56 protein-coding genes (2 of these 56 only partly in view) are annotated in these 56,419 nt (G+C 64.8%); 40 read left to right on the top strand and 16 right to left on the bottom strand.

Annotated features, from left to right (window positions below; translation table 11 throughout):
- Positions 1–1,138: the 3' portion of an MFS transporter gene (locus tag A8950_RS17870; protein WP_133615041.1), read on the top strand. The gene continues 8 nt to the left of window position 1, outside the view; only the last 1,138 of its 1,146 coding nucleotides appear in the window; the start codon falls outside the window, past its left edge; its stop codon occupies positions 1,136–1,138.
- 3 nt (positions 1,139–1,141) lie between these two features.
- On the opposite strand, the gene A8950_RS17865 is transcribed toward A8950_RS17870, so the two are convergent.
- From A8950_RS17865 to A8950_RS17855, 3 genes are all read right to left on the bottom strand, one after another.
- Positions 1,142–2,086, bottom strand: a complete 945-nt coding sequence (locus A8950_RS17865; RefSeq protein ID WP_133615040.1) for a DMT family transporter — start codon at positions 2,084–2,086, stop codon at positions 1,142–1,144.
- 102 nt (positions 2,087–2,188) lie between these two features.
- A complete protein-coding gene (locus A8950_RS17860; protein ID WP_133615039.1) occupies positions 2,189–2,887 on the bottom strand; it encodes an RluA family pseudouridine synthase in 699 nt (232 codons plus the stop codon).
- Between the two features lie 11 nt (positions 2,888–2,898).
- On the bottom strand, positions 2,899–3,873 hold the full coding sequence (locus tag A8950_RS17855; RefSeq protein WP_133615038.1) for a LysR substrate-binding domain-containing protein: 975 nt from the start codon (positions 3,871–3,873) through the stop codon (positions 2,899–2,901).
- A 408-nt stretch (positions 3,874–4,281) separates the two neighbouring features.
- Here A8950_RS17855 and A8950_RS17850 point away from each other — a divergent pair, with 408 nt between their 5' ends.
- The 9 genes from A8950_RS17850 (at position 4,282) to A8950_RS17810 (ending at position 14,666) form a co-directional block, all read left to right on the top strand.
- Positions 4,282–5,373: an ABC transporter ATP-binding protein gene (locus A8950_RS17850; protein ID WP_243735692.1), complete on the top strand. Its 1,092-nt coding sequence runs from the start codon at positions 4,282–4,284 to the stop codon at positions 5,371–5,373.
- 6 nt (positions 5,374–5,379) lie between these two features.
- Positions 5,380–6,336 (top strand): ABC transporter permease, encoded by a 957-nt coding sequence (locus tag A8950_RS17845; RefSeq protein ID WP_133615036.1) that lies wholly within the window; start codon positions 5,380–5,382, stop codon positions 6,334–6,336.
- Positions 6,329–7,132, top strand: a complete 804-nt coding sequence (locus A8950_RS17840) for an ABC transporter permease (RefSeq protein WP_133615035.1) — start codon at positions 6,329–6,331, stop codon at positions 7,130–7,132. The genes A8950_RS17845 and A8950_RS17840 overlap by 8 nt, the downstream gene beginning before the upstream one ends.
- Before the next feature lie 81 nt (positions 7,133–7,213).
- Positions 7,214–8,248: an extracellular solute-binding protein gene (locus tag A8950_RS17835; protein WP_133615034.1), complete on the top strand. Its 1,035-nt coding sequence runs from the start codon at positions 7,214–7,216 to the stop codon at positions 8,246–8,248.
- Positions 8,249–8,297: 49 nt separating this feature from the next.
- Positions 8,298–9,485, top strand: a complete 1,188-nt coding sequence (locus tag A8950_RS17830; RefSeq protein WP_133615033.1) for a serine hydrolase domain-containing protein — start codon at positions 8,298–8,300, stop codon at positions 9,483–9,485.
- Entirely contained in the window at positions 9,478–10,650 is a 1,173-nt protein-coding gene (locus A8950_RS17825) for a serine hydrolase domain-containing protein (protein ID WP_133615032.1), read from the top strand. The genes A8950_RS17830 and A8950_RS17825 overlap by 8 nt, the downstream gene beginning before the upstream one ends.
- Positions 10,651–10,664: 14 nt before the next feature.
- On the top strand, positions 10,665–12,107 hold the full coding sequence (locus tag A8950_RS17820; RefSeq protein ID WP_133615031.1) for an amidase: 1,443 nt from the start codon (positions 10,665–10,667) through the stop codon (positions 12,105–12,107).
- A gap of 164 nt (positions 12,108–12,271) precedes the next feature.
- Positions 12,272–13,306, top strand: coding sequence for a histone deacetylase family protein (locus tag A8950_RS17815; protein WP_133615030.1), 1,035 nt, complete (start codon positions 12,272–12,274; stop codon positions 13,304–13,306).
- The gene (locus A8950_RS17810; protein WP_133615029.1) at positions 13,296–14,666 is read left to right on the top strand and encodes an alkaline phosphatase family protein; all 1,371 of its coding nucleotides are present in this window, start codon (positions 13,296–13,298) and stop codon (positions 14,664–14,666) included. Before A8950_RS17815 ends, A8950_RS17810 begins: the two co-directional genes overlap by 11 nt.
- A gap of 30 nt (positions 14,667–14,696) precedes the next feature.
- Here the strand turns inward: A8950_RS17810 and A8950_RS17805 are convergent, their stop codons facing one another.
- The 4 genes from A8950_RS17805 to A8950_RS17790 all read right to left on the bottom strand — a co-directional run bounded on the left by A8950_RS17805 (position 14,697) and on the right by A8950_RS17790 (position 20,661).
- The gene (locus A8950_RS17805) at positions 14,697–16,790 is read right to left on the bottom strand and encodes a serine protease (protein WP_133615028.1); all 2,094 of its coding nucleotides are present in this window, start codon (positions 16,788–16,790) and stop codon (positions 14,697–14,699) included.
- Positions 16,791–16,831: 41 nt separating this feature from the next.
- A complete protein-coding gene (locus A8950_RS17800) occupies positions 16,832–17,323 on the bottom strand; it encodes a class I SAM-dependent methyltransferase (protein WP_133615027.1) in 492 nt (163 codons plus the stop codon).
- Between the two features lie 49 nt (positions 17,324–17,372).
- Positions 17,373–17,825, bottom strand: a complete 453-nt coding sequence (locus A8950_RS17795) for a cyclic nucleotide-binding domain-containing protein (protein WP_133615026.1) — start codon at positions 17,823–17,825, stop codon at positions 17,373–17,375.
- 112 nt (positions 17,826–17,937) lie between these two features.
- On the bottom strand, positions 17,938–20,661 hold the full coding sequence (locus tag A8950_RS17790) for an ABC transporter transmembrane domain-containing protein (protein WP_133615025.1): 2,724 nt from the start codon (positions 20,659–20,661) through the stop codon (positions 17,938–17,940).
- Between the two features lie 214 nt (positions 20,662–20,875).
- On the opposite strand from A8950_RS17790, the gene A8950_RS17785 reads away from it, so the two are divergent.
- From A8950_RS17785 to A8950_RS17775, 3 genes are all read left to right on the top strand, one after another.
- Complete coding sequence (locus tag A8950_RS17785; protein WP_243735699.1) at positions 20,876–22,105, top strand: glycosyltransferase family protein; 1,230 nt, start codon at positions 20,876–20,878, stop codon at positions 22,103–22,105.
- Between the two features lie 26 nt (positions 22,106–22,131).
- Positions 22,132–23,334, top strand: a complete 1,203-nt coding sequence (locus A8950_RS17780; protein ID WP_133615024.1) for a glycosyltransferase family 4 protein — start codon at positions 22,132–22,134, stop codon at positions 23,332–23,334.
- 158 nt (positions 23,335–23,492) lie between these two features.
- Positions 23,493–24,278 (top strand): AAA family ATPase, encoded by a 786-nt coding sequence (locus tag A8950_RS17775; protein ID WP_166645261.1) that lies wholly within the window; start codon positions 23,493–23,495, stop codon positions 24,276–24,278.
- Here A8950_RS17775 and A8950_RS17770 read toward each other — a convergent pair.
- Positions 24,275–25,201, bottom strand: a complete 927-nt coding sequence (locus tag A8950_RS17770; RefSeq protein ID WP_133615022.1) for a DnaJ C-terminal domain-containing protein — start codon at positions 25,199–25,201, stop codon at positions 24,275–24,277. The genes A8950_RS17775 and A8950_RS17770 overlap by 4 nt on opposite strands.
- A gap of 151 nt (positions 25,202–25,352) precedes the next feature.
- Positions 25,353–25,853, bottom strand: coding sequence for an RT0821/Lpp0805 family surface protein (locus A8950_RS17765; RefSeq protein WP_133615021.1), 501 nt, complete (start codon positions 25,851–25,853; stop codon positions 25,353–25,355).
- A 107-nt stretch (positions 25,854–25,960) separates the two neighbouring features.
- Here A8950_RS17765 and pdxH point away from each other — a divergent pair, with 107 nt between their 5' ends.
- The 5 genes from pdxH to A8950_RS17740 all read left to right on the top strand — a co-directional run bounded on the left by pdxH (position 25,961) and on the right by A8950_RS17740 (position 31,062).
- Positions 25,961–26,593: a pyridoxamine 5'-phosphate oxidase gene (pdxH, locus tag A8950_RS17760; protein ID WP_407644240.1), complete on the top strand. Its 633-nt coding sequence runs from the start codon at positions 25,961–25,963 to the stop codon at positions 26,591–26,593.
- Positions 26,594–26,603: 10 nt separating this feature from the next.
- The gene (locus A8950_RS17755) at positions 26,604–27,536 is read left to right on the top strand and encodes a cation diffusion facilitator family transporter (RefSeq protein WP_166645260.1); all 933 of its coding nucleotides are present in this window, start codon (positions 26,604–26,606) and stop codon (positions 27,534–27,536) included.
- Positions 27,537–27,558: 22 nt separating this feature from the next.
- Positions 27,559–28,305 (top strand): SDR family NAD(P)-dependent oxidoreductase, encoded by a 747-nt coding sequence (locus A8950_RS17750; RefSeq protein WP_133615020.1) that lies wholly within the window; start codon positions 27,559–27,561, stop codon positions 28,303–28,305.
- A 166-nt stretch (positions 28,306–28,471) separates the two neighbouring features.
- Positions 28,472–30,223, top strand: a complete 1,752-nt coding sequence (locus A8950_RS17745) for an adenylate/guanylate cyclase domain-containing protein (RefSeq protein ID WP_166645259.1) — start codon at positions 28,472–28,474, stop codon at positions 30,221–30,223.
- 38 nt (positions 30,224–30,261) lie between these two features.
- Positions 30,262–31,062: a tetratricopeptide repeat protein gene (locus A8950_RS17740; RefSeq protein WP_133615018.1), complete on the top strand. Its 801-nt coding sequence runs from the start codon at positions 30,262–30,264 to the stop codon at positions 31,060–31,062.
- Here the strand turns inward: A8950_RS17740 and A8950_RS17735 are convergent.
- Positions 31,055–31,717, bottom strand: a complete 663-nt coding sequence (locus A8950_RS17735; protein ID WP_133615017.1) for a hypothetical protein — start codon at positions 31,715–31,717, stop codon at positions 31,055–31,057. The genes A8950_RS17740 and A8950_RS17735 overlap by 8 nt on opposite strands.
- A gap of 221 nt (positions 31,718–31,938) precedes the next feature.
- Between A8950_RS17735 and A8950_RS17730 the strand changes: the two genes are divergently transcribed.
- Together A8950_RS17730 and A8950_RS17725 are read left to right on the top strand one after the other, a co-directional pair.
- On the top strand, positions 31,939–32,148 hold the full coding sequence (locus A8950_RS17730; protein WP_133615016.1) for a cold-shock protein: 210 nt from the start codon (positions 31,939–31,941) through the stop codon (positions 32,146–32,148).
- A 90-nt stretch (positions 32,149–32,238) separates the two neighbouring features.
- The gene (locus tag A8950_RS17725) at positions 32,239–32,490 is read left to right on the top strand and encodes a hypothetical protein (RefSeq protein ID WP_133615015.1); all 252 of its coding nucleotides are present in this window, start codon (positions 32,239–32,241) and stop codon (positions 32,488–32,490) included.
- A gap of 49 nt (positions 32,491–32,539) precedes the next feature.
- Here the strand turns inward: A8950_RS17725 and A8950_RS17720 are convergent, their stop codons facing one another.
- Together A8950_RS17720 and A8950_RS20035 are read right to left on the bottom strand one after the other, a co-directional pair.
- Positions 32,540–32,752, bottom strand: coding sequence for a hypothetical protein (locus A8950_RS17720; protein ID WP_133615014.1), 213 nt, complete (start codon positions 32,750–32,752; stop codon positions 32,540–32,542).
- Between the two features lie 433 nt (positions 32,753–33,185).
- The gene (locus A8950_RS20035) at positions 33,186–33,452 is read right to left on the bottom strand and encodes a DUF1488 family protein (RefSeq protein WP_133615012.1); all 267 of its coding nucleotides are present in this window, start codon (positions 33,450–33,452) and stop codon (positions 33,186–33,188) included.
- A 413-nt stretch (positions 33,453–33,865) separates the two neighbouring features.
- On the opposite strand from A8950_RS20035, the gene A8950_RS17705 reads away from it, so the two are divergent.
- The 8 genes from A8950_RS17705 to yczE all read left to right on the top strand — a co-directional run bounded on the left by A8950_RS17705 (position 33,866) and on the right by yczE (position 39,046).
- Entirely contained in the window at positions 33,866–34,108 is a 243-nt protein-coding gene (locus A8950_RS17705) for a hypothetical protein (RefSeq protein WP_133615011.1), read from the top strand.
- 85 nt (positions 34,109–34,193) lie between these two features.
- Positions 34,194–34,544, top strand: coding sequence for a hypothetical protein (locus tag A8950_RS17700; RefSeq protein WP_133615010.1), 351 nt, complete (start codon positions 34,194–34,196; stop codon positions 34,542–34,544).
- A gap of 279 nt (positions 34,545–34,823) precedes the next feature.
- Positions 34,824–35,699: a pirin family protein gene (locus tag A8950_RS17695; RefSeq protein ID WP_133615009.1), complete on the top strand. Its 876-nt coding sequence runs from the start codon at positions 34,824–34,826 to the stop codon at positions 35,697–35,699.
- Positions 35,700–35,751: 52 nt separating this feature from the next.
- Entirely contained in the window at positions 35,752–36,258 is a 507-nt protein-coding gene (locus tag A8950_RS17690) for a PAS domain-containing protein (protein WP_133615008.1), read from the top strand.
- Between the two features lie 48 nt (positions 36,259–36,306).
- Positions 36,307–36,846 (top strand): PAS domain-containing protein, encoded by a 540-nt coding sequence (locus tag A8950_RS17685; protein ID WP_133615007.1) that lies wholly within the window; start codon positions 36,307–36,309, stop codon positions 36,844–36,846.
- 42 nt (positions 36,847–36,888) lie between these two features.
- Entirely contained in the window at positions 36,889–37,575 is a 687-nt protein-coding gene (locus tag A8950_RS17680; RefSeq protein ID WP_133615006.1) for an alpha/beta hydrolase, read from the top strand.
- Positions 37,576–37,717: 142 nt separating this feature from the next.
- On the top strand, positions 37,718–38,281 hold the full coding sequence (locus A8950_RS17675; protein WP_133615106.1) for an HNH endonuclease: 564 nt from the start codon (positions 37,718–37,720) through the stop codon (positions 38,279–38,281).
- Positions 38,282–38,425: 144 nt separating this feature from the next.
- Positions 38,426–39,046 carry a membrane protein YczE gene (yczE, locus tag A8950_RS17670; protein WP_133615005.1) on the top strand — a complete coding sequence of 207 codons (621 nt, stop codon included), beginning with the start codon at positions 38,426–38,428 and terminating at the stop codon, positions 39,044–39,046.
- A gap of 6 nt (positions 39,047–39,052) precedes the next feature.
- Here yczE and A8950_RS17665 read toward each other — a convergent pair whose 3' ends face one another.
- Both A8950_RS17665 and cbiB read right to left on the bottom strand, forming a co-directional pair.
- Positions 39,053–41,329: an NADP-dependent malic enzyme gene (locus A8950_RS17665; protein WP_133615004.1), complete on the bottom strand. Its 2,277-nt coding sequence runs from the start codon at positions 41,327–41,329 to the stop codon at positions 39,053–39,055.
- A gap of 89 nt (positions 41,330–41,418) precedes the next feature.
- Positions 41,419–42,390: an adenosylcobinamide-phosphate synthase CbiB gene (gene cbiB, locus A8950_RS17660; RefSeq protein ID WP_133615003.1), complete on the bottom strand. Its 972-nt coding sequence runs from the start codon at positions 42,388–42,390 to the stop codon at positions 41,419–41,421.
- Positions 42,391–42,486: 96 nt separating this feature from the next.
- Between cbiB and A8950_RS17655 the strand changes: the two genes are divergently transcribed.
- From A8950_RS17655 to A8950_RS17640, 4 genes are read left to right on the top strand one after another with little or no spacing between them, the layout of a single operon-like run.
- Positions 42,487–42,945, top strand: coding sequence for a GFA family protein (locus A8950_RS17655; RefSeq protein ID WP_133615002.1), 459 nt, complete (start codon positions 42,487–42,489; stop codon positions 42,943–42,945).
- On the top strand, positions 42,942–43,334 hold the full coding sequence (locus A8950_RS19725; RefSeq protein ID WP_208109923.1) for a cobalamin biosynthesis protein: 393 nt from the start codon (positions 42,942–42,944) through the stop codon (positions 43,332–43,334). The genes A8950_RS17655 and A8950_RS19725 overlap by 4 nt, the downstream gene beginning before the upstream one ends.
- 8 nt (positions 43,335–43,342) lie before the next feature.
- Positions 43,343–44,101: a precorrin-4 C(11)-methyltransferase gene (gene cobM, locus A8950_RS17645; RefSeq protein WP_133615000.1), complete on the top strand. Its 759-nt coding sequence runs from the start codon at positions 43,343–43,345 to the stop codon at positions 44,099–44,101.
- Between the two features lie 5 nt (positions 44,102–44,106).
- Positions 44,107–45,354: an MFS transporter gene (locus A8950_RS17640; protein ID WP_133614999.1), complete on the top strand. Its 1,248-nt coding sequence runs from the start codon at positions 44,107–44,109 to the stop codon at positions 45,352–45,354.
- Here A8950_RS17640 and A8950_RS17635 read toward each other — a convergent pair.
- On the bottom strand, positions 45,351–46,478 hold the full coding sequence (locus A8950_RS17635; protein WP_133614998.1) for a cobalt-precorrin-5B (C(1))-methyltransferase: 1,128 nt from the start codon (positions 46,476–46,478) through the stop codon (positions 45,351–45,353). The two genes, A8950_RS17640 and A8950_RS17635, sit on opposite strands and share 4 nt — an antisense overlap.
- A 70-nt stretch (positions 46,479–46,548) precedes the next feature.
- Here A8950_RS17635 and cobA point away from each other — a divergent pair, with 70 nt between their 5' ends.
- From cobA to hslO, 8 genes are all read left to right on the top strand, one after another.
- A complete protein-coding gene (gene cobA, locus A8950_RS17630; RefSeq protein ID WP_133614997.1) occupies positions 46,549–47,388 on the top strand; it encodes a uroporphyrinogen-III C-methyltransferase in 840 nt (279 codons plus the stop codon).
- Positions 47,389–47,400: 12 nt separating this feature from the next.
- Entirely contained in the window at positions 47,401–48,717 is a 1,317-nt protein-coding gene (locus tag A8950_RS17625; RefSeq protein WP_133614996.1) for a cobyrinate a,c-diamide synthase, read from the top strand.
- Positions 48,718–48,968: 251 nt separating this feature from the next.
- A complete protein-coding gene (locus tag A8950_RS17620) occupies positions 48,969–50,111 on the top strand; it encodes an MFS transporter (RefSeq protein ID WP_166645257.1) in 1,143 nt (380 codons plus the stop codon).
- Between the two features lie 68 nt (positions 50,112–50,179).
- Positions 50,180–50,989, top strand: coding sequence for an ABC transporter permease (locus A8950_RS17615; RefSeq protein ID WP_133615105.1), 810 nt, complete (start codon positions 50,180–50,182; stop codon positions 50,987–50,989).
- On the top strand, positions 50,986–51,780 hold the full coding sequence (locus A8950_RS17610) for an ABC transporter permease (RefSeq protein ID WP_133614994.1): 795 nt from the start codon (positions 50,986–50,988) through the stop codon (positions 51,778–51,780). The genes A8950_RS17615 and A8950_RS17610 overlap by 4 nt, the downstream gene beginning before the upstream one ends.
- A gap of 455 nt (positions 51,781–52,235) precedes the next feature.
- On the top strand, positions 52,236–53,414 hold the full coding sequence (locus A8950_RS17605) for an aspartate aminotransferase family protein (protein WP_243735691.1): 1,179 nt from the start codon (positions 52,236–52,238) through the stop codon (positions 53,412–53,414).
- A gap of 2 nt (positions 53,415–53,416) precedes the next feature.
- Entirely contained in the window at positions 53,417–54,343 is a 927-nt protein-coding gene (gene argF, locus A8950_RS17600) for an ornithine carbamoyltransferase (protein WP_133614993.1), read from the top strand.
- Between the two features lie 18 nt (positions 54,344–54,361).
- Complete coding sequence (hslO, locus tag A8950_RS17595; RefSeq protein WP_133615103.1) at positions 54,362–55,291, top strand: Hsp33 family molecular chaperone HslO; 930 nt, start codon at positions 54,362–54,364, stop codon at positions 55,289–55,291.
- Here hslO and A8950_RS17590 read toward each other — a convergent pair.
- Positions 55,288–56,419: the 3' portion of a sensor histidine kinase gene (locus tag A8950_RS17590; RefSeq protein ID WP_133614992.1), read on the bottom strand. Its footprint extends 617 nt past the window's final position; the window shows 1,132 of its 1,749 coding nt (coding positions 618–1,749); its start codon lies off the right edge, out of view — the gene reads right to left on this strand; it ends in the stop codon at positions 55,288–55,290. The two genes, hslO and A8950_RS17590, sit on opposite strands and share 4 nt — an antisense overlap.

Below are 56,419 nucleotides of genomic sequence, written 5' to 3'. Positions count from 1 at the left end.
CGGCGCTGGTGTCGTCGCAGCCGTTCATGTCGGGAAAGGCGCCATCTTCGGGCCGCAGCTGCAAACCACCTTCGCCGTTGATCTGGCGGCGCTCGCCTGGGTAACGGCCATCTTCGCGGTGATCGGCGTCTTCGGTGGGATTCCGGCCGGCGCCCTGGTGGCACCTGTCGGTGACCGGCGCGTATTGCTGTCCGGCCTCGGGGTCCTCGCCATCGGTGCGGCGCTTGGCGCCGTGGCGCAGAGTTTTTCGATGATCCTGATGTCGCGCATCATTGAAGGCGCCGGCTTCCTGCTGGTTATCGTCGCCGGCCCGGCCATTCTTGGCAGGCTGGTCTCCGGCGCGCGGCGCGACATCGTCCTCGCGCTGTGGAGTTGCTTCATGCCGACCGGCATGGCGTTGGCGCTCGTGATCGGGCCGATGATCGTCGATTGGCGCCTGGCTTGGTGGGCCAGTGGCGGCATCAGTGCGCTGTTTTTCTTAGGCGTGATCCTGTCTGTCGCAGGACAGAGCGCAGGGGCGACAGGGGTTGCGTGGCGTACCGTGGCCGGCGATGCCTGGGCGACCCTGAGCAACCGGGGTGCCCTTCTGCTGGCGGCGATCTTCGCGCTCTACAGCCTGATGTTCTTCGCTTTGTTCAGCTTCCTGCCGGTCCTGCTGATGGATCGGCTGGACGTGTCGCTCGCCACCGCGGGCGCATTAGGGGCGGCCGTCACCGGCATCAATGTTGCCGGCAATCTTACCGCCGGCATCATGCTTGGTCGCGGCATCAGCCGGGTGGTGCTGCTTGCCGGCACCAGCCTTGCGATGGGAATCGCAGCACTCGGCATTTTCCTGCCGGTCCTGCCGGACATGACGGCTTTCCTGCTCTGTCTGGTGTTCTCGGCGCTGGGCGGGTTGCTGCCGGCGACCGTGCTGGCGACGTCGCCTGTGGTGGTCACAACGGCCCGGCAGATGCCCATCGCCATCGGGCTGATCATGCAGGGCAGCAATCTCGGCCAGGTCGTCGGGCCGGTCGCGATCGGCGGCGTCTTCATGGCCTTCGGCTGGTCGGCGGGTGCCGCCGTCGTCGGTGTCGCTGCGATTTGCGCGGTTGGGTTGACGATGCTGCTGTCGCGCGCATTGCCGGCCGGTCGCTAGCCGTCAACGAGGCGACCGCCGCGGACCGATCGCCCCTGTCGCCAGCATCAGGCCAAGGGTCACCGTGGCGATGCCGAAACAGGCGACGATATCCGGATACTCGCCGAGGACCGGGATGGCGAGGAGGGCGCCCAATGCCGGGACCAAAGAAGAGAAGGTGGCGGCACGCTGTGCCCCCAGATGCTGGATGGCGATGCCATAGGCGGCGAGTGCCAGGATGCCGGAAACGATCGCCTGGTAGACGCCATGGAGGGCGATCTCCGCCCAAGGCAGGCGGAAGACGGCGAGGCCCGAGGTGGCGAGGTAATAGGGCGAGAACAGCAGGCAGGACCCCACCGCCACCACGGCGGTCGCCATCCAGGGGTCGAGACCCGAGCGCTTCTGCGCCTGGGTGAAGCCGGCCCAGAGCGCGGCCGAGAGCAGCATCAGCAGGTAGCCCACCCAGGCATGGCCGAGGTCGTTTTCAAGAATGTGGAAAATGCCGAAGCCACCCACCGCGATATCGCCCAGCACGATCAGGCCGAGGCCGAGATAGCGCCACAGGCCGAGCCTCTCGCCGAACAGCAGCAGGCCATAGAAGGCCACGAAAAGCGGCATGGTGCCCGGCATCAGCACGCCGACATGGGCGGCTGGCGCATGCTGCATCGATGCGCCCGCTGCCAGCATATATGGCGCCCCGGCGCCCAGGATCATGAAGCTGTATTGCCGCCAGTTGCGCCAGGCGAGCTGGGCCCGGCGCCGCCAGAACAGCGGCAGCAGCACGGCGGCACCCAGCAGATAGCGGAGGAAAACGATGTCTTCGGGGGTGAAGCTGGTAGTGACGCTGAGTCGCGTCAGCACGATCCAGCCACCCCAAAGGGCGACGGCGGTGAGGGCGCCGGCGACGCCGAGCAGGATGTTCCCGGCCGGCTGGCCGGTGGCAAGGGCAGTGGTGGGGGCGGCTGTCATGATGGCCGGATGTTAGGCGAAACGGGGGCGGCCAATCATTGCAAATGTTGCGGATTCTCAGGCAGTTGGCGCATGGCAGGTCAGCTTCGGGCGCGCAGCGTCTCAACCCGCATAGCCGCAGGCCCTGAGGGCCGCCAGCATATGGGCGGGCGGCGGGGCTTCGGTCCGGATCGGCTCCTTCTTCGGATAGAGCGGCAGGACCAGGGCGCGGGCATGCAGATGCAAGGGTGCTGTCGGCCTGGGCGACCCCGGTTCCAGATATTGCGGCTCGCCCAGGATTGGTGCGCCGATATGGGCAAGATGGACGCGGATCTGGTGCGTGCGCCCGGTGCGGGGTTTGAGTTCGAGCCAAGTCAGGCCGTTGCCGCTCCCCAGCACGCGGTAATCGGTGATGGATTTCTGGCCATCCCCGTCCTCGGCTCCGACCACGATCATGCGCCAGCCGCCGGCCCGGGTGCTGATCTTCTTCAAGGGGGCATCTATTGTGCCGGTAGCCGTCGGCGGCGGGCTGGTGGTGACCGCCCAATAGGTCTTTTCGACCCTGCCTTCCTGGAACAGCTTGCCGAGGCGCGAGAGCCCCTTGTGCTGGCGCCCGAGGGCGAGACAGCCCGAGGTGTCGCGGTCGAGGCGATGGGCCAGCGCCGGCGGCTTGGGCAGGCCGAAGCGCAGATGCTCGAAATGGCGCTCCAGATTGTCGCCGCCCCCCGGCCCCTTGTGGACGGGGAGCCCGGCCGGCTTGTCCAGCACCAGGACGAGCCCGTCGCGATAAAGCAGGCGGGCCTGGATTTCCGCGGCGTCCATGCGAAGACTGCTCAGGCCGGAATCGCGGGGGCGTCGCCGGCTTCCGGCACCGGCTGTTCCGCCAGGGCGGCGATTGCCCAGGAGCGGAAGGCGGCGATGCGGGCCAGTTCCACCTCGTCCGGTCGGCAGACCAATGTATAGGTGCGACCGGTCAGCATGTTGATCTTGAACGGCGCCACCAACCTGCCGGAATTCACCTCGTCCTGGCAAAGGCGCGAATCCACTTCGGTGACGCCACCGCCGGCGATGGCGGCCTGTACCGCCTGGTCCGCGGTTTCCACCACCAGGCCGCGCTCGACCGGCACGCCGCCAAGGCCCAATTGCCGCGCCAGCAGGCGCCAGTCATACCAGGAATCGTTGCCCTGGCGCACATGCAGGAGCGGTGCCTTGGCGATCATCGTCTTCAAATCCGGCCAGTTGGATTTGGCGATGAGGGCAGGGGCGGCCAGCGGGCCGGAGCGCTCCCGCATCAGCACATCGGCCACCAGCCCATCTGCCTCCGTCTCGCCGAACAGGATCGCCATGTCATGGCCCGAATTGCGGAAATCCGGGTTGACGGGCGGCGTTTCGATGCGGATCTCGAGATCGGGATGCATCGCCTGGAATTCCGGCAGGCGCGGCAGCAGGATGCGGCGCGCATAGGTGGGCGGGACAGCCAGGCTCAAGGGCGGTTTCTTGGACTGGCGCCGGAACGAGCCGATGACCTGGTCCATCCGGTCGAAACTGTCGGTCAGGACCGGCAGCAGGCGCTTGCCCTCCTCGGTCAGTTCCAGTTGCGCCTTCCTCAGGAACAGGGGCACGCCGATGATGTCCTCCAGGTTCTTCACCTGACGGCTGACGGCGCTTTGCGTCACCAGCAATTCGTCGGCGGCTTTGGTAAAGCTGAGGAAGCGTGCCACCGCCTCGAAGGCGCGCAATGCGTTCAAGGGCGGCAGTTGGCGACGGGTCCGGTTGCGGGCGGTGGTCATCAGGCGGGCCTGCTTCATGAACGTCCCGGTGCGCGGCCCGGGGCAGCCGGCATTCCGCAAGCAATCGCGGCCGGCCGAAGCGGCGCCGTTCTGCGGGGCGGCGCAATCTAGCAAAAAGCGGGCGGGAAATAAGACCGGAAATTGAACCCGGCCTCGGCAATTTCCACGCTGCCTGCCGCAATTGCCCCCGGCGAAGCCAGCACCGCCGAATTGCAGGCGGCGGCTAGAGCAGATTTAAACGCTGTCATAGAATGAATATTCCCCAAGGATATTTCATTTTTTTGCCAGACTGAGATTGACCTTATCCACCGATGCCCTAATCTGAGGCCGCGCTAAGTCCTGGCCCGCGACATGAGGCCAACCCGCAGTGCCGCTTTGCCGGCGTTGCGGGAGGATCGCGCCAACAGGGCATGGGGGCTGAATATCGTGTCGGCTGCGGTGGCTGTCGAAGCCAAGAATGTAAGCAAGATTTTCGGTGCCGGGGTGGGCGAGGTGCGCGCCCTCGACAACGTCTCGGTCACCATCCGTCAGAACGAATTCTTCACATTGCTGGGACCGTCCGGCTGCGGCAAGACCACCTTGCTGCGCCTTATCGCCGGCTTCGAGATGCCGACCGAGGGCTCGATCCTGCTGGACGGGGAAGAGGTGGCGCATCTGCCGCCGTTCAAGCGGCATGTAAATACCGTATTCCAGAACTATGCCCTGTTCCCGCACATGACGGTGGCGCAGAACGTGGCCTTCGGACTCGAGATGCTGGGCAAGGGCAAGGCCGAGGTGCAGCAGACGGTCGCCGCCATGCTGAAGCTCGTGCGCATGGAGGAATTGAAGGACCGCCGCACCAGCCAGATCTCCGGCGGTCAGCAGCAGCGCGTGGCGCTGGCGCGCGCGCTGGCACCGCGACCCAAGGTGCTGCTGCTGGACGAGCCGCTGTCGGCGCTGGACCTCAAGCTGCGCAAGGAAATGCAGATCGAGTTGAAGCGCATGCAGCTCGAGACCGGCATCACCTTCATCTTCGTCACCCACGACCAGGAGGAAGCCCTGACCATGTCGGACCGCATTGCGGTCATGTCGAAGGGCAACATTCTCCAGGTCGGCTCGCCGACCGAAATCTACGAACACCCGGCCGACCGGTTCGTCGCAGACTTCATCGGCGAGACGAATTTCATCGAGGCGGAAGTCACCGAGCGCATCGGCGACGATGGCAGGATCAAGCTGCCCTCCGGCATTCAGGTGCCGCACAAGGTGACGACCAGCGCCGGGGTGGGCAGCCGCGTCACCCTGGCCATCCGGCCGGAGCGTATCGATCTGGTGAAGGCGGATGCCGACGCGCATTTCACCGGCAAGGTCAGCAATATCGTCTATTTCGGCACCGATACCACCTTCCACATCGATCTGGAATCGGGCCAGGGAGTAACGGTTCGCATGCAGAACCGGCTCGGCCACCGCGATGTGCTGCAAGTAGGCGATGTCGTCGGCCTCAGGGTTGAGCCTGAGGCGATGCAGGTTCTGCGGGACTGACGCATCATGGCCGCCAACGCCACAGTGAAGTCTGCCCCTCCTGCGACGAGCGCAGCGGAAGCCGCCGCCGCCTTCGAGCGCCGCGACACCCGCAACCGCTGGCTGCTCTCGGCGCCGGCCCTTGCCATCCTGTTCTTCGCCTCGATCGGACCGCTCGGGATCGTCGTGGTCTATTCATTCCTGACCAAGGGCGGATATGGCGGCGTCGAATGGAAGTTCTCGACCGACGCCTGGGCCAGCGTGTTCTTCACGCGCGACATCTTTGACGACACGCTGGGCTTTGCGGATGCCCATCTCTCGATCTTCTGGCGTTCGCTCAGGCTGTCCTTTCTCACCACTCTGCTGGCGCTGGTGGTCGGCTTCCCGACCGCCTATTTCATCGCGACAAGGCCCGAGAAGACGCGTGCGCTGTGGCTGTTCCTGATCACCATCCCGTTCTGGACCAACCTGCTCATCCGCACCTTTGCCATCATGGAAGTGATCCGCAACGAGGGCATCGTGAACTCGATCCTCATCGGCCTCGGCATCATCGACCAGCCGCTGCAGATCATGTTCACCGACACCGCGGTGATGCTGGGCCTGCTCTATGTCTATCTGCCGCTGATGGTGCTGCCGCTCTATGCCAGCATGGAGCGAATCGACTTCCGCCTGGTCGAGGCCGGGTACGACCTCTATGCCAATCGCCTGCAGGTGCTGCGTCGCGTGATCCTCCCTCTGGTCAAGCCCGGTGTCATTGCCGGTTCGATCCTGGTCTTCATTCCCTCGCTCGGTGCCTATGTGACGCCGCGCGTCCTTGGCGGCGGGCGCAACATGATGCTCGGCAATCTGATCGAGCTGCAGTTCGGCCAGGGCCGCAACTGGCCGCTTGGCTCCGCCCTTTCCATCACCCTGATGGTGGTGGTCATGGTGGCGCTGCTGTTCTACGTGAAGAACGCCGGCAAGAGCGGGGTGCGTCATGGCTAGGGCGCATTTCGACGTCAAGAAGCAGACCGGCTTCACCACCATCGCCCTGTTCTGCTTCGTCATGCTCTATGCGCCGATCCTGACGCTGGTGGTCTATTCCTTCAATGCCGGTACCTCGATCGCGATCTGGGAGGGCTTTTCCTGGCGCTGGTACGAATCCGCCTTCGCCAACGAGCAGGTCCAGGATGCCGCGATCCGCTCGGTCATCATCGCCAGTTTCGCCGCCTTCGTCTCGACGATCGTCGCCACGATGGCGGCCCTGGCGACGACGCGCACCCGACCCTTCACCGGCATCACCTTCATCTTTGCCAGCATCAACCAGCCCCTGATGGTGCCCGAGATCGTCACCGGCGTCGCCCTGCTGATCTTCTTCGCCATCATCAAGATCGAGACCGGCTATACCGGCCTGGCCTATCTGCTGATCGCCCACACCGCCTTCTGCATTCCCTTCGCCTATCTGCCGATCCGGGCCAGGCTCGAAAACATGGATCTCTCGCTGGAACGCGCTGCGGCGGACCTTTACGCGACACCCTGGCGGACCTTCCGCTACGTCACCCTGCCGCTGCTCTGGCCCGGTATCCTGGCCGGCGGCATGCTGGCCTTCGTCATCTCGCTTGACGATGTTGTGATCACCGAACTGGTCAAATCTGCAGGACAGGACACGCTGCCCACTTATATGCTGGGCCAGATGCGGCGTATCATGACGCCGGAAATGAACGCCATCTCGACGGTATTCCTGGCGATTTCGATCCTGATGGTGACCGTGTTCTTCCTGCTCAACCGGAAGAAATCATGACAGTCGGATCGTGCCTGGCGGTGCGGATCCGGTAGACGAACGAAAACGAGGAACCGAGGATTCGGGAAACAGGAGGGTAATATGATCTCGAAGACGAAAATTGCCGCGACGGCGGTAACCTTTGCGCTGCTGAGCGGACCGGCCCTGGCCGATGGCGAGCTCAACATCTACAACTGGGGCAACTATACCAGCCCGGAACTCCTCAAGAAATTCGAGGAAACCTACAACGTCAAGGTGACGGTCACCGACTACGACGCCAACGACACGGCACTGGCCAAGATCAAGGCCGGCGGCCATGGCTTCGACATCGTCGTGCCCAGCCACAACTACGTGCCGATCTTCATCCAGGAAGGCCTGCTGCTCGAGACCAAGCCGAACCAGATGGAGAATTTCAAGCACGTCGATCCGCAATGGGTCGATGTCGACTTCGATCCGGGCCGCAACTACACGGTTCCCTGGCAGTGGGGCACCACCGGCATCACGGTCAACCGCAAGGCCTATCAGGGCGACATCAACACATGGGCGATTCTGTTCGACACCCCGGCCGAGCTGAAGGGCAAGGTCAACGTGGTGCCGGAAATGAGCGACGTGATCGCCGGCGGCCTCGCCTATCTCGGCTTCAGCACCAATTGCAACGGCAACAAGGAAGAGCTGAAGCAGGTGCGTGACCTGCTCTTGAAGGCGAAGCCCGACTGGATCTCGATGGATTACGGCAATGTCGAGAAGTACGCCAAGGAAGATTTGATGGCGGGCCTCAACTGGAACGGCGCCTCGCTGCGCGCACGTCTGCAGAACTCGAACATCGAATATGGCTATCCGAAGGAGGGCATCGCGGTCTGGATGGACAACGTCTCGGTCCTGGCCGATGCCAAGAATGTCGAGAACGCGAAGCTGTTCCAGAACTTCATCATGGACCCGCAGAACGCGGCGATGATCTCCGACTTCGCGCAGTATGCCAACGGCATCCTGGGCAGCGGCGAGTTCATCCAGAACAAGGACTTCGCCACGGCGCCGGAGATTGTCATGCCGGAAGGCCAGAAGACCTTCATCATGCCGGCCTGCCCGCCGGAAGTGACGGAACTCTATACCGCGATCTGGACCGAACTGACCAAGTAAGTCCGGCAAGAACCCCGGCAGCCCTGAGGCTGCCGGGGTTTTTCGTGTCATGGCCGAACAACCCACCAGGATCATCCGGCGCGGCGACATTCCGCGTGAAGACTGGGACCGCGCGCCCTGGAACCGCTGGTCGTTCCAGCATCTGCGCGAAATCCTGCCCAGCGCCGAGGTGTGGCGCGGCGACGGCCCCGTCGCCGAATTGAAGCGGCGACCGCAGAATCTGGGCGACATCCGCTTTTCGAGTGCCCGCGGCGACATCTCGGTTGCCGGTTTCCTCGACCATTCCCATACCGACGGCTTCATCGTGCTCCACCGCGGCGAGGTGGTGTTCGAGCGCTACATGAACGGCATGACCGAGCGCTCGCTGCATTTGAGCCAGTCGGTCGCCAAATCCTTCTGCGGCGCCCTGGTCGGCATCGCCGCCGCTGCCGGTGCGGTCGACCCGCAAAAACCGGTGACGCATTACCTGCCGGAACTGAAGGCGACCGCCTATGACGGTGCCCTTGTTCAGCACATCCTCGACATGGGGTCGGGCGTCGCCTATTCCGAGGAATACACCGATCCCTATTCAGATGTCGGCCGCACCGATGTCGCCTCCGGCTGGAAACAAAAGCCGAAGGGCGACACGCGCGACTGGCCGCGCTCCATGTGGCAGCAGGTTCTTACCCTGAAGAAGCGCGAGGCCGAGCATGGCAGCCGCTTCAACTACCGCTCGATCGAAACCGATGTGCTCGCCTTCATGTTGGAACGCGTTTCCGGCCTGCGCCTGCCGGAACTGCTGAGCCGCGAGATCTGGCAGAAGATGGGGATGGAAGAGGGGGCCTATTACACCATTGACCCGGAGGGGTATGCCCTGGCCGATGGCGGGCTCAATGCCTGCCTGCGCGATTACGCGCGGTTCGGCCAGATGGTGGCGCAGGACGGCTTCTACAATGACCGCCAGGTCGTGCCCGAAGCCTGGATCCGCGAGACGCGGCGCGGCAATCCGGACCTGTTCGGGGCCGATTACCGGGCAACCATGCCGAGGGGCGCCTATCGCAACCAGTTCTGGATCGAGGATTTCGAGAAACCGGTGCTGGAATGCCACGGCGTCTTTGGCCAGTGGATCCATAGCGACCCGGAACATGATCTCGTGATCGCCAAACTCTCGAGCTGGCCCGACTTCCTCGACGACGCACAATTCCTCGAGGCGCGGGCTGCCGCCCATGCCATCAAGCGGGCATTGATCCATGGTTGACCACAGCAACCTCGCTTATCCGCCGCGCGACGGCTGGGATCGGGCGCCCTGGAACCGCTGGTCGTTCCAGCATGTGCGGGAACTGGTGCCGACCGCCGAGGTCTGGCGCGGAAGGGGACCGGCCAGCGACCTGCCGCGCGCGATGCGGCAGATCGACGAGATTCCGTTCGACGGCGTCAATGGCCGCTCGACCGTGCGTCGCTTCCTCGACGAGACCTATACCGACGGCTTCATCGTGCTGTATCGCGGCGCGATCGTCGCCGAACGCTACATGAACGGAATGACCGAGCGCACGCGGCATCTCAGCCAATCGGTCGGCAAGTCGCTGATCGGCATCCTCGCCGGCATCCTGGCGGCGCGCGGGCTGCTCGATACAGGTGCGCCCCTTGTCAGGTATCTGCCGGAACTCAGCGACACCGCCTACCGCGACGCCCGCATCGACCATGTCCTCGACATGACCTCCGGTGTCGCCTTCGATGAAACCTACACCGACCCCTTTTCCGACATAGCCAAGATCGACGTCGCCTGCGGCTGGCGGCCGCGCCCGGATGACGGGCGCAACTGGCCGCGCACCTGCTGGGATGTAGTGCTGGGTCTCAAGAAACTGGAGGCCGAGCATGGCGCGCGCTTCTCCTACCGGTCGATCGAGACCGACGTGCTGGCCTTCGCCTGCGAGCGCGCCGCCGGCAGGCGCCTGCCGGAACTGGTGAGTGAATTTCTCTGGCAGCCGCTGGGAGCCGAAGAGAGCGCCGATTACACGGTCGACGAAGCCGGCTATGCGCTGGCCGATGGCGGCTTCAACGCAACGCTCAGGGATTATGCCCGCTTCGGCGAAATGCTGACCCGCGATGGCCTCTTCAACGGTCGGCAGATCGTGCCGGCGGAATGGGTCCAGGGCTGCCGCTTCGGCGATCATGACAGGTTTACCGGCGATTACCGCGCGGCAACGCCCATGGGCGCCTACAAGCGCCAGTTCTGGCATGAGGATCATCGGACACCGGTACTGCTCTGCCGCGGCGTCTTCGGCCAGCTGATTTACAGCGATCCCGCCCATGACTTCACGGCGGTGAAACTGTCGTCCTGGCCGGATTTCCGCAACAATGCGCTACTCAGGGAGACGCTGGCGGCGCTGAATGCTATCAAGCATGTCCTGAACAAATCGTGAGAAAGGGGAGTGTGATGGTCGACGAGGATCTGATCTACAAGACCGCGACCGAAGTGGCGGCGCTGTTCCGCAAACGGAAATTGTCGCCGGTCGAATACATGAAGGCGATCATCGCCCGCTCGGAGGACGCGCAGAAGAAGATCAACGCCTTCACATTCACCCATTACGACGAGGCGCTGGAACTCGCCAAGGCGGCGGAAGCCAGGTTCATGAAGAAGGACGGCCGCGTCGGCCCGCTCGAAGGCCTGCCCATCGCCGTCAAGGATGAAAGCTGGATCGCCGGCAAGCCGACCTCCTATGGCTCGCTCACGACGGGAAAGAAATTCTATACGCCGGACCGCACCTCGCCGAACAATGAGCGCATCATGAAGGCGGGCGGCATCGTGCATGCCCGCACGGCGACGCCGGAATTCTCCTGCGCCTCCTACACCCATACCCGGCTCTGGGGCGTCACGCGCAATCCCTGGAACCGGCGCTATACCCCGGGCGGTTCCTCGGGCGGGTCGGGTGCGGCACTTGCCGCGGGCATGGCGCCGCTCGCCACCGGTTCCGATATCGGCGGTTCGATCCGCATTCCGGCTGGGGCCAGCGGTGTCGTCGGCTTCAAGCCGCCCTATGGCCGCAACCCGGACGATCCGCCCTTCAACCTCGATCCCTATTGCCATACCGGACCGATGACGCGCTCGATCCAGGACGCGATCCTGCTGCAGAACATCATGTGCGGGCCGAGCCCCCATGACATCGCCTCGCTCCGCCCGAAGCTGCGCCTACCCACCGAATACAAGCCGATCAAGGGCTGGCGGATCGCCTATTCCTTCGACCTCGGCGTCTACGAGGTCGATCACGACGTTGTCGCCAACATGAAAAAGGCGCTGCGCGTCTTCAAGAGTCTTGGCGCCACCGTCGAGGAAGTGGATCTGGGCTGGGGCCGCGAGGCGATCGAGACGCCGATGCGGCATCTCGAGCATCTGTTCGGCACCCAGCTGGCGCTGACCGCCAAGAAGCACGCCAAGATCATGACCACCTATGCCAAGAACTTCGCGCGCAAGGGCGCGAAGTCGAAGGCCAGCGACTTCTACAAGTCGATGGAAGGTGCGGTCCGCATGTACAAGACCTTCGGACCGATGATGGAAAGGTTCGACATCTTCATCTGCCCGACCAACGCCCTGCCGGCGGTAAAGGCCGATTTCGACGAGAACAAGGACGAGGTGCGCATCAACGGCAAGGTCTCGCCCCTGCCCAAGGTGCTGGCCTGGTGCATGACGCCGCCCTTCAACACGCTCTCGCGTTGCCCGGTGCTGGCGGTCCCGACCGGCCATGCCGCCAACGGCGTGCCGACCTCGATCCAGATCGTCGGCAAGACCTATAGCGATGCCGACGTGTTCCGGGCCGGCATCGCCTACGAGACCGCGCTGGGTGGCTGGTATGGCAGCCGCAGGGCACGCCCGGTTCTCTGATCGACGGTGCTGTCGCGATCAGGTTTCCGGCGGACCCTACCCGGCAGTCCGCCGGGCCAGTTACCGGATCGTTAATATTTGACTGCCATGATCCCGGCGCTGCAGTCTGCGGCGCCGGGATTTTGCTGGCTGCTCCTGCCGGATTTGCAGAAGGTTTTACGGGAATGAGAACGGTATTCAGCGAGGATCATCGCCTGCAGGACGGGCGCAGCGAGTTGATCGAGGGGCAATTTGTGCCGGTCAACGAGATGCCGCGCCGGGCCGAGATCGTGATCGACCGTGTCCGCGCCACGAAACTGGGCGAGGTGCTGCCGGCCCGGGATTTCGGACTCGACCCGATCCTGCGGGTGCATGACCGCGGCCTCGTCGGCTTCCTGCAGAGCGCCTGGGATGAATGGGCGGCGACCGGCCGAACCTTCGATGCGCTGCCCCATGTCTGGCCGGTGCCGGGTCTCGGGCGGCGCCTCTCCGATTCCATCGACGGCCGGCTCGGCTACTACGCGATCGATGCCGGAACACCGATCATGTCCGGTACATGGAAGGCGGTTCAGGCGTCGGCCAATGTGGCGCTGACCGCACAGAAGCTGGTGGCGACCGGCGAACGCGCCGTCTTTGCCCTCTGCCGCCCGCCAGGCCATCATGCCGGCAGTGACTTCTATGGCGGCTATTGCTTCCTCAATAATGCCGGCATCGCGGCCCAGGCCTTCCTCGACCAGGGTGCCAGGCGCGTTGCCATCCTCGACGTCGATTATCATCACGGCAACGGCACGCAGCAGATGTTCTATGGGCGCAGCGACGTACTCACCGTTTCGCTGCATGCCGATCCCAGACAGGAATTCCCCTATTTCCTCGGCTATGCCGACGAGATAGGCGAGGGAGCGGGCGAAGGCTATCACCAGAACTTTCCCCTGCCCTGGGGCACCGACTGGCGCAGCTATTCGGAGGCGCTGGAGCTTGCCGGCAAGCGCATCCAGCAATGCGGCGCCGATGCCCTGGTGATTTCTCTCGGCCTCGACACCTTCGAGGAGGATCCGATCTCGCGCTTCAAGCTGAGGCATGACGACTATTTTCGTCTCGGCGAGCGTATCGCCTGGATGGATCTGCCGACCCTCTTCATCATGGAAGGCGGCTATGCGGTCGAGGCGCTGGGCGTCAATACCGTCAATGTGCTGATGGGATTCGAACAGCGTGGCGGATAGCAGCATGCTCGGCGGCCGGGAGAAGGGCGGCGGGGGCGAAAGGGGCTGGCTGCGCGGCATCTTGCTGAAGCCGCCGGTGTTGCTTCTGCTGATCGGCATCATCATTCCCAACCTGATCTTCGTCTCACTGGCACTCGCCGGCCTGACCGTGCCGCCGCGCACGCTGCCGATCATCCTTTACGTGCTGATCGCGGCCAGCCTGCGTTTCCTGCCACCGGCTGCGGTCGCCGTGCTCTATTTCGCGGCGCTGCTGTTCGATGTGGTCTATTGCACGACGCAGTTCTTCGGCCTGGCGCCGCAGGAGGCTCTCTTCGCGCTGCAGTTCTTCGGCGAACTGGACATTCTGAACTCGCAACTGTATGCGCTGCTCACCGTCACGGTCGTGGCCAGCGTGGGCGGCATCCTGTTCCTGCTGCTGCGCCATGGACGGCATGCGGCGGGGGGCAGCTGGTCCCTGATGCTGCTGGGCGGTCTCATTCTGATCCCGACCGATATCATCGCCAATGCACCGCTGCAGGCCGGCAACAGGTTCGGTTTCAGCCTGGGAACGGAGCCGGCCTTTGACTCGGCGATGCTCAATTCCGGCTACCAGGCGCTGATCGACGCGCCGCAAGACCGCAAGATGCTGGTCATCATCGTCGAGGCGATGGGGCGCTTTGCCGATCCGGCGCATCAGAAGCTGCTCGACGACGCCCTGGCGACACCGGCACTCACGGCCGGCTACCGGATCAGCAGCGGTCACAATTCCTTCTTCGGATCAACCACCGCGGGCGAAATGCGGGAATTGTGCGGCACACGCCGTTCCTATATCGAGCTGCTGGATCAGGACATGACCGAATGCACGCCCTTCCGCCTGCAGGCGCAGGGCTACCGTACCGTCGGCTATCACGGGTTCAGCCCGGAGATGTTCCAGCGCAGCCAATGGTGGCCGCATATCGGCCTGACCGATCCGCGCTTCGGAACGGATGTGCATCAATCGGGCCAGCGCCTTTGCGGCGAGGTGTTCGTCGGCGTATGCGATCCGGACATCCTGTCCCATATCGCCGCCGATCTGCGGGCGGACGGGCCCCAATTCGTCTATCTACTTACCCTCAACACCCATATCCCGGTGCCGCTGAGCGAGGCCTATGGCCATCTCGATTGCGAGGGCAAGGACCCGATCGGCGATTTCGGCGTCTGTCTCATGGTGGATCAGTGGATCGAACTGCTGCGCGGCATCGGCGCCATGCTGACCGAGCCCGGCATGCCGCCGGTCGAGGTGCTGATCGTCGGCGATCATGCGCCGCCGCTCTGGTATCGCAAGGCGCGCGATTTGTTCGAGCAGGGCCATGTGAGCTGGTACCGCCTGACCCCGCGCTGAGGCAGCGGTGCGAGGCGACGGCCGGGCTGGTCAGTTGGTCTGCTTGAGGAAGGCGCCGCCGCCCAGACGCTCCAGATAGGCCCGGGCGAGGTCGAATTCCAGGAACTGGCTGAGGTCGAGCGCCACGGCCGCGGCGAGATGCGCCCGTGCCGTCGCCTGATCGCCTTCGATATAGGCCGCCATGCCGAGATAGAAGTGCCGGTCGAAGGCCTGGTAGTTCCGGGCGGTGTCGTTGCCCCGGTCGACCCGCTGCTCCAGCGCAGTAGCTGACAGCCGCCCGAGGAAATGGCGGGCGAGCGGTCCCGGCCACTCATCCGCCGGCCAGCGCCCGAGCAGCGTTTCGAGTTCCTGTCTCGCCTCGTCGGTCCGGCCAGCTTCACTGAGAACGAGAAACAGCAGCAGCGGGTCGAAGGGCTCCTTCGGATCAAGTTCGCCCGCCTTGCGGAAATCGGCGATGGCTCCGTCGAGATCGCCGAGGATCTGCCGGATCGTGCCGCGCAGGGCCGTGGTCGGCCCGCTTTCAGGGTCCAGCGCCAGGGCCCGATCGACCTCGGCCAGAGCCAGTTCGGCGCCGCCGGCGTGAAGGTAGAACACCGCGCGGGCGCTGATCGCGGCCGGCATGTCCTGCTCGATCTCCAGCGCGCGGTCGACATCGGCGAAGGCGGCGGCGAGATCGCCGCGGCGCGCGTTGAAATGCGCTCGCTGCACATAGATGAAGGCAAGATCGGGCTCGGCGGCGATGGCCGCGTCGTAATCGGCGTCGGCGTCGGCGAACCTTCCCAGCTCTGCCTGCGCACTGGCGCGCGACAGCAGGGCGACGACGTTGTCGGGTTCTGCCTGCAGGACGCGGTCGTATTCCTCCGTCGCCGCCTCGTAGTCGTAGGCGGATGCCAGCAATCCAGCCCGCGCGATGCGCAGGTTGACGTGATCGGGAAAGCGCTGGATGAGCCGGTCGATATCGGCCATGGCCGCCTTGGCATCGCCCAGCATCTTGTTGTCGCGCGCCGCTCGCAGCATTGCCCGGGCCTGCAGTGCCGCCGCGGAGTTCGGGTTTGTCGCCAGCGCGGCGGAGAAATCGTCCAGCGCCTTGGCCTCGTCCTTTGCCGCCTCGTACCACTTGCCGCGGCGCAGCAGCAGGGAGGCATCGCCGGGTTGCCGCCGCAGCGCCGCAGTCAGGTCCTCGATCGCGGTCTCGGGCACCTGTGCGTCATAGCCGGTGTCCGGTGCGTCGCCATGGCGGGCCAGATAGGTATCGATCCGTGGATCCTTCGGCAGATAGGGGGCGATCCGGGGCAGAAAGGCAGAAACCGGCACCGCCGTTGCCAGCAGGTCCAGATAGCTTGGGTCGGCCGGGTCGATAATCTGCGGACGCAGGATCTCGTCGGCATTCCTGGCCCGGCTGACGCTGGAAACCGTGATCGCCAATACCCGCGGCCATTCCTCGCCCGCTTCGGGACGGGCGGCGAGGACCGGCCCCCCGGAATTTCCCGGCAGGGTGGTGCAATCGTGCTGCCAGCCGGCTTCCTGCACCTGACCCAGCAGGGTGCAGCTTGGATCCATGGTCAGGTCCCGGTTGCCGCGATCTGCCGGATGCCCGGCCGCCGTGACGGCGCGTCGCCCGATCGAGCGCGTAAAGTCGCGCGTGGCGATCGGCAGCAGGTCGAAATGGCCGAAGCCGTCATCGCCCAGACAGCGGTCCAGCTTCAGCAGCGCCCAGTCGTTCCAGCTGTCCTTGCGCGAGGCTGCCGGCCGTGCCGCTTCGTCACCCTCTGCGGTCGGCTGATAGTCGCCCCAGACGACGGGGCGCGCCGGGGAACGGGCACCGAAGTAATCGGCACCGAGATCGGCCGGGCCCAGCCGGCCGGTGCCGGCGAAGAACAGCAGCACCTGATCGGCCGAGATGCCGTTGCTGTCGGCGACGACATGCGCCGCCGTCATGATGTGGCAGGGCGAGACCAAAAAGCCGGTGCCGGCCAGCGCCCCGTCGGCGTCGAGACGCAAAACCATGCCGACAGCCCCCATCGGCGTGCCGCGCTTCCGCTCGGCGGCAATGCGGTCGTCATCGGCAGCCGCGGCCGGGAATGCAGTCAGCAGAGAGAGCGCCACCGCGACAAGGGATGCCAACCTGCACGGCAAGGCATCGGGTCGTAGCTGGCGTCGGCCGCTCAAGCGCGTACTGCCATGAAATAGCGACCTCTTTCGACGCCGGGCGGTACTGGCAGCGGGCCAAGGCCGGATGCCGCCATCTCCTGGTCGCTCACCAGCACGGCGCCGGATGCCATCAGTTCGGCGACGGCAGGCGCGATGGCGGCAGCGAGCGCGCGGCTCGCCGCCGCGTCGCCGCTGCCCAGGTCGACATGGACCAGTGCCGCCCTGCCGCGGCCGAGCCGCTGCAGGGCTGCCGGCAACGTGGCGTCGAAATCGCCCAGGAACAGGCGATCCGGCGCCGGAATGCAGTCGGGATGCGCGGCGACTTGGCGGTCAAAGACATAGATTTCGCGATCCGGGCACAATGTCCGCAGATGGTCGAAGGTGCGGCCGTTGCCGAGGCCGAGTTCGAGCACGATGCCGGGCAGGTCGGCAGCCAGGCGCGCTGCCTCGCCGAGGCATTGACGCTGCGCTTCAAGGCGCCGGATGAAACTGTCGAGACGGCTCAATCTCGTCTGCGCAACAACACGCTGCGCCCTTCCTCAGACTTGCTGCCCCTCATTTGCGGGCGGCCACGGCTTCGCGCAACTGCACGTTCATGTGTTCGATGCGCTGCGCCAGTACCCGCATCACCTCGATCCCGATCGAGGGGAAATCCGTCACCATGCGGAAGAACAGCTCCTTGGTGATCTTCAGCGTGTTCGTGGCCTCGGTGGCGCGGATCGTCGCAGTGCGCGGCACGTCACAGAGAATGCCGATCTCGCCGACAAAGGCGCCGGGCCCGACAGTGGCCACCTTGAGCGGGCCGCCCGGCGTCTCGACCAGGATGTCGGCCGCACCGCTCAGCATGATATAGGCGGCATCGGCCGAATCGCCCTGGTTAAACAGAATGTCGCCCGGCTGGTAATGCGCCCGTTCGCTCGCGAAGGCCATCAGCTTCAGTTTGGCCGGCTCGACCTTGGCAAATAGTGGAATGCGCTTCAGCGCCTCGACGTCTTCCTGAATGCTCATGTCACCCATCCCGATTCCATCGGCGATCGACCATCGGTACGATGATCGGCAGCCGGCCATAACAGCCGGCATCGCCTGCGGACTGCACTTGGCGGCATGCCGCGGCTGCCGCTCATGCCGATACCTCGGCCAGGGCCCGGAAGCGCGATTCCGGGCGGTCCAGCTCCGCCGGCTTGCCGATTTCGGCGATCCGCCCGTCCTGCATGACCGCAACCCGGTCGAATGCGCGCGCGAGGCCCGGCATGTTCGTCACGCAGATCAGCGCCGCATCCTGGAGATCCGCCCTGATCTGGCTGATGAGGCGGCGCTGGCTCGGCTCGTCGAAAGCCGAAACCGTATTGTTCAGAATGACAAGCTGGGGCCGTTTCAGCAAGGCGCGAATGAGGCCGACCTTCTGGCGCTGGGTGATGGAAAGCTTCTTGCCCGCCGCACCCACATTGTAGCCGAGGCCGACCGCGATAACGCGCGGCTTCAGCCCCAGGGTCTCGATCACCTCGGAGAGGACGGTGCCGACCTTCTGGGCGGCCTGCGCCTGGCCATAGACCAGGCGGCCGAACAGGATGTTGTCCTGCACCGAGGCGGCGGCGTTGTAGCGCGCCGGGTCGTAGAACTCGACCGCATCAACCAGGTGCCGAGGCAGGCGCTCGCGGAAGGTGCGGCGGGCAGCCAGCAGCCGGGCCTCGAGGGCATCGTCGATCAACCCGAGGCGATGACGGGCCTCGATATAGGGGAAGGTCAGCGCGATGAGGCGGCGCTGGTCCAGTTCGGAGGCGTCGTCGATGCCGCTGCGCTGCAGGCGCGTCACCAATTGCTGGTATTGCGGCAGATCCTCGGCCGATATGAAACTGAACTGGTCGAAGAAGGGGTGGCCCGGCGGCAGGTCGGCGAACAGCTCGACCATGGTTTCGGCAATCTTGGCACCCAGCTGCATCAGGTCGCCGTCGATGCCGCTGGTTTTCAGGGTGGCGGCGAAATGCGCGTTGTCGCCCAGTGATTCCGCGGACAAGGCGGGTTTCAGCGCGGTGCCGAACATCACGTTCTCGGCGATGGTCATGTTGCGGTTGTAACGCTCCGGATCGAACGGCTCGACCAGAATGGAGAGGCTCGGCTGGGCCAGCCGGCCGCGCATCGCCTCGCGCGCCTGCAAGAAGAGTTCGGCGAGGCGCGCGCCGTCATTGTCGGCCGAGGCGGGATCAAGCCGCCCGCGCAGGCCGAACTGATAGACATCGTCGGACAACTCGACCAGGTTCAACAGGTCGCCCAGCCGCTTTTCCAACCCGTCCAGATCACCGACGCCGGCGCCTTCCAGGTCGAGCCAGTCGGCGTGAATGTCGAGATCCGGGTTGCCGGCGCGCCTTGTCTCGTGCCGCTCATGCTCGAACCGGGTGAGGGCGCGATCCTTCAGGTCCCGCGGCCGAACCGGATAGTGCTTCAGGCTGTAGAGCAGGTTATCGGCAAGCGAGAGCGGCAGCAGATAGGTCTCCTCGCCGATATAGGCGAAGCGGCGGCCGGTGACGAATTCCGGCAGGCTGGCGAGGTCGGCATCGCCATACATGATCTTGCCGCCCGCGGGCGCCACCAGCCGGCCGATCAGGGCTGCCAGCGCTTCCTTGCCGCTGTTGTTGCTGCCGACGACCGCCAGATGCTCGCCCGGTGCCAGTTCCAGGCTCGCCTCCTCGACCGCACGCCCACCGGATTCGTCGATGAAGGTGACGCGCTGCACCAGGAGCGGTGCCGGCGCCAGCCTTGCATCGCTGACGACCGCCTGCATCTCCGGCGCCATCATGCCCGGCGGCGAGAATTGCTCGATCACCTGGTCGTATTTGATCTGCACGTCCTGGCGCTGCTGGTCCCAGTCGATCAGCTCCTTGATCGGCGAAGGCAGATCCTTGTAGGCGCTGATGACAGCCAGCAATGTGCCGACATCGAACTGGCCCTTGAGGGCGAAATAGCCGCCGATCACGAAATAGAGAAACGGCGTGGTCTGGGCCAGCATGTTGTTGATGTATTTGACCAGGAACTTGCGCTTGTAGAGCTCGAAGCGGATGTGAAAGATCTTGCCGAGGCGCGAAACGATGTCGGCGCGCTCGAAATTCGAGGTGCCGTGGGCGTGGATCTCGACCGCGCCGTCGACCGTCTCGGCGATGCGCCCCGCCAGCTGCCGCGCGGTGATCTGGCGCTGCTTGCCGAGCTGCAGGATCTTGACGCGGAGCTTGGGGATGACGGTCATCTGCACCGCCAGCATGGCGACGGTGACGAGGCCCATATAGACGTTTTGCATGAAGATGAAGATGAGGGCAGTGGCCGCCATGCCGCCGAGATAGGCCGGCGTGATGAAGGCGTCGCCGATGAAGCCGCCCAGGGGCTCCACCTCATCCTTGATCATGGTGGCGATCTCGGCCTGCTTCACCTTGCGGAAATGCAGTAGCGGAAATTGCAGCACGCGATCATAAAGCTCGAAACGCAGGCGGCGCAGCATGCGCTCGCCGAGGCGGCCCTTCTCCGTGTTGACCAGCTGCTTCATCCAGCCGTTGAGTACAACGAAAAACAGATAGGAGAAGCAGAGCGCGAAGAGATACTCCATCTGCGGCAACTGGAAGCCGCCGAAGAGGGGGATGGGGCCGCCCAGCCAATCCGGCAGCGGCAGGGCGATGTTGAGGAAATCCGCCGTCGTCGAATTCTCGAAGGCGCCGCCCTGGATCGCGTCATTGACGATCCGTTTCGGCAGTTCCAGCGAGACGAGGTAGATCAGCAGGCTCGCCACCACGATGACCAGGATGATGACCTGGTCACGCCTGGAATGGCGCCAGATGTATTTGAAAAGATTTGGCTCCATGGCCGGCGGCGGACTCTCGGGAAATTGATCGCGGATAGGCTATCCCCATCCCAACGGAACCGAAAAAAGACAGATTGTCAATGCCTTGGCCGGGGGGCGGGCGCGATCGATGGGCAAAGTTTAACTTTCGGCCGCGTCGGCGGTTATGCCATAATCCGCCCGTATCACGGACCTTTCGGCGCTCGCGACGTATCGGGGGATGGCCCGCGTGCAGATGGAAGAAGGCATGACCCGAGGCGCCCGCGTCCTCATCTACTCACATGACACTTTCGGCCTCGGCCATCTGCGCCGCTGCCGCACCATCGCCCATTGGCTGGTCGAGCAGAACAAGGATATGTCGGTCATCATCCTGACCGGCTCGCCCATCATCGGCAGCTTCAATTTCCGGGCCCGGGTCGATTTCGTGCGCATTCCCGGCGTCATCAAGCTGCGTTCGGGCGATTACACCTCGCTCTCGCTTCTGATCGACACCGAGGAAACGCTGGCCTTGCGCGCCTCCATCATCAAGCACACGGCCGAAATTTTCGACCCCGACATCTTCATCGTTGACAAGGAACCGCTGGGCCTGCGCGGCGAGGTGACCGAGACGCTGGAGATGCTGAAGGCGCGCGGAACGCATCTGGTCCTCGGCCTGCGCGACATCATGGACGAGCCGGCGGCGCTGGTGCCGGAATGGCAGCGCAAGAACGTCCTCCCCTCCCTGCGCGACCTCTACGACCAGATCTGGGTCTATGGCCTGCCGCAAATTTGCGACCCGCTGGAGGGCATCGACCTGCCGAAATCGGTTCGCCGCAAGATGGTCTATACCGGCTATCTCCACCGCTCGCTGCCGCAGGGGCCGGAAAAGCCGACGCCCCTGCACAAGATCGCGGCCCCCTATTTGCTGGTCACCACCGGCGGCGGCGGCGACGGCGAGGACGTGGTCGACTGGGTCCTGCGGGCCTATGAAAACGACAAGCGGCTGCCCTATCCGGCCCTGCTGGTGCTCGGTCCCTTCATGCATTCCGACCGCCAGGCCGAGTTCCTGGCGCGCGCCGCCCAGCTGGACAAGGTCGAGGCGATCACCTTCGATGCGCAGATGGAACATCTGATGTCGCGGGCGATCGGCGTCGTCGCCATGGGCGGCTACAACACCTTCTGCGAGATCGTCTCCTTCGACAAGCCGGCACTCATCATCCCGCGCACGCGTCCGCGCATGGAGCAATACCTGCGCGCCGCCAAGGCCGAGGAACTGGGCCTTGCCGCCATGCTGGAGGATGACGGTGTCCGCGACTGGCGCCGGATGGCGACGGCGCTGCGGCAATTGCCGCAGCAATCGCAGCCTTCCGAAGTGGTCGTGCCCGGCCTGCTCGACGGGCTCAACAACGTCAACCGGCTGGTCCAGCAGGCGCTGGAACGTGGCCGGCGCCCCGCCTCCCTCCGCCTCGCCCAGCGCAAGCGCTAATGCCGGAATTCACTCAGGTCTGACGCGTGCCCGGCAAAATCCTCTTCCTCCTCAAGGGCTATCCGCGCCTTTCCGAAACCTTCATTGCGCAGGAGATCCGCGCCCTCGAGCAGCGCGGGCTCGAGCTCGAGATCTGGAGCCTGCGCTTCCCGACCGACAAGCACCGCCATCCGGTGCATGGCGAGATCCAGGCACCGGTTACCTATCTCCCCGAATATCTCTACCAGGAACCCTGGCGCGTCCTGCGCGGTGTGGCGAAGGCCAGTCGCCGGCCGGGCTTCTGGCGCGCCCTCCGGCAATGGGGCCGCGACCTGCTGCGTGATCCCAGCACCAATCGCGGCCGCCGCTTCGGCCAGGCCTGCGTGCTCGCGGCCGAGATGCCGGCGGATACCGCGCGGCTGCATGCGCATTTCCTGCACACGCCGGCCTCGGTCGCCTATTACGCCCATCTGATGACCGGCGTGCCCTGGTCGTGCTCGGCCCATGCCAAGGACATCTGGACCTCGCCCAATTGGGAAAAACGCGAAAAGCTCAAGAGCCTCGACTGGCTGGTCACCTGCACCGCCAGCGGGCACGCGCATCTGAAGGCGCTGAGCGGCGATCCCGCCAAGGTGGCGCTGGTCTATCACGGCCTTGATTTCAACCGTTTCCCGGAACCGCCGGCACGGGCTGCTGGCAGGCGTGCCGAGATCCTGTCGGTCGGCCGCCTGGTGCCAAAAAAGGGCTATCCCACTTTGCTGCTGGCGCTTTCCCAATTGCCGGCGGAAACGGACTGGCACCTCACCCATATCGGCGGCGGTCCGCTGGAGGGCGAATTGAAGGCGCTGGCCGAGACACTGGGCATCGCCCCGCGGATAACCTGGCGCGGTGCGCAGCCGCAGGAACAGGTGCTCGCCGCCTATCGCGCCGCCGACATCTTCGTCCTCGCCGCCCAGGTGGCCGCCGATGGCGACCGCGATGGCCTGCCCAATGTGCTGATGGAGGCGCAGAGCCAGCGCCTCGCCTGCATCGCCAGCAACATCTCCGGCATTCCCGAACTCATTCGTGATGGCGAGACCGGCCTACTTGTCCCGCCCGAGGATGCGAGGGCGCTGGCGACCGCGCTGCTGGACCTGATCAACCATCCCGAACGGCGGCGGCAGCTAGCCGAGGCGGGTTTCAACCGGGTGCGGGCAGAATTCTCCATCACTACCGGGATCGAGGATCTCAAGCGACGCTTCGCCGGCTAGGATCGAGGCGGTTTCGCGGCGATATGCCGTGCCATGACCGGCTATTCACTCGGTTCAGGTCAATCCGGATGTCGGATTTTCAGTATCAATATGGCTTGCAGTCCCGCGGGGCCGCGGCTCCAATCGGCGATCTCGATTCACGCTTAAAGCAGCTTTGCATGGCAGCGCGTCCTTCAGCCCTCAAGGCGCCGTTCCTGAGATCGATTCGGTGGCGCGAGTCCGTGCGGCCGCACGGTTCCTATCCCTTCAATCTGGGACCTTTTGGCGCCGATGATTTTGAACTGGTCTTTACCCGGCCGGTCACCATCCTGGTCGGCGAGAATGCGACCGGTAAGTCGACCTTGCTGGAGGCGCTCGCAACCTTGGCCGGCTTCCACGCCGGCGGCGGCAGCCGCGATCACAACTATCTGGCACCCGACAGCGAAAGATCGCCCTTGGCGGCGCATCTCCGGGCGTCGTGGTTGCCCAAGGTTACCCAGGGTTTTTTCTTCCGCGCTGATTCCTACATCAATCTAGCCAGCTATGTGGAGAATTTGGCCGCCGACTGGCCCGAAATGCGCTCCCTCTATGGCGAACGTCACCTGCAGCGCCAGAGCCACGGCGAATCCTTTCTCTCCCTGTTCGAAAATCGCCTGAAGGCAAGTTCCCGCGCGCTCTATCTGCTGGACGAACCGGAAAGCGCGTTGTCGCCCAGCCGCCAGTTGAAACTGCTGCGCCTCATCCATGACTGGGCACTGACCGGCCGGGTGCAAATTGTCCTCGCCACCCATGCGCCCCTGCTGATGGCGCTCCCGGGCGCCACCCTTCTGCACTTGACCGATTGTGGCATGTCCGAGGTCAATTTCCGCGCCACGCCGCATTTCGAAGCCATGGCCGCCTTCTTTCGCGATCCGGACGGTGTCGTCGCGAAGGCCCTGGCAGAGGGCGCCGGGCCGGCCGGCTAGCTTTCCTCGAATTTCCGCCGCACCTCATAGGGATGGGCCTTCGCCCAATCCTTGATGGCGGCTTCGAGGGCGGTATCGGCCTTGGCCGGCAGGGTGACGACAAAGCGCACATACTGGTCGCCGCGCGTCTTGGTCTTGGGGTTCTGGATGCCCTTGCCCTTGAGGCGGAGTTGTGTGCCGGAATTGCTGCCGATCGGCACCTTGAGCGCGACGCGGCCATCGATGGTGGGAATCTCGATCGTGCCGCCCAATACCGCTTCCGGTAGGCTGATCGGGCATTCCAGCAGCACGTCGAAACCGTCGCGCTCGAAATAGGGGTGCGGGCGCACCGCCACTTCGACAAAGGCGTCGCCGCTGGGGGCGCCACCCTGGCCGGCGGCACCCTGGCCCTTGAGGCGCAACTGGCTGCCCGATTCCGTGCCGGCCGGGATGCTGACGTCGAGGGTCTTGCCGTCGGCAAGACCGACCCGTTTCTTGGCGCCCCGCGCCGCCTCCAGGAAATCGACCTCCAGCCGATAGGTCACGTCGGCGCCGCGCATGCGGGTATTGGCGCGGCCGCGGCCGAAGCCGAAGAAATCCTTGAAGATCTCGTCATTCTCGTCGAGGTCGATGCCGAAATCCTTCGGCCCCCGGCCACGACCGCCGCCGGCACCACCCCGGGCCTGGCTCCAGGGCCCGCCGGCCTGAAATCCGGCGCGCGGATTGCCGTTCTCGTCCAGTTCGCCGCGGTCGAACTTGCGGCGTTTCTCCGCATCCGAGAGCAGGTCATAGGCGGCACTTGCCTCCTTGAACTGGGTCTCGATCTTCTTGTCGCCGGGATTGAGGTCGGGATGCAGTTTCTTGGCGAGCTTGCGATACGCTTTCTTGATCTCGTCCGCACTGGCGAGGCGGCTCACGCCTAGAACCTTATAGGGATCTGCCATCTTGGCTTCCGCAACCGGTGAAGTTTACTGAAATGATGGTGGCATGGGGCCGGCCATCGCGCCAGTGTTCCGGCGCCAGTGTTCCGGCGCCAGTGTTCCGGCGCCAGTGTTCCGGCGCCAGTGTCCCGGCGCCAGTGTCCCGAGCGTTGCCCTAGGGCATGATCTTCCAGGTACCGTCGGGCTGGCGGCAGGCGGTGCCGGTGCCGGAACTGGACTGGCCCTGGGCGGTGACGCCGGTCTGGAAGGTGCGGCAAGTCTGGCCGCCCGCCGTCTGCACCGTCTCGACCGGCCTGGTATAGCCGCTGGTGTTGTTCTGCGGATTGGACCAGCTGGCGGTCTGGCCGTCCGGCACGTTGTTGAGGGCGTGGGTCGCCGTCTGGTACGAAGTCTGCTGGTCCTGGCGGTCGAGATAGGCGCCGACCTGGTTGCCGACGACGCCCCCCGCCAGGGCGCCCAGACCCGCTGCCCACCACCAATTGTCCTTGCCGCCGATGGCGGCACCCGCCGCCGCACCGGCAACGGCACCCAGGGCCGTGCCCGTCTGCTGCTTGTTCCAGCCGCCGCTGCCCTGCGTACAGCCGGCCAGTGCCGCTGCCAGAAGTGCCGCGAGGGCAAGGCCGGCCAAATGGCGGCGGACTATCAGCGAATGCATCGACGCAACCTCTTGATCGGGTGGAAAATCCAACTGGAAAATGGCGACATCCGTGCCCTATTTCAATGCTATAGAGGAGGCTCATCGCAACGTGATGGACAACATTCATGGATGACAGCATGTCGGTGGCGACCGGCAAGCCCGGGCCGGATGATCTGCATCCCTGGGAAGAGCCCTTCGCCAAGGCCGCGGCCTGGCTGGCCGAGGCGGAAAAGAGCGAGATCAACGACCCCAATGCCATGGCCCTGGCCAGTGTCGGCGCTGACGGGATGCCCTCGGTGCGCATGGTGCTGCTGAAGGCGATCGATCCGCGCGGTTTCGTCTTCTACACCAATTTCGAAAGCCGCAAGGGGCGGCAGATCCTCGAAACCCGCAAGGCGGCACTGGTGCTGCACTGGAAAAGCCTGCGGCGCCAGGTGCGGGTCGAGGGCGAGGTCGAGATCGTCAGCGATGCCGAGGCCGACGACTATTATCATTCCCGCCCGCGGGCCAGCCAGATCGGCGCCTGGGCCAGCCAGCAATCGCGGCCACTGGAAAGCCGCTTCGAACTGGAAAAGCGCATCGCCGCCTTCACCGCGAAATATGCCATCGGCACCGTTCCGCGCCCGGAATACTGGTCGGGCTTCCGCATCCGCCCGACCTATTTCGAGTTCTGGGAGGACCGCCCGTTCCGCCTCCATGACCGGTTGGTCTATTCCCCCGACGGAGATCGCTGGCGCACGGAGAAGCTGTTTCCATGAGGGCCGATTCATGACCGGGAGGGCCGGCGCAGTCCCGTTTGCCAATGATCGCGCCGCAGCCGGGCGCCTGATGCGGCGTGCCACGGTCGCTGCCATTGCGGCGGCCCTGGTCATGATCGCCATCAAATTCGCCGCCTATCTGGCCACCGGTTCGGTCAGCCTGCTCTCAACGCTATTCGATTCCGCCCTCGATTTTGCTGCTTCCCTGGTCAACCTGATTGCCGTCCGCCAGGCGTTGACTCCGCCGGATGCCGAGCACCGCTTCGGCCATGGCAAGGCCGAACCGCTGGCCGGCCTCATGCAGATGGCTTTCATCCTGGGCTCCTCGCTCATCCTGCTGGTCGAGGTCTATCACCGCTTCGCCGATCAGCATGTGGTGCGGCATTCGGAGATCGGCATCGCCGTGATGCTGGCCTCCATCGCCATCACCGGATTGCTGATCCTCTACCAGCGCCGCGTCGTGCGCCTTACCGGATCGCTGGCTGTGGGTGCCGATTCCGCCCATTACAGCAGCGATTTCCTGGTCAATTTCAGCGTCATCCTGGCGCTCGTCCTGGTCGGCCAGTTCGACCTCTGGTGGGCCGATCCGCTGGTCGGCCTCGGCGTCGCCATCTTCATCGGCTACACCGCGGTCAGCATCGGGCGGCAATCTTTCGACATGCTGATGGACCGCGAAATGGACGACGCAACCCGGAATAAAATCAAGACGATCGTGCGCGGCCATCCGGAGGTGATTGACCTGCACGATCTGAAGACGCGCATGGCCGGGCTCGACGGTTTCATCCAGTTCCACCTCGAGCTCGACGACGAGATCTCGCTCAAGGAAGCGCATCGCATCTCGGATGCGGTCGAGGCCGAGTTGCAGGCGGCCTTTCCCGCCGCCGAGATCCTCATCCACCAGGACCCGCAATCCGTCGTCGAACGGCGCCAGCGCGACGCCTGATCGCAAGAAACAGGAAAATTCCATGTCCGACTCTTCCCAACGCAAGACTGTGGTGCTGACCGGCGCCAGCCGCGGCATCGGCCATGCCACCGTCAAGCGTTTCAGCGACGAAGGCTGGCGCGTCATCACCTGTTCGCGCGATGCAATCCCGGACGAGTGCCGCCGCGACCCCAACTGGACGCATCACATCACCGTCGACCTGGCCCTGCCGCAGGACGCGATCCGTTTCGTTGAAACGGCGCTGGAGGTGCTGGAGGGTACGCCGGTGCATGCCCTGGTCAACAATGCCGCGATCAGCCCGAAGACGCCGTTCAAGGAGCGACTCGGCTGTCTCAACGGCGATCCCTCCGCCTGGCGCGAGGTGTTCGAGCTCAATCTCTTCGCGCCGCTGCAACTGGCCCGGGGCTTCGCCCCGGCCCTGGCCAAGGGCAAGGGCTCGGTGGTCAATATCACCTCGATCGCGGGACACGCGATCCATCCCTTCGCCGGTTCCGCCTATTCCACCTCGAAGGCGGCGCTTTCCGCGCTGACCCGCGAAATGGCCAATGAATTTGCCCCGCTCGGCGTGCGCGTCAATGCGGTGGCGCCGGGCGAGATCGAGACGGCCATGATCGGCCCGGAATACGAGGCGCTTATTCCGCGCATTCCGATGGGCCGCATGGGCACGCCGGCGGAAGTGGCAGGCGTCGTCTACCAGCTTTGCGGCAGCGATTTCGCCTATGTGACGGGGACCGAGATTTTCCTCACCGGCGGTCAGCACCTGCTTTAGCCTCTGCAAAGCACATTCTGGTATGAAACCGCATCCCAATTGATAACGCGGGACGATCCACACCAGACTTTATTCCTTGCGCCTGTGTTGCTCTGGCTGGCGCAGTGCCGTTCGGCTATTGTCCTTTAGAGGAATGCGCCCTCCGACATCTCGGGAGATTCCTAGCATGCAGGCTCCTATGCCGCGCCGTCTCGTTGCGATCCTTGCCGCCGACGCCGTCGATTACAGCCGGCTGATGCATCGCGACGAGGAAGCGGGCATGAGCATCCTGCTGCAGCGACGGCAGGTGCTCGATGAGGAGATTCGCCGCCACGGCGGCCGCATTTTCTCCGGCGCCGGCGACAGTGTGCTGGCGGAGTTCGGCAGCGCCCTCGATTCCGTCCGGTGCGCCCTGCAATCGCAGCGCCTCCTCGAGAGACTCAACGCCGATGACAGCGCAGAACGTCGCCTTGCCTTCCGCATCGGTATCAATCTCGGCGACGTCATTCCGACCGATGACGGCAATCTCTATGGCGATTGCGTGAACCTCGCCTCGCGCCTCGAATCCGTCGCGCGGCCCGGCGGCATCTGCCTCAGCGAGGAAGCCTATCGCCAGGTGCGGCAATGCGCCGATTTCAGCTTCGACGATCTCGGCCAGGTGCAGCTCAAGAATATCGGCCCGGTGCGGGTCTATCAGGTGGCGTCCAGCGGCGGCAATGCCAGCAAGGCGACCAGGGCTGTCGACGCCACCGCCCTCCGTTCGCGCCCCGGTATCAGCATCGTCGTGCTTCCCTTCGACAACCTGTCCGGCGACCCGGCCCAGGAATATTTCTGCGACGGCCTCGTCAACGATATCACCACCGACCTGTCACGCTTTCCCGATCTCCTCGTGATCGCGGCGAATTCCGCCTTCGCCTACAAGCACCGGCACCGCAAGGTGCAGGAGATCGCCGCCGAGCTCGATGTCCGCTATCTTCTGGAAGGCAGCGTCCAGCGCCTGCAGGAACGCATCCGCGTGAATGCGCAGCTGATCGATGGCGGTACCGGTCATCACGTCTGGGCGGAACGGTTCGAGCATGATCGCGGCGATCTCTTCCAGTTGCAGGACGAGATCATTCGCCGTGTCGTCGGCGCGCTGCCCGGCCGGCTGCGCGACATCGAGGGCCAGCGTGCGCTCAAGAAGGCCGTGGTCGAGATCGACGCCTATGATGCCTATTTGCGCGGGGTCTCGCTCTATTCGATCGAATCCCAGGCGGCGCTCGATCTCAGCCGGCAGCAGTTCGAGCTCGCGGCCGCGCTCGACCCCGGCTTTGCCAAGGCCTGGGGCTACCTCGCCTATACCGCCGTCCAGGCCTGGATCGCCGGCTGGGCCGATGCGGCGATCCTGGTGCAGGCCGAGGAATTTGCCCGCCGTGCCGTGGCGCTCGATCCCGGCGACTACGCCAATCACTGGGACCTTGCCTTCGTCTACCTCAATACGCGGCGCTTCGATCTCGCCCGCGACTCTTATGGCCGCGCCGTTAGCCTCAATCCCAATGACGCCGATCTGCTGGCCGAGATGGCCGAGACGCTGGTCTATACCGGCGAGACCGCGCTGGCGCTCAAGCAATTGGCCGAGGCCATGCGGCGCAACCCGTTCCATCCCGATTGGTATCACTGGGTGATGAGCTGGGCGCTGTTCAACAGCGACCGTCTCGCCGATGCCCTAGCCGAGCTTGAGCGCATGAACCGGCCGCCGCAGCACGCCGACCTTCTGCGCGCCGCCATCCTTGCCGCTCTGTCGCGGCAAGCGGAGGCCGCCGCCACGCTGGATCGGTTCCTGGCCTACCGGCCGGGCTGGTCGCTCGTCAAGGAACGCGCCCGCATGACCTTCCGCCACAGCGTCGACGAGGATCGCTGGCTGGGCGCGCTGGCACGGGCCGGGCTGCCCGCGGCCTGACAGGTCCGTGGCAGAGGCAGGAAAAGGGGGGAACGGCAATGTCGCTGAAGAATACGTCGGATGAAGCCTTCGTTCTCTATCTCGAAGGCCAGCAGCTTTTCTCGGTCATCGACCGCAAGGACCTCGATGCGGCCCTCGCCAAGTTTCGCGCGGCCACCAGCCTGTCGCCGGATTTTGCCCGGGCCTGGGGCCATATCGCCTATTGCCTGGCGCAGATCGTGGTAGGTGGGCATGAACGCGACCGGAAAAGGGCCAAGCAGTTGCTGGAAGAGGCGGAAGGACATGCCCGGACAGCCATCAGCCTTGATGCGGGCGACTATGCCAATCATTGGGATTTGGCATTCGTTCTTCTCAATCTGGGACGGGGCGAGGAAGCCTATCGGGCTTACGAGCACGCGCTCGCCTTGTTCGACCGGCAGACCGACAAGCTGGACCGGCGCAATGACCTGCTGGTCGAGATGGCCGAGGCCTATGTCTATGCTGGCAACAGCGACCGCGCCTTCGAGCTTCTGGATCGAGCCGTGCGCGTTCCCGACTGGTATCGCTGGATCCGGGCCTGGGCCCATTTCAACAGGCGTGAATACAAGGAAACGATCGCCGAGATCACGGCGATGCGCAAGAAATGCTTCGATGCCGGCTATGTGCCCGATATCCAGCTTCTGCTGGCGGCTGCCTATGCCTATATAGGTGACAATGCGCTGGCACAGGAAGCGCTCGGCCGGCTGCGCAAGGCGCGTGCGGATTGGGATCTCGCTAGCGAACTGGCGCGCAACCCCTTCGCCAGCGAGAAGGATCGCCTGCACTGGGAAGAGGGCATGCGCCGCGCCGGATTCAACTGAGGCCCTGCGGCGGCGGGTGCAGTGCTGGAACGGCCAGAAGGCGCTTCAGCACCCAATGGGTCGGCCAGAAGACGAAAAGCGGCATGGCCACCAGCAGCAGCGCGAAATAGAGATCGGGCGGCAGCCAGTCCTGCGGCGCCGCATCGCCGAGGCCGTAGACATAGTTGATGTTGACGGGCAGGCCCGGATTGTCGGCGGGCGCCGGTGGTGGTGGCGAAATCCAATAGCAGATGAGAAGCAGGATGGTGGCAAGCGGCCACCACAGCCAGATCGCCCGCCGGTCATAGCCGTGCCGCCACAGCAGATAAAGGATGAACAGCGGCAGCCAGAAATGGAAGAAGGAGAGGAATCGCGTGAAGAGGGGAATGCCTGCGTCAAACATGTAGAGGGTCATGCCGGTCACCGGCAGGCCGATGGCGCTGCCCAGGAAGTCCGCCATCCAGATGGCCTGCGGCAGCAGGATGCCGATCGCCGCGGCCGAGGCCCACAGCATTTGGCCGGACCAGAGCGAGATCAGGGCGAGGAACAGGGCGACATCGCAGAAATAGAGGAAATTCGTCGGCCCGTAATCGCGCCAATAGATCGGCACCAGCACGGCCATGAAGAGCGTGTAGGGAAGTTTCAGCCAAAGCGACGGCGCGCAGTGTGTGTTCATCGCGACTGACCCGGAGGAAAGGCAAGATATTCGTGATGTTCCGGTCATGGTCCCCTAGTAATCGCGCGCTGTCACCCCCATGTTCAGGCTGTCGAACTGTCTTGCCTCGCTCTCTACGTCTACGCCTGTCCAACGGCGACCAGCCTATTGATGCCTTGCCTTTCAGACCTCGATAGACCGCAGGATGTTCCCGCGGTCTCACGCCAATCAGGAGTCTGAAAATGTCTATTGGCACAGTGAAATGGTTCAATTCCACCAAGGGTTACGGCTTCATCCAACCGCAGGACGGTGGCGCCGACGTGTTCGTGCACGCCACTGCCGTCGAAGCGTCTGAGCTGAACTCCCTCGTCGAAGGTCAGAAGATCTCCTACGAGGTCGAGCGCGACCAGCGTTCGGGCAAGCAGAGCGCGGTGGCCCTGAAGGCCGCCTGAGCGGTCTTCGGACTGCACTGATTTCCGCCGCCCGCGCCCATGCGCGGGCGGCGGTTTCGTTTCCAGCAAGTTCTATTCGGGAGAAACGTCATGGCTGTTGCCGACATGATTCCGGGCCTCGATGACAAGGCCCTCGCCAATCTGCGCGAGAACGCGGCTCGCTTGAGCCTGACGGGCAGTGAGGCGCAGAAAAAGCAGGCGGCGACGCTGACGCCGCTGATCGACGCAGAACTTGCCAGCCGACTGGCGGCAAAGGCCAAGCCGGCGCGTGGCGGCAAGCGCAAGGCGGCGGTCACCGCAACTGCAGCGCCCGGACCGCTTTCTGGCCCGCTTTCGTCCTGAGGTCAGGTCCATCGCCGCAGAACGGCGATCAGTCGGGTCACGCTGGCCCTCAGGTCAGCGTTGTCGGGGCCGGCTCGCCGCGCAATCCGGCGCGATAGCCGCGCTCCCACTCTTCCTCGAAGCCCTCGACATCCGATCGCGGCTGCGCAATCCCCGCCGCGGCCTTGCCGGAGGCCGTACCACGGCGGCGCTCGTCGCCCTGGTCATAGCCCAGACGAAACGCAGCTTCGGGCGAATAGATCAGTCCATGGTGCCGGTCCATCTTGCCCTCCTCTCGCAGGTGCAGCGTACCGTTGGCTCGTATCGGCGGTAGGGTGGCAACAACCGTGATCGGTCTTGGTTCCAAGTGCCGCCAATGGAAAAAATGCTGCGCCCGGTTGCAGCAATCCGCCAGCCGCCAGGCGGCCGCAGCGACGCCGTGCCGCAGGTGAGGCATCAGGGGTTTCATGTGTAGGCGCCAATGTGGGCACATCGGCCAGACCGAAAAATATAACCCGACTTGTTCTTTACACCGCTGGCGGCGTCGGGTTTGGTCGTGTTGGAACCTTTGGTGCCGATCGGCAGTGTCTTTGGCTTGTTTTGCTTGGGTTTCTTGTGTTCACGGCTGCTGTGCTTTTGGCCTTTACTCATAGTAGGTTCCTAAAATGCCTAGTATGTTCCGCGCTTAATTGCACTGGACGCTTGGGCTTGGGCATTCAGTCGAGATCCGTGGCGAAAAGCATATAGGAGCCACGGCGGTTTCGCTGGTAGATGCGGGCGGCTGCCCACTCGATCCGATGGCGATTCCGGTCAAATGTGTCCAACAGATCGGTTTCATCACACTTTGCCCGTGGATTCATGTGGCACAATGACTCTGCCCCGATAAAGAAGGGGATTTCCAGCGATTCATCATGTGCCCAGAAGCGCACGCAGAGTCGCCGCGCATCAAAGCTACGACTCTGATTAGGAAATCCCAAAGGCATTCAAATCGCCCAAATTCATTCTAGGCCGTCCGTGGCGAATCATTGCTCTCCCCCATCTTTCAGCCGGCTGGCGCTCATCCCGACTAACATTGTCAAACAAGAGTTTTTGTCGATATCCGTCTGTGGCCGGTGATCTGTGAAGGACGCCCTTGGCGCCACGCCGATTTGCTCTTGCAGGAACGACATATGCGCTCACCAGCCCAGGCGCTCTCAAAGCTCTTGTTGCAACGAAGGCAGCAGCGAATTTTAAACTCGGTGAAGCAATGCGCTTCGTCGATTCTGTTGTGAAGCATTCGAAGGATATGGTGACGATACATCGGTTTGATAAGTAGGCCCATTCTCTAGGCGTTCCAGCGGAACAGTCTTGGGCACGGTCACTGTAATGATACAATATAATCGTCAAGTTATATATTATGAATGTGGATAAATATAAACTTGGCAAATCATTTATTTATAGCCATTTCTGTAAAGCTAACAAGAATAACGATCGCAAGAATATTTTTGGAAGGAGTTTAGTTATGTCAGGCAATGGAAATATGAAAACGTCGCCGCTTCCGGCAAATGACAAAGCAGCCGCCGTGCCCGTGGCCGTGCCACAGGCCGAGCCGACAGTACCCGCCAAGGAATCCGCTCCGGCCGAGAAATCGGACAAGTAGGCGCCTCACCGGCGGCGGGGAAGGGTCGTGGCCACGTGTCCCGCACCCTTCCCCATCTCCGCCACGCCCCTTAGAGGAGTTTTTCATGACCAAGGCTCCGCAGTTTTCTCTCCCGCTGTCCGGTGACATACGGCGCACGTCGGTCTCGCACGTGACTTTCGCCCAGCCCTTTCTGCTGGAGGGTGTTGCCGATCCTTTTCCGGCTGGTACCTACCGCGTCGAGATCGATGAGGAATTGCTGCAGGGCGTGTCATTTCCGGCCTATCGCCGGGTTGGCGTTGTCATGCAAAAGATGACTGACCCGCCGCAACCCGACATGCCAGTCATCTCTCTCTCCGATCCGCGTCAGCTTGACCGGGTATTGATGATTGATCGGGCCGAGAACGCTCTTGATCGAGCCGGAAAGATGTCAGCTGCTGACCAGGCGGAACCATGATGCGCTGGTTCGTACCACCGATTGTGGTGCCAGCTGCACTTCTGATCGGCGTCGTTGTCCTTGTCCTCTTGGGCGCTACCTGACGAACGGTACGGCAATTCTTCATTGATCAGGGCTCCGTACGAACAAACTTGTCCGATCGAAGGGTCCGTGTGTGCCTGCCTTAATTCTGCGACACGATGGTCAGCGCCTATAGAACTTTCAGAAAACAGTTTCAGCGGCGTAGACTCGAGGCAGTAAAACTTGGAAGATAGACTGGCCATAAAGAAGTAGGCCAGGATGACGAATCCCAAGCTGATCGAAAACGTGATCGTGCCGCGGTTGCGCGATATCGGCGATTTCAGCGTCATGCGCGTGCTGCCGGTGGCGGAACGGCGGATGGTGGGCCCCTTCGTCTTCCTCGACCAGTTCGGCCCGGTGATCCTGAAGGCGGGCAGCGGCATGGATGTGCGGCCGCATCCGCATATCGGCCTGGCGACCGTCACCTACCTTCTCAAGGGATCGATCGTGCACCGGGACAGCCTCGGCTATCGGCAATCAATCGAGCCAGGTGCCGTCAACTGGATGACGGCCGGACGCGGCATCGTGCATTCGGAGCGTTCCAGCCCTGAATCCCGCCAGCATCCGCAGGAACTCTATGGCCTGCAGAGCTGGGTGGCGCTGCCGAAGGAGCATGAGGAGACGGCACCCGCCTTCCAGCATTACGGCGGCGAGGTCATGCCCGAAGGCGATGCCGAGGGTGTACGCTTGAAGGTACTCGCGGGTCGGATCCAGGGGCTGGAATCCCCGGTCGCGACATTGTGGGAGACCTTTTTTGGCGACGTGACTCTTGCTGCCGGCGCCCGCTTCCAGCTCGACTGCACCTATGACGAACGGGCCGCCTATCTGATCGAGGGCCAGGTATCGGTGGGTGGCGAGAGTTTCGCGCCGGGCCGGCTGCTCGCCTTCGGCAAGGGTGCCGAGATCACGCTTACCGCCGAAACACCCACCCGCCTCGCGGTTCTGGGCGGCGCCACCATGGATGGACCACGGCACATCTTCTGGAATTTCGTGTCCTCGCGCCAGGATCGCATCGAACAGGCCAAGGCGGATTGGCAACGCGACCAGTTCGGAGTCAGAATAGCAGGAGAGACGGAATATATCCCTTTGCCCTGAACCGCCGCAGTAGAATGGCGCCAGGATCGGGGGACTCGTTCGGGGGGACGAGGTGACCCAAGCCGTTCAATTCGATCCGGATGACCCGCAGGGTCTTGCCCGTGCCATGTCCGCGCTTGGCATGCAGTCGAGCATCCTGGTAGGCGGCTTCCAGTACTGGGACAGCCGCCGCAAGGGGCGCCAATTTCCCGCGCGCGGCGATCTCGACCCGCTGATCGATATTCCCCGCCTGGTCCCGCACATCATCCTGATCGACGTGCGGCACGACCCGTTGGATTTCCGCTTTCGTCTCATCGGCAGCGCGGTGCGTCGCAATCTCGCCCGCGACTATGTCGGCCATTGGTTCTCGGAATTTCCCAATTACAGTGCCAGCAGCAATATCTGGCCGCGGCATTGCGCGGTGGCGGAAAGCGGCCGGCCGATGCTGCAGCGGCCGACCTATGTCGGGCCGAACAAGGACTTTATCTATGTCGAGAACATCCTGCTGCCGCTGAGCGTCGACAATCCCGGCTGGAGCATGCAGATGATGTTCCTCGAATTCATCAGCAAGAGGCACTAATCTTGGATCGCGCGCGCTGCGGAGGCGCCGGCTTCGATATGAGGTGCCATGCATCAGATCCTGTCATTTGATGCCGACGATCCGGATGCCCTTGCCCGCAGCATGGCGGCGCTGGACATGCATTCGCCCCTGATCATTGCCGGGTTCCGCTATTGGGACAGTTGCCGGCGCGGTCGCCAAATGCCAGCCAGGGGCGACATCGACCCGCTGATCGATGTGCCGCGCCTCGTTCCCAACATGATGCTGTTCGATGTCAGGCGCGAAAACCTCGATTTCCGCTGGCGCCTGGTCGGCAGCCGTGTCCGCCAGTATCTGCGCCGGGACTATACCGGCGAATGGTTCTCGCAGGATCCGCTCTACAACGATCCCGAGAGTGCGGTCTGGCGGGCCATGACCCTGTCGGATCGCGAGCAGAAGCCAGTCCTGCTACGGCCAAAATATGTCGGCCCGCACAAGGACTTCATCCATGTCGAGAATGTCCTGCTGCCGCTTCATGTGGACAGGGAGGGCTGGGGCATGGAGATGATCTTCATGGATTTCATCCGCAGGCCGACAGCCGGGGGCCTTCACGGGGCGCGGCCGGGCTGATAAGAGGGAGCCCCCACCCCCCAACCGGAAAGCAGCCCTGCCATGACCGACCAGTCGATCAAGCTCGACGGCCCCAGCCATCCGCCGCTCAATGGCGAGAAGCCGCAGCAATTGGTCGTGTTCCTGCACGGCTATGGCTCGAACGGCGACGATCTCATCAGCCTCGCGCCCTATCTGGCACCGGCGGTGCCGGAAGCCGAATTCCTGTCGCCCAACGCCCCCTTCCCCTGCGAGATCAATCCGTTCGGCGGCTATCAATGGTTCGGGCTGGAAGAACGCAATGCCGAAACGCGCCTGGCCGGCGCGCGCATTGCGGCCCCCATCCTCGATGCCTATCTCGACGAACAGTTGGCGGCGCGCGGCCTCAGCGATGCCGATCTCGCTTTGGTCGGTTTCAGCCAGGGCACCATGATGGCGCTTCATGTCGGCCTGCGCCGCGCCAATCCGGCGGCCGCCATTGTCGGCTATTCCGGCATGCTGGTCGCGCCCGAATTGCTGGCCGGCGAATTGCAGTCGAAGCCCCCCGTGCTGCTGGTCCACGGCATGGCTGATGAGGTGCTGCCCTTTGCCGCCATGGGCGAGGCCGAGGCGGCGCTCAACGCAGCCGGGGTAAAGGTGTTCGCGGAAGGCCGGCCGGGCCTGCCGCATTCCATCGACCAGCGCGGGCTGGAACTGGGCGCTTCGATCCTGCACCAGGCCCTTTGCCGGCATCACCACCACCACCTCTGAGGGGCGCGATGCGCCGGCCATGACAAGATGGTGAAAGAGGAAGGCCGCCAACCGCTACATCTTGAGTTTTGCGCCGCGCCCGGTTATTCCTAGGGCATCCACTGTGGTTATCCACAGCTGACGCGGCACGGGAGATGGCATGATGTTGGCCTCGCCTGAGGCATGTCCTGCTCTGGTGCTCAACGCCGATTTCCGGCCGTTGAGTTACTTCCCGCTGTCCCTGTGGCCCTGGCAGGAAGCGGTCAAGGCGGTCTTCCTCGACCGCGTCAACATCCTCTCCGAATATGACGAAGTGGTGCACAGCCCCAGCCATGCGATGCGGCTGCCCTCGGTCATCTCGCTCAAGGAATACGTGCCGCAAGAGCGGCGCCCGGCCTTCACCCGGTTCAACGTCTTCCTGCGCGACCGCTTCCGCTGCCAGTATTGCGGCCGGACCTCGGCGGCGCACGATCTCACCTTCGATCACGTCGTGCCGCGGGCCCGCGGCGGGCGCACCTCCTGGGAGAATGTCGTCGCCGCCTGCCAGAACTGCAACCTGCGCAAGGGCAGCAAACTGCCGCATCAGGTCGGCATGTTTCCCAGGCGGCGGCCAGCGCAGCCAACGACGTTCGAACTCCAGGAAAACGGTCGCTCCTTCCCGCCAAACTACCTCCACCAGAGTTGGCGGGATTTTCTTTACTGGGACAGCGAACTGGAAACCGGCTAAGGGCCGGCCCGTTTCGGTATCGTCCGTTTCCCAATCATTGTCGCGAGACATTGCATCCCGCATGGCTGGGCTGCGTCGGGCGGCTGTTGCCAGGCGACGGCACCTCCCCTAAAGCAGGGCGAAACCCCCGGGGTTCCGCCATCCATGTCCGCCTTTTTCCTGAAGCGCCTGTTCCCCCTGCTGCTCGGCTTCGTTATCTGGGGCCTCGCCGTGGCGTTGCAGGTGCGCGCGGAACTCGGCCTGTCGCCCTGGGACGTGTTTCACCAGGGCCTCGGTTTCCGCCTCGGCATCACCATCGGCATGGCGGGCGTCGTCACCTCGGTGGGCGTGCTGCTGCTCTGGATTCCCTTGCGCATGAAGCCCGGCATCGGCACCGTGCTCAACGCGCTGGTCATCGGCCCCTCGGCCGATCTTTTCCTCCTGATCCTGCCGCCGATCGACGACCTCTTGCTGCGCTGGGTCTTCCTTCTCCTCGGCATCCTGCTGATGGGAGTGGGCAGTGCCCTCTATCTGCCGGCCCGGCTTGGCACCGGCCCGCGCGACGGGGTCATGGTGGGCCTCAACCGCAAATTCGGCTTCTCGATCCGCTTCGCCCGCACCATCGTCGAGGTCTGTGCGCTGGTCATCGGCTGGTTTCTCGGCGGCACGGTCGGCCTCGGCACCCTGGTCGCGGCAATCGGCATCGGTCCCACCATCCAGGCCTGCCTGCAGATCCGCCATCGCCTGGTGGAGCGCATGACCGGCATACCCCAGGGCGCGATCTGACGCCGCTCAGCGGGTGCTGAGCGGCGTCGTCGCCAGGGCGGCGAAGGCGGCGGCGGTGACGATCTCGTTCACGGTGGCGCCGGTCTGCACGATCTGGGCCGGCTTCGACAGGCCGACCAGGATCGGCCCGAAGGACGTACCGCCCATTTCCTGCATCAGATTGGCAACGATATTGGCCGAATGCAGCGCCGGCATGATCAGGATATTGGCGGGGCCATTGAGGCGGCAGAAGGGATAGAGCTCCTTCATCAGGCCGTAATTCAAGGCCACGTTCGACTGCATCTCGCCGTCATATTCGAAATCGACCCGGCGCTGGTCCATCACCAGGACCGCCTCGCGGATGCGTACCGCCTTTTCGCGCGGCGGATTGCCGAAATTCGAGAAGGAGAGGAAGGCGACGCGCGGCTCATGTCCCAATTGCCGGGCAATATTGGCGGATTGCACAGCGAAATCCGCCAATTGCTCGGCCGAGGGCAGTTCATGCACATGGGTGTCGGCCAGCAGCACGGTACGCCCGCCTGCCACCAGGATCGAAAGCCCCATCAGGGTCTGGCCCGGCCGCACGTCGATGACCTTGGTGACATCCTCGAGGCAGACATTGAAGCTGCGCGTCACCCCGGTGACCATGGCGTCGGCATGGCCGGCCGCCACCATGCAGGCGGCGAAGACGTTGCGGTCCTGGTTCACCATGCGCTGCACGTCGCGGGAAAGGATGCCGCGGCGCTGCAGGCGCTCATAGAGCATGTCGTGATAATGCTGGCGGTGCGGCGTCGTCGCCGCATTGACGATCTCCAGGCCCTGGGCATCGTGCAGCCCCTGCGCCCTGATGGTCTCGGCGATGCGCTCGGGCCGGCCCACCAGGACCGGCGTGCCATAGCCGGCGGCGCGGAAGGCGATGGCGGCGCGGATCACCTTTTCCTCCTCGCCCTCGGCGAAGACGACGCGCTTCGGGTTGTGGCGCACGCGCTCGAAGATGAGCTGCAGCGAACCGGCGGCAGGATCGAGGCGCCCGGCCAGCGAGGCCACATAGGCCTCCATGTCGATGATCGGCTTGCGCGCCACGCCGCTATCCATCGCCGCCTTGGCGACCGCCGGCGGTACATAGGTGATGAGCCTGGGGTCGAACGGCACCGGGATGATGTATTCCGGGCCGAACCGCAGGCGCCGGCCGGAATAGGCGGCGTCGACCTCGTCCGGCACATCCTGGCGGGCCAGTTCGGCGATGGCATGGGCCGCCGCGATCTTCATCTGGTCGTTGATGGTGGAGGCGCGCACGTCGAGGGCGCCGCGGAAGATATAGGGAAAGCCGAGGACGTTGTTGACCTGGTTCGCGTAATCGCTGCGGCCTGTGGCGACGATGGCATCCGAGCGCACCGCGGCCACCTCCTCCGGCGTGATCTCGGGATCCGGATTCGCCATGGCGAAGATGATCGGCTTCTCGGCCATCGACTTCACCATCGCCTGGGTGACGGCGCCCTTGACGGACAGGCCGAAGAACACGTCGGCACCTTCCATCGCCTCTTCCAGGCTGCGCGCCTTGGTCTTGACCGCATGGGCCGATTTCCACTGGTTCATGCCTTCGGTGCGGCCCTGGTAGATGACGCCCTTGGTGTCGCAGAGGATCGCATTGTCATGCGGCATCCCCATCGCCTTTACCAGTTCGACGCAGGCGATCGAGGCAGCACCGGCGCCGTTCACCACCAGCTTCACGTCCTTGAGATCGCGGCCCGTCAGGTGCAGCGCATTGAGGAGGCCGGCCGCCGCGATGATGGCGGTGCCGTGCTGGTCATCGTGGAAGACCGGGATGTCCATCAGCTCGCGCAATTGCTGCTCGATGATGAAGCATTCCGGCGCCTTGATGTCCTCAAGGTTGATGCCGCCGAACGAAGGGCCGAGATAGCGCACGCTGTTGACGAATTCGGTGACGTCCTTGGTGTCGACCTCGAGGTCGATGGAATCGATGTCGGCGAAGCGCTTGAAAAGCACCGCCTTGCCCTCCATCACGGGCTTGGAGGCGAGGGCGCCGAGATCGCCGAGGCCGAGGACCGCCGTGCCGTTCGAGATGACCGCCACCAGATTGCCCTTGGCGGTATAGTCATATGCGGTGTTGGGGTCCTTGGCGATGTGGAGGCAGGGATAGGCGACGCCGGGTGAATAAGCGAGGGAGAGGTCGCGCTGGGTGGTGAGCGGCTTCGAGGCGATGATCTCGATCTTGCCGGGCCGGCCCGTTACATGGAACTGGAGGGCATCTTCCTCAGTTATGGTAGGCTTCTTGGTATTCATGGCGCCAGCATCTCTCCCCGCTTGCTGACATGCAGGCTGACATGAATTGGCGCGGAATTAAAGGGGAAGGGCATGTTTCCTGACTTAAATCAGGCAATTGCCGCGCAAACCGCCACCGGAATGGCCAGAATGATGCAGGCGCGAAGATAAAGGGCCAATCCAGTCCGGATGTCGGCCGCCCGCAATTGCCAGCGGCCACCGTCATTCATCCAGGGGTCCGGGCGGAGCTGGCCGTGATAGATGCGGGGCCCCGCAATGGCGAAACCGAGGGCGCCGGCCAGGGCCGCTTCCGGCCAGCCGGCATTGGGTGATTTGTGCCGCCGCGCATCGCGCCAAACGGCCCGCATGGCAGCGCTGGCGGCGGCGCCGCGCTGGACAAGGGCTGCCAGAACCAGCAGCAGCGCAGAGATACGCGAAGCCGGCAGGTTGGCCCAGTCATCGGCCCGGGCCGCGGCCCAACCGAAATGCTGGTGCCGTGGCGTTTTGTGGCCGATCATGCTGTCGGCCGTGTTGAGCGCCTTGTAGGCAAGCAGGCCGGGCAGGCCCAGAACGAGGCCCCAGAAGACCGGCGCCACGACGCCGTCCGAAAAATTCTCGGCGAGGCTTTCGATGGCGGCGCGGGACACCCCCGCCTCGTCCAGCCGCTCGGGGTCGCGCCCGACGATTCGCGCCACCGCAATGCGCCCGCCCTCGACGCCGGACAGTTCCAGCGCCGAGGCGACATCTGCCACATGGACATAGAGGCTGCGTTGCGCGATCAGCGTCGACATGGTGAGGCCCAGCCAGAGCGGCCCCCAGGGCAGGGCCAGCAACAGGGCCTGCAGCAGCCAGCCAAGGACGAAAGCACCGGCTACCAGCAGGAAAGCGAGGATCGACCCGTTGAGGCGTTGCCGGCCGGGTGTGGCACTCGGCCGGTTGAAGCGTCGGTCGGCCCAGCCGATCACGGCGCCGATGGCGACGACGGGATGGGCGATCCGGCGATAGAGCCAGCCGGGCTCACCCAGGATCGCGTCCGCGGCGATGGCAATCAGCAGGGCGGCAGGGTGAATGAAATCGGACATGGGGTGGCGATGAACTGCATCCGGGCTGTTCCGTCAAGCACCGAGTGCTATGCTGCCCCCGAATTGCAGGTGTCACAAGGGCACGAGGAGGTCGGTATGGCACCACAGAGCGTAAAACACCAGGGTGGCTGCCTGTGCGGCGAAGTTCGCTTTGACGCGATCGGCTATCCGCGCGCGGTCTTCCACTGCCACTGCGCCTCCTGCCGCCGGCATACCGCGGCGGCGGTTGCGACCTTCGCCGTCTTTCCAACGGCACCGGAAAAATTCCGCTGGTCGGGCCGCGCACAGCCCGGTCGCTACCAATCCTCGCCCGGTGTCACCCGCTCGTTCTGCCGTCGCTGCGGTACCCCGCTTGCCTACCAGGCACTGAAATACCCCGGCGAAATCCACCTCAACATCGGTGCCTTCGATCACCCCGAGGCGCTGGTACCGACCGCGCACTTCTTCACGGCGGAGAGAATTCCCTGGTTCGACACAGCCGATTCCCTGCCGCGCCACCTCCATGATACCGCCGGTCCGGTGCCCGAAGAGAAATGGGGCGGCGACGAAGCGTGAGGATCGTTCTCGGAATCGGCCATGAAAGCGGGGTTGCATTTGCCGAACTTGTGGCACTGGCGGATGATTGCCTGAAACGGGCGGCATGCGCCCAGCGCGACCTCGACGCGGTTGCCAGCATCGAGAGCCGTCGCGCCGTCGGGCTGGTCGTTCGACTGGCGCAGCATTTCGGCGTCGCGGCGACGTTCTATCCGGCGGCGCGACTCGAATTGGAGACACCGCGCCTCCTGCACCCGTCCGAGGATCTGTTTCGGCGCATCGGCTGCCATGGCGTTGCCGAGGCGGCGGCCTTGGCCGCCGCCGGCCCGGAAGCGGTGCTGGTCCTGGCGAAGCAGGCGGCGCGGGGCGTGACCTGCGCCATTGCCGCCAGGGACCCGAATCGCGGATAAGGGCGCTCATGAGCATCGTTCACTTCATCGGCGCGGGGCCCGGCGACCCCGACCTCATCACGGTCAAGGGCCAGCGCCTGATCGCCGCGGCGCCGGTGGTGCTCTATGCCGGTTCCCTGGTGCCCAGGGCGATCGTCGCCCTGGCGCGGGAAGATGCGCGGGTAATCGACACGGCGCCGCTCCATCTCGACGAGATCATCGCCGAGATGCAAAAGGCGCATGCGGCTGGCCAGGATGTCGCCCGGGTCCATTCCGGCGATCCCTCGATCTATGGCGCCATCGGCGAGCAGATGCGGCGACTGGACGGGCTCGGCATTCCCTATGATGTGGTCCCTGGCGTGCCCGCCTTCGCGGCGGCGGCAGCACTTCTCAAGGCGGAACTGACGCTGCCCGAGGTCAGTCAGACCATCATCCTCACGCGTGTGCAGGGGGCGTCCTCGCCGATGCCGCCGCGCGAGGACCTGAAGACCCTCGGCCAATCGGGAGCCACTCTGGCGCTGCATCTCTCGGTCAAGAGCATCGACAAGGTGGTGGCTGAGCTGGCGCCCTTTTATGGCCTCGATTGCCCGGCCGTCGTGGTCTATCGGGCTTCCTGGCCGGACGAGGCGGTGGTGCGCGGCACGCTTGCCGATATCGCGGACAAGATCGCTGGCGGCGACATCAGGCGTACGGCGCTGATCTTCGTCGGCCGCGTCTTCGGCCCGGCCGATTTCAAGGACAGCCAGCTCTACAACGCCGCCCACCAGCATCTCTACCGGCCGGAATAGGCGCCATGGAAATGGAGCCGCGCGCAGAGCTGTGGCGCCGGCCGGATTTCCGCCATCTCATCGCCGCCCTCGGCATCTCCCATCTCGGTGCCAAGATCGCGCGCGAGGCCCTGCCATTGACCGCCGTGCTGGCGCTGGGGGCGGGGCCGCTGGCGATGAGTTCGATTACCATCGCCAACACCCTCCCCACCATCCTGCTGGCGCTCCATGCCGGCGCCCTGCTCGACCGCATCCGGCGCCGGCCGATGATGATCTGGAGCGACCTGCTGCGCTGCCTCGTCCTGCTCAGTGTGCCGATGGCGGCCCTCCTGGACCTCCTCAGCATCACCCAACTCTGTCTCGTCGCCTTCCTCGTCTCGGCGGCGACGCTGGCCTTCGACATCGCCGACCAGGCCTACCTGCCGGGCCTTGTCGGCCGGGGGCATATCCTCAAGGCCAACGCCGCCAAGGAAGCGACCGATGCCAGCACCGAGATCGTGGGGCCGCCCCTGGGCGGGCTGCTGGTCCAGGTGATCGGCGCGCCGCTCACCATCCTGGTCAATGCCCTTTCCTATCTGCTGTCGGCCGTTTTCCTGCTGCGGATCGGGGTGCGCGAAACGGCACCGGCAATTGCAACGCGTCCCGACTTCCGGCGCGAGATCGGCGACGGCCTTCGCGTCATGTGGCGCGATTCCGTGTTGCGGCCGCTGCTCTATGCCCGATTCATCCGGACATTCTTTGGCGCCATGCTGGCCCCATTCTATGTGCTCTATCTGGTGCGCGATCTCGGCGTTTCGCCCCTGGTGCTCGGCGTCATCGTGGCGACGGGCGGGGCGGCAAGCCTGATCGGGGCGGCGGCGGTCCCGCGCCTGGCCACCCGCCTGCCCGTCGGGCCCGGTCTCATCCTGGCTTTTGCGGCAAAGACCATGGGCCTTGCCTGTGTGCCGCTGGCGGGTGTCATGCTGGGCGTCTCGCCGCTCCTGGTGGTGCCGCTCCTCATCCTGCAGCAATGCCTTGCCGATGGCAGCACAGGCTATTTCGCGGTGCTGGAACGGACCCTGCGCCAGCAGCGCGTGGCGCCCGAATTGCTGGGCCGCGCCGGTGCCACGACGCGCCTTGTCAACGATGCCCCGGTACCGTTTGCCGCGCTGCTGGCCGGCGTCGTCGCCGAACGTTACGGCATCGATCCGGTGCTCTGGATCGCCATTGCCGGCTATGCCCTCGCACCGGTGGTGGCGTTCTTCTCGGCTGTGCGCCGGCTGCGCTCGATCTAGCTGCCAAACCCCGCTTCGCCGACGAGGTTGCCCTTGCGGTCATAGACCAGCAATTCGATGTCGATCTTGCCGTCAGCCTCGGCGAGGGCGACGCCTTTCGCCGACCGTGCGATGTCGCCGCCAATCGGGATGCCGGATGCCGCGCAGATTTCCAGTGCTTCCATCGCCGTATTGCCGGCACGGATGCGCTCGGCCACATCCGCGCTGGCGCCGAGATCCAATGCGCGCCGGGCGATCCGCGCCAGATCGACCTGGCTGCGGCCGGAATGGAGATCGAGATGGCCTTCCGCCAGCTTGGCCATCTTGGCAAATCCGCCCGCAAGTGTCAGGCGCGGGATCGGATGGTGGCGCAGGTATTTGAGCACGCCGCCGGCAAAATCGCCCATGTCGATGAAGGCGATCTCCGGCAGGTGATGGCGCTTCTCGACGGCCGCTTCGGTGGTGGAGCCGGTACAGGCGGCGGCATGGGCAAGGCCGGCCGCCCGGATCACGTCGATGCCGCGATGGATCGAGGCGATCCAGGCAGCACAGGAAAAGGGATGCACGATCCCGGTGGTGCCGAGGATCGAGATGCCGCCGACGATGCCAAGGCGCGGGTTCCAGGTCTGCTTCGCAATCTCCGCGCCGCCGATGACCGAGATGGTCACCTCGGCATCGGCATGGGTGGCATGGGCGGCGGCGACTTCTTCGAGCACGCCTTCGATCATGGCGCGGGGGGCCGGGTTGATGGCGGGCTCGCCGGGCGGGATCGGCAGGCCGGCCTTGGTCACCGTGCCGACGCCGGCACCGGCCCTGAACACCGTGCCCGAGCCCGGGGCGAGGTGCCGTACCCGGGCGCGGATATGGGCACCATGGGTGACATCTGGGTCGTCACCGGCGTCCTTGATGATGCCGACCTCGGCAAAATCGCCCGAAAGCACCGGTTCCAGCAGGGAAAAGACGGGTTTTTCGCCCTTGGGCAGGGTAATCGTCACTGAATCGGCGAATTTTCCGGTCAAAAGGGCGGAAAAAGCCGCCTTGGTGGCTGCCGTGGCGCAACATCCGGTGGTCCAGCCCTTGCGCAGGGGGCCATCGGGGCGGCGCTTGGTGTTTTGGGTGGGCGGGTTCTCGGTTTCGGCAGCCATGACGCAATTGTATGGGCGGATGTCTTTTGCGGGCTAGTCAGTGGCGGATACTGCGCTAATTTGGGCCGCTATGGATAAGCTATTTGCGACATTGCCGGAAATGGAGCCGGGCTGGGTCTGGCTGACCGGAGCCGGGCCGGGCGACCCCGGCCTGCTGACCCTGCTGGCGGTGAAGGCTCTGGGGTCGGCCGATGTCATCGTCTATGACGCGCTGGTGGATCGGTCGATCCTCGATCTCGCGCGCCCCGGCGCCGTCCTCGAATATGCCGGCAAGCGCGGCGGCAAGCCGTCTGCAAAGCAGCCCGATATTTCGCTGCGCCTCGTACAACTGGCGCGCGAGGGCAAGCGCGTGCTGCGCCTGAAGGGCGGCGATCCCTTCGTCTTCGGCCGCGGCGGCGAGGAAGCGCTCACCCTGGTCGAATCCGGCATTCCCTTCCGCATCGTCCCTGGCATTTCCGCCGGCATCGGCGGCCTGGCCTATGCCGGCATTCCGGTGACGCATCGCGAGGTCAATTCGGCGGTCGCCTTCGTCACCGGCCATGACGCCACAGGCGAGGTGCCGGATTCGGTCGATTGGGCCTCGCTCGCCAGGGGTGCCCCGGTGATCGTGCTTTACATGGCATTGAAGCATCTGGGGCGCATTGCCGAGCGCCTGATGGCCGGCGGCCGGTCCGCGACGACGCCGGTCGCCGTCGTGGCGCGCGCCACGACGGCCGATCAGGCGGTGTTGGAAACGACCCTCTCGCGGGCGGCGGCCGAGGTGGAAGCGGCCGGCATCGAGCCGCCGGCCATGGTGGTGGTGGGCGAGGTGGTGCGCCTGCGGGCGGCGATGGATTGGATGGGCGCCCTGCAGGGCCGCCGGCTGGAACCCGATCCGCTCGGCCTGCGCCGCCGCGACCAGACCGGCTGAGCGACGCCTTTCATGGCGCACGGCCTCATCATCGCCGCCCCCGCATCGGGCAGCGGCAAGACCCTGACGACCCTCAGCCTGCTCTCGCTGCTGAAGGCACGCGGCATCGATGTGGTGGGCTGCAAGGCGGGACCGGACTATATCGATCCCGGCTTCCACGCGGCTGCCACGGGCAAGCCCTGTTTTAACCTCGACATCTGGGCGATGCGGCGCGAAGGCCTCGACGGACTGCTGGCGCGCCAGGCATCGCGCGGCGATCTGGTTGTCGTCGAAGGCGTCATGGGTCTCTTCGACGGTATCCCCGGCTTCTCTGCGCGCGAGAACGGTTCGACCGCTGAACTCGCCCGCGCCCTGGGCCTGCCCATCCTCCTCGTCATGAATGTGAAAGGCATGGGGGCGACCGCTGCGGCCCTGCTGCAGGGGATCGTCACCCATGATCCTTCCCTGCAATTCGCGGGTGTCATTTTCAACCAGGTGGGCGGGCCGGGCCATCGCGACATCCTCGCACGCGCTGCCGCAGAGGCCGGGCTGACGGTCTTCGGCTGTCTGCCGCGCGTTGCCGAGCTTGCCGTGCCGGAGCGGCATCTCGGCCTCGTCCAGGCGCGCGAACATGCCGCCCTGGATGATTTCTTCGCCGCCGCCCGCGCTGCCTTCGGCGATGCGCTCGAACTCGAGGGCATCGTCGCGGCGGCGGGCGAGATTGCGGCACGCCCGGCCAACTCAGTGCTTCTGCCGCCGCTCGGCCAGCGGATTGCGCTTGCCGAGGATGCGGCCTTCGCCTTTTCCTATCCCTTCCATCTTGAACAATGGCGGGCGGCCGGAGCCGAGATCCTGCCCTTCGCGCCGCTGGCCGATCAGGCACCCGATGCGAGCGCCGATGCCGTCTTCCTGCCGGGCGGCTATCCGGAACTCCATGCCGGGCGCCTCGCCGGCAATCGCCGCTTTCTCGACGGCTTGCGCGCGGCCGCTGCGCGCGGGGCCGTCGTCTATGGCGAATGCGGTGGCTATATGACCTTGGGGTCGCATCTCACCGATGCCGCCGGTGTGCAGCATCAAATGGCCGGGTTGCTGCCCGTCGCCACCTCCTTCGCGACGCGTCGGCTGCATCTCGGCTACCGTGCGGCGGAACTCCTAGCGGCTGCGCCGTTCGGGACGCCCGGCACGACCTTGCGCGGCCATGAGTTCCACTACGCCACCATCCTTCACGAAGGCGACGCGCCGGCGCTCTTCCGGCTGACGGATGCCAGGGGCCGCGATCTTGGTCCTGCCGGCCGCCGGGTGGGGCCGGTGATGGGTTCCTTCATGCACCTGATCGATCGCGCGGCCTGACGGCGAAGGCGTATCGCCCAATGGACGCCATCGGTCTGCCGGTTCCGCTTTCCGGTCCATTCGTCCAGGAACGGATGACCGCCATGCAAATTCCGCCGGACGATTGCTCCGGCGGGCGGTCGGTCCGCGCGCTATGATCCGCCGCGATCCCAGCTGCAGACCCTTTCGCCATCCCGATGCCCACCGATACCACCTTCGTTCCGCCGTTGGCCGGGCCTCGCAGTCCGGTGCACCGGCCGTGGCACGCGCCGGTGACGCAACCTGGCCCGGTCCTCTTCGCAACGCTCTTCACCGTCGATTCCATCGCCCGCGCCATTGTGGCGCCGGTGCTGCCGCTGGAGGCCCTGCGCCTGCTGGGCTCGGCACGCGATGTCAGCATCATGGTGACGATCGTCGGCATTGCCGGCGTCGTCGCGGCGCTGATCCTGCCCGGCATCATCCTGCGCTGGCGTCCGCGTGCCACCTATCTGCTCTCCATCGCACTGCTTGGCATCGCCTCGCTGGCGATGATGACGGCACATATCGCCGGCTTCGGCCTCGGCTGGATGCTGCGCGCGATGGCAGCGGCCGGGCTCCTCGGCCTCCTCAATATCTACATCGCCGCCTTCATCGGGAAAAAGGCGCTGGCAAAATCCGAACCCTTGCGTACCTTCTTCTCGGCCACCGCCTGGGCCGGTGGGCCCTTTCTCGGCATCCGCCTCTACGAGATCGATCCGGCCTTGCCCTTCGTCGTCTCGGCGGGAACGGCGCTGCTGCTCTTTCTCTATTTCCGCCGGTTGCGGCTTCAGGCACCGGTACCCGGGATCGCCCAGCGCTCCAACCCCGTCGCGAATATCCGGCGCTATTTCGGCCAAAAGCGCTTGACGCTGGCCTGGATCCTCAATTTCGGCCGCGAGACCTGGTGGGTGACGCTCTTTACCTATGCGCCGATCTATCTGGTGCAGAACGGCATGCCGCAGGTGGCGGCGGGCAATCTGCTGTCGGCCTGCACAGCGATGCTGTTCGTGGCGCTCGTCTTCGGCTGGCTCGGCCGGCGCATCGGGCTCCGGCGCTTCATCGCCGGCGCCTTCCTCTGGGTATCGGCCGCCACCTTCGGCGTCGTCTGGTTTCATGACCGGCCCGATATCGCCAGCGCCCTGCTGATCGTCTCGGCGGTGGGCGCCGTCTCGCTCGATTCCGTCGCCGTGGTCACCTTCCTGCGTGCCGTGCGGTCTTTCGAACGGCCGCAGATGACCATGGTCTTCAGCATATTCCGCGATGCCGCTGCCCTCATCCCGCCCGCCATCTTCGCCGTCTTGCTGACCTTCTTCCCGCTCTGGACCGTGTTCCTGGTCAACGCCGGCTTTGCCCTGATCTGCGCCGGACTCGCGCTCAAGCTCCCCCGGCGCCTGTAGGGGTATAGGGGGGAATGCGCAGATCGCAATTGCCGGCGGCGGCGGTGGCGCCTAAGGTCCGCGCCATCATGAGCGATATGGTTTCCACCCGACTTGCCCCGCGGCGCTACGGCCGCATCAACTGGATCGGCCTTGCCGCCCTCTATCGCAAGGAAGTGCGGCGGTTCTGGGCGGTTGCCACCCAGACCATCCTGGCACCGATGGTGACCGGGCTGCTTTTCCTCGCCATCTTTGTGCTGGCCCTGGGGCGGCAGGCAGGGACCATCGGCGGCGTCTCCTACATGGAGTTCCTGGCGCCCGGCCTCATCATGATGGCGATGACCCAAAACGCCTTCGCCAACACCTCCTCCTCGCTGCTGATCGCCAAGGTGCAGGGAAATATCGTCGATCTCCTGATGCCGCCCTTGTCGCCGCTGGAACTGACCCTGGGCGTCGCGCTGGGCGGGCTTACCAGAGGCCTGGCCGTCGGCATTGCGACTGCCGCCGCCATCGGGGTCTTCGTGCCGCTCGGCGCGGCGCAGCCCTTCTTCCTGGTCTTCCATGCCGTGATGGCCAGCCTGATGCTGGCGCAGCTCGGCGTCCTCGCCGGGATCCTGTGCGAGAAATTCGACCACATGGCGGCGGTGACCAATTTCGTGGTGACGCCGCTCGCCTTCCTCTCCGGCACCTTCTATTCGACCGAACGCCTGCCGGAATTCGGCCAGCTGCTCGCCCATCTCAATCCGTTCTTCTACATGATCGACGGCTTCCGCTACGGCATGATCGGCCATGCCGACGGTTCGCTGGTACTGGGTATCGGCGTCCTCGGCGGCGTCAATCTGGCCTTGCTCGCGGTCAACTACCGCGCCTTCGCCCGTGGCTGGCGGTTGAAGGCATGAGCCTTCTGGCGCAGCCGCGGCGTTTTGGTGCCGTCAACTGGCTGGGTCTCGCCACGCTGGCTTGGCGCGAGGGTCGGCGCGGCCTCAAGGATTACAACTACCAGCTCCTCGGGCCGATCGTCTCCGCGCTGCTCTATCTCGCCATCTTTCACCTTGCCTGGTCAACCATCGGCGCCGGCGGGGCCGCGGCGATGCTGGCTTTCATCGCGCCGGGACTGGTCGTCTTTGTCGCCTGTGAAAAGGCGTTCGAGAATGCCTGCGGCTCGCTCATCTTCGACAAGCACGAGCGGGTGATCGCCGATCTCCTGATGGCGCCGCTCTCGCCGATCGAGCGGGTGCTGGGTTATCTCGGCGGCGCCTGCGCCGCCGGCTGGGTGGTGGGTGCCGCCGTCGCCATCGCCGCCCTGCTGTTCGCCCCTCTGGGGCTGCACGACCCGCTGGCGCTGGTCTTCTTCGGGCTCATGGGCACGGTGCTGCACAGCCTCATCGGCATACTGGTCGGCATCTGGGCCGAGAAGTGGGATTCCTATGCCGCCATCCATACTTTTCTGCTGCTGCCGCTGGCCTTTCTCTCGGGCCTCTTCTACCGCGTCCAGGATCTGCCGGCGCTGGGCCAGGCGCTGCTGCTGTTCAACCCGGTCTTCTATGTCATCGACGGGTTCCGCTACGGCGTCAGCGGCGAGGCCGCGGCGTCGCTGGGGAAAGGGGCGGTGGTGCTGGTCGCGGTCAATCTGGCGCTCTTTGTCCTCGCCTGGGTCTGGTTGCGGCGCGGCTATCGCCTGAAACCCTGATATCTGATGTCCTGAGAGCTTGCCGCGGCCGAACTTGACCGCCCGGCGATAGTCCCCTAGGGTCGCCGCCATGTCGGCTGCTTACACCATCATCCGCGAACGACGTCGTCTCCGCCCCTTGGTGCGGAGCGATCGACTTGTCGCGCGAACCGGATGGCCTAGCAGCCGCTAGTTCCCGTTCTCGTTAAGTCAAATCGCCCTGCCCACCGGATCGGTCGGCGGGGTTTTTCAAGCTTGTGCGATGCCCTGTGCGAACCCGGATATGCCGTTGATCAAAAAGAGGATTCCATCGAGGCCGAACACCTCGGCCGGAGCCGTGCCCTGATACTCCGAACGCATCTTTCGCCTGCGGTTGACAGTCGGGAGGCATCTCCCGATAGTCGCCGCTTTCCCGGGCCTTGTTGGGCCCATTTCACCGGGCGTTGCGCCCGGGCCATCACCCGAAGAGGCTGTCCATGAATGCGCTGATGCAGACCTATGGCCGTTGCGACCTTGCTTTCGAGCGGGGCGAGGGGGTCTATCTCTTCACGGCGGACGGTCGACGATTCCTGGATTTCGCCAGCGGCATCGCGGTGAACGCCCTCGGTCACAGCCACCCGCATCTGGTTGAGGCGCTGATCGAGCAGGGCCGGAAACTTTGGCATACCTCGAATCTCTATCGGATACCGGGGCAGGAGCGCCTTGCCGAGCGACTGGCGGCCGCCACCTTCGCCGACAAGGTCTTCTTCGCCAATTCCGGCGTCGAGGCGGTCGAATGCGGCGTGAAGCTGATCCGGAAGTATCACGACGATTTCGGCGATCCCAACCGTTATCGGGTGATCGCCTTCGAAGGTTCGTTCCACGGCCGCACCCTGACGGCGCTGGCCGCCGCCGGGAACGAGAAATATTCCAAGGGCTATGCCCCGGCAGTGGAGGGCTTCGACCATTGCGCTTTCGGCAATCTCAACGAGGTGCGCGCCAAGATCGGGCCGGAAACGGCGGCGATCCTGGTCGAGCCGGTGCAGGGCGAGGGCGGTATGCGCGCCGCCGAAATCGAGTTCCTTCAGGGCCTGCGCAAGGTCTGCGACGAATTCGGCCTGCTTCTCATGTTCGACGAGGTGCAATGCGGTGTCGGCCGTACCGGCAGGTTCTTCGCCCATGAATGGGCCGGTATCGCGCCCGACATCCTGGCGACGGCGAAGGGCATCGGCGGCGGCTTTCCGCTCGGCGTCTGCCTTGCGACCGACCGGGTCGCGGCGGCCTTCCAGCCGGGCGCGCATGGCACCACCTTCGGCGGCAACCCGCTCGCCATGGCAATCGGCAACGCGGTTCTCGACGTGATCCTGGCGCCCGGCTTCCTCGACCAGGTCAATGCAGTCGCCGCACATCTCGATGCCCGCATCCATGAATTGCTGCGCCGGTTCCCGGCGACCTTCGTCGGCCTGCGCGGCAAGGGCCTGATGCGCGGCCTGAAATGCGCCGACGGCATTACCAATACCGACCTCGTCACCCAGCTGCGGGGCCTCGGTCTGCTGACGGTCGCTGCCGGGGACAACGTGCTGCGCCTGTTGCCGCCGCTGATCGTCACCCATGCGGAAGTGGATTCCGCCATCGACATGCTGGCCGCCGCCGCGGCCGAAGCCAAGGCTGCCTGATCATGACAAGCACGAAGACCCCGAAACATTTCCTCGATCTCGACGTGATGAGTGCCGCCGATTTGCGGCGCATCATCGAAACCGCCAAGGCGGTAAAGGCGAAGAACTTTCCCCAGGGCAACGGCAAGCCCTTTGCCGGCAAGTCACTGGCCATGATCTTCGAGAAGCCGTCCACCCGCACCCGCGTCTCCTTCGAGATCGGCATGAAGATGCTGGGCGGTGACGTGGTCGTGCTGGAACGGGAAAGCTCGCAGCTGGGTCGCGGCGAGACGGTGGCCGACACCGCGCGCGTGCTCTCGCGCTATGTCGATTGCGTCATGGTGCGCACGACCAGGGAACAGAAACTGATGGAACTGGCGGAATACGCCACCATACCCGTCATCAACGGCCTGACTGATCGCACCCATCCCTGCCAGCTGATGGCCGATGTGATGACCTTCGAGGAGCATCGGGGCCCGATCCAGGGCAAGCGTGTCACTTGGTCGGGCGACGGCAACAACATGGCAACCAGCTGGATTCACGCCGCCGTGCGGTTCGACTTCGAGCTGAACATCGCCTGCCCGGCCAATCTGACGCCGCCCCGCGACGTGATCGACTGGGCCCATCAGCAGGGCGGCAAGGTCCGCATCATGACCGACCCCTCGGAAGCCGTGAAGGGCGCCGATTGTGTCGTCACCGACACCTGGGTTTCGATGGGCGATGCCGATACCCTGGACCGGCACGAGCAACTGCGTCGCTTCCAGGTCGATGATGCGCTGATGGCCAAAGCCAATCCGGGCGCCGTCTTCATGCATTGCCTGCCGGCGCATCGCGGCGACGAGATGACGGCCAGCGTCATCGATGGCCCGCAATCGGTGGTCTGGGACGAGGCGGAGAACCGCCTTCATGCCCAGCAGGGAATTCTTTACTGGTGCTTCGGCCTGCTGTGATCGTCTAGTATGTCGGACATGGCAGATCCCGGGAGCTTCATCCCCGCCAGCGATTTCGTGCAGCCATTCCAGATCGAGGGTCATGGCGTGCGCGGCCGCATGGTGCGCATCGATCGTGCCGCCAGCGAGATTATCGCCAGACACGCCTATCCCCTGCCGGTTGCCCGTCAGCTTGCCGAAATGATGGTGCTGGCGGCGACGCTCGCGGCGATGCTGAAGTATGACGGCGTCTTTACCCTGCAGACCAAGGGCAACGGCGCGCTCCGCCTCATGGTTGCCGACGTCACCTCGGATGGCGACATACGCGGCTATGCCCAGTTCGATGCCGATGCGGTGGCGGCGATTCCGCCGGAACAGGCCAGCCTCCCGCGCCTCACCGGTGGCGGCTATCTCGCCTTCACCGTCGATCAGGGCGATCATGCCGATCGCTATCAGGGCATTGTCGAGCTGGACGGGCCGGATCTGGTCGAGTGCATCCACCACTATTTCCGCCAGTCGGAGCAGATGCAGGCGGGCTTCAAATTGGCGGTCGAGCGCCATGCCGGCGGCTGGCGCGCGGGCGCCATCATGCTGCAGCGCGTGCCGAGCGAGGGTGGCACCCCGGGCGGAGGTGGCGACCTGGACGAGGAGGATGCCTGGCGCCGCGCCATGGTCCTGATGGCGAGTGCCCGCGATGACGAACTGACCGGGCCGGCAGTCGGTTTCACGGACCTGCTCTATCGCCTGTTCCACGAGGACGGCGTGCGCGTCTTTCCGGGCCACGCCCTGCAGGCGCGCTGCCGCTGTTCGGCCGAGCGCGTCGAGCGCGTCCTTTATTCCCTGGCCCCGGAGGAACTGCATGACCTCGCGATCGACGGTGCGCTCGACGTCACCTGCGAGTTCTGCAATTCGACCTATCGCTTTCCGCTGACCGCTATCCTGGCAGGACCGGGCGGCACTGCCGGCTAGATACTGGGCGGCGGGAATCCAAGGCGAGCCGTGGTTCCCCGGCCCGGCGCGCTTTCGATATCAATCCGGCCGCGATGCAATTCTACCAGGCTCTTGACGATCCACAAGCCGAGGCCCAGCCCGTCGGTTTCGCGCGATATCATCGGGTCACCGCGCGCAAAGCGCTCGAAGATGCGCGCCTGGGTTGACGCATCGATTCCCGGCCCCTGATCCACGATGTCGATGCCGAGGCCGTCATCGGGCAGGCGCTGCAGACGCATCGCGACCACGCCGTTGGCTGGCGAGAACTTGACCGCATTGCCGAGCAGATTGGTGAGAATCTGCAGGGCGGCGCGGCGGTCGGCCTGCCAGACCGGCAGATGGTTGCCCACATCCAGCTCTATTCCGATACCCCTCTTGGCGGCTTCCGGTTGCAGGAACGCGGCCGCCTCGCGCGCGATCGCCGCTGCATCCAGGGGCTCCTCGTTCAACTCGATCTGCCCGCTCTCGATGCGGGCCGTGTCAAGCAGGTCGCTGATCAGGTGCTGCAGATGGGCGCCGCTTTCGGCAATGTGCTGCATGCATTCCTGCTGCCGCTGGTTGGCAAGCTGTCCGCACAAGCCGAGGCGCACCATGTCGGAAAAGCCGATGATGGCATTGAGCGGGGTCCGCAATTCGTGGCTCATATTGGCCAGGAATTCGGATTTTGCGCGGTTCGCCCGCTCGGCGCTGTCGCGGGCCAGAGCCAGTTCGACCGCGTGTCGCTGGAACAGTGCGGCAGTGCGCTGCGCCATCAGCGTCTGGCTGCGCTCGCGCCGGATCTCGTAGATTGCCAGAAGGAACAGCAGGGCGCCCATCAGCGAGAAACTGAGACCGCCGACCAGGACGGCGTGCGGGAAACTGCGATCCGGCCCACCCTGGAACCTGTCCGACACATGCCAGAGCAGCATCCAATCGCTGCCGGCAAGTGAGACGGCACGGTGGACCTGCTCCGCCCCGGCCGCCGGCACGGCATCGCCCGTGCGGGAAACCGACCAGGTCCGCGTCGCGTTGTCCGGGCGCACCGACAGGTCAAGGAACAGATCGCCGGGAACGCGTTGCTCGACAAACCTGGCGCGCAGCCTTTCGAGCTCCAGCGGGGCGACCAGC

This window comes from Dongia mobilis, assembly GCF_004363235.1.
In the GTDB taxonomy this organism is placed as follows: Bacteria; Pseudomonadota; Alphaproteobacteria; order Dongiales; family Dongiaceae; genus Dongia; species Dongia mobilis.
Note: the sequence above shows the minus strand (reverse complement) of the source record. Positions and strands in the feature narration are given on the sequence as shown.

Bases quoted from the DNA above. Each gene is read 5' to 3' on its own strand.
- A8950_RS17865 (WP_133615040.1), bottom strand. From the start codon at position 2,086: ATGACAGCCGCCCCCACCACTGCCCTTGCCACCGGCCAGCCGGCCGGG.
- A8950_RS17860 (WP_133615039.1), bottom strand. From the start codon at position 2,887: ATGGACGCCGCGGAAATCCAGGCCCGCCTGCTTTATCGCGACGGGCTC.
- A8950_RS17855 (WP_133615038.1), bottom strand. From the start codon at position 3,873: ATGAAGCAGGCCCGCCTGATGACCACCGCCCGCAACCGGACCCGTCGC.
- A8950_RS17845 (WP_133615036.1), top strand. From the start codon at position 5,380: ATGGCCGCCAACGCCACAGTGAAGTCTGCCCCTCCTGCGACGAGCGCA.
- A8950_RS17840 (WP_133615035.1), top strand. From the start codon at position 6,329: ATGGCTAGGGCGCATTTCGACGTCAAGAAGCAGACCGGCTTCACCACC.
- A8950_RS17835 (WP_133615034.1), top strand. From the start codon at position 7,214: ATGATCTCGAAGACGAAAATTGCCGCGACGGCGGTAACCTTTGCGCTG.
- A8950_RS17830 (WP_133615033.1), top strand. From the start codon at position 8,298: ATGGCCGAACAACCCACCAGGATCATCCGGCGCGGCGACATTCCGCGT.
- A8950_RS17825 (WP_133615032.1), top strand. From the start codon at position 9,478: ATGGTTGACCACAGCAACCTCGCTTATCCGCCGCGCGACGGCTGGGAT.
- A8950_RS17820 (WP_133615031.1), top strand. From the start codon at position 10,665: ATGGTCGACGAGGATCTGATCTACAAGACCGCGACCGAAGTGGCGGCG.
- A8950_RS17815 (WP_133615030.1), top strand. From the start codon at position 12,272: ATGAGAACGGTATTCAGCGAGGATCATCGCCTGCAGGACGGGCGCAGC.
- A8950_RS17795 (WP_133615026.1), bottom strand. From the start codon at position 17,825: ATGAGCATTCAGGAAGACGTCGAGGCGCTGAAGCGCATTCCACTATTT.
- A8950_RS17790 (WP_133615025.1), bottom strand. From the start codon at position 20,661: ATGGAGCCAAATCTTTTCAAATACATCTGGCGCCATTCCAGGCGTGAC.
- A8950_RS17785 (WP_243735699.1), top strand. From the start codon at position 20,876: ATGGAAGAAGGCATGACCCGAGGCGCCCGCGTCCTCATCTACTCACAT.
- A8950_RS17775 (WP_166645261.1), top strand. From the start codon at position 23,493: ATGGCAGCGCGTCCTTCAGCCCTCAAGGCGCCGTTCCTGAGATCGATT.
- A8950_RS17770 (WP_133615022.1), bottom strand. From the start codon at position 25,201: ATGGCAGATCCCTATAAGGTTCTAGGCGTGAGCCGCCTCGCCAGTGCG.
- A8950_RS17765 (WP_133615021.1), bottom strand. From the start codon at position 25,853: ATGCATTCGCTGATAGTCCGCCGCCATTTGGCCGGCCTTGCCCTCGCG.
- pdxH (WP_407644240.1), top strand. From the start codon at position 25,961: ATGGATGACAGCATGTCGGTGGCGACCGGCAAGCCCGGGCCGGATGAT.
- A8950_RS17755 (WP_166645260.1), top strand. From the start codon at position 26,604: ATGACCGGGAGGGCCGGCGCAGTCCCGTTTGCCAATGATCGCGCCGCA.
- A8950_RS17750 (WP_133615020.1), top strand. From the start codon at position 27,559: ATGTCCGACTCTTCCCAACGCAAGACTGTGGTGCTGACCGGCGCCAGC.
- A8950_RS17745 (WP_166645259.1), top strand. From the start codon at position 28,472: ATGCAGGCTCCTATGCCGCGCCGTCTCGTTGCGATCCTTGCCGCCGAC.
- A8950_RS17740 (WP_133615018.1), top strand. From the start codon at position 30,262: ATGTCGCTGAAGAATACGTCGGATGAAGCCTTCGTTCTCTATCTCGAA.
- A8950_RS17735 (WP_133615017.1), bottom strand. From the start codon at position 31,717: ATGAACACACACTGCGCGCCGTCGCTTTGGCTGAAACTTCCCTACACG.
- A8950_RS17730 (WP_133615016.1), top strand. From the start codon at position 31,939: ATGTCTATTGGCACAGTGAAATGGTTCAATTCCACCAAGGGTTACGGC.
- A8950_RS17725 (WP_133615015.1), top strand. From the start codon at position 32,239: ATGGCTGTTGCCGACATGATTCCGGGCCTCGATGACAAGGCCCTCGCC.
- A8950_RS17720 (WP_133615014.1), bottom strand. From the start codon at position 32,752: ATGGACCGGCACCATGGACTGATCTATTCGCCCGAAGCTGCGTTTCGT.
- A8950_RS20035 (WP_133615012.1), bottom strand. From the start codon at position 33,452: ATGCCTTTGGGATTTCCTAATCAGAGTCGTAGCTTTGATGCGCGGCGA.
- A8950_RS17705 (WP_133615011.1), top strand. From the start codon at position 33,866: ATGAATGTGGATAAATATAAACTTGGCAAATCATTTATTTATAGCCAT.
- A8950_RS17700 (WP_133615010.1), top strand. From the start codon at position 34,194: ATGACCAAGGCTCCGCAGTTTTCTCTCCCGCTGTCCGGTGACATACGG.
- A8950_RS17695 (WP_133615009.1), top strand. From the start codon at position 34,824: ATGACGAATCCCAAGCTGATCGAAAACGTGATCGTGCCGCGGTTGCGC.
- A8950_RS17685 (WP_133615007.1), top strand. From the start codon at position 36,307: ATGCATCAGATCCTGTCATTTGATGCCGACGATCCGGATGCCCTTGCC.
- A8950_RS17680 (WP_133615006.1), top strand. From the start codon at position 36,889: ATGACCGACCAGTCGATCAAGCTCGACGGCCCCAGCCATCCGCCGCTC.
- A8950_RS17675 (WP_133615106.1), top strand. From the start codon at position 37,718: ATGTTGGCCTCGCCTGAGGCATGTCCTGCTCTGGTGCTCAACGCCGAT.
- yczE (WP_133615005.1), top strand. From the start codon at position 38,426: ATGTCCGCCTTTTTCCTGAAGCGCCTGTTCCCCCTGCTGCTCGGCTTC.
- A8950_RS17665 (WP_133615004.1), bottom strand. From the start codon at position 41,329: ATGAATACCAAGAAGCCTACCATAACTGAGGAAGATGCCCTCCAGTTC.
- cbiB (WP_133615003.1), bottom strand. From the start codon at position 42,390: ATGTCCGATTTCATTCACCCTGCCGCCCTGCTGATTGCCATCGCCGCG.
- A8950_RS17655 (WP_133615002.1), top strand. From the start codon at position 42,487: ATGGCACCACAGAGCGTAAAACACCAGGGTGGCTGCCTGTGCGGCGAA.
- cobM (WP_133615000.1), top strand. From the start codon at position 43,343: ATGAGCATCGTTCACTTCATCGGCGCGGGGCCCGGCGACCCCGACCTC.
- A8950_RS17640 (WP_133614999.1), top strand. From the start codon at position 44,107: ATGGAAATGGAGCCGCGCGCAGAGCTGTGGCGCCGGCCGGATTTCCGC.
- A8950_RS17635 (WP_133614998.1), bottom strand. From the start codon at position 46,478: ATGGCTGCCGAAACCGAGAACCCGCCCACCCAAAACACCAAGCGCCGC.
- cobA (WP_133614997.1), top strand. From the start codon at position 46,549: ATGGATAAGCTATTTGCGACATTGCCGGAAATGGAGCCGGGCTGGGTC.
- A8950_RS17625 (WP_133614996.1), top strand. From the start codon at position 47,401: ATGGCGCACGGCCTCATCATCGCCGCCCCCGCATCGGGCAGCGGCAAG.
- A8950_RS17615 (WP_133615105.1), top strand. From the start codon at position 50,180: ATGAGCGATATGGTTTCCACCCGACTTGCCCCGCGGCGCTACGGCCGC.
- A8950_RS17610 (WP_133614994.1), top strand. From the start codon at position 50,986: ATGAGCCTTCTGGCGCAGCCGCGGCGTTTTGGTGCCGTCAACTGGCTG.
- A8950_RS17605 (WP_243735691.1), top strand. From the start codon at position 52,236: ATGAATGCGCTGATGCAGACCTATGGCCGTTGCGACCTTGCTTTCGAG.
- argF (WP_133614993.1), top strand. From the start codon at position 53,417: ATGACAAGCACGAAGACCCCGAAACATTTCCTCGATCTCGACGTGATG.
- hslO (WP_133615103.1), top strand. From the start codon at position 54,362: ATGGCAGATCCCGGGAGCTTCATCCCCGCCAGCGATTTCGTGCAGCCA.